Source organism: Lacticaseibacillus salsurae (assembly GCF_045862175.1).
GTDB lineage: Bacteria > Bacillota > Bacilli > Lactobacillales > Lactobacillaceae > Lacticaseibacillus > Lacticaseibacillus salsurae.
Genome location: NZ_BAAFZI010000009.1, coordinates 1 through 56,705 on the forward strand (window position 1 = coordinate 1; position 56,705 = coordinate 56,705).

58 protein-coding genes, 2 tRNA genes and 1 other RNA gene are annotated in these 56,705 nt (G+C 47.8%); 36 read left to right on the forward strand and 25 right to left on the reverse strand.

Going from position 1 to position 56,705, the window contains the following annotated elements; all coding sequences use genetic code 11:
- Positions 1-269: 269 nt before the first annotated feature.
- The 3 genes from ACKTSG_RS04650 to ACKTSG_RS04660 are packed head-to-tail and all read left to right on the forward strand — an operon-like array spanning position 270 to position 1,846.
- On the forward strand, positions 270-746 hold the full coding sequence (locus ACKTSG_RS04650) for a DUF2975 domain-containing protein (RefSeq protein ID WP_407892427.1): 477 nt from the start codon (positions 270-272) through the stop codon (positions 744-746).
- Between the two features lie 9 nt (positions 747-755).
- Positions 756-959, forward strand: a complete 204-nt coding sequence (locus tag ACKTSG_RS04655) for a helix-turn-helix domain-containing protein (protein WP_407892429.1) — start codon at positions 756-758, stop codon at positions 957-959.
- Between the two features lie 53 nt (positions 960-1,012).
- Positions 1,013-1,846 (forward strand): YitT family protein, encoded by an 834-nt coding sequence (locus tag ACKTSG_RS04660; RefSeq protein ID WP_407892431.1) that lies wholly within the window; start codon positions 1,013-1,015, stop codon positions 1,844-1,846.
- Between the two features lie 674 nt (positions 1,847-2,520).
- Here ACKTSG_RS04660 and ACKTSG_RS04665 read toward each other — a convergent pair.
- Positions 2,521-3,543 carry a branched-chain amino acid aminotransferase gene (locus ACKTSG_RS04665; RefSeq protein WP_407892433.1) on the reverse strand — a complete coding sequence of 341 codons (1,023 nt, stop codon included), beginning with the start codon at positions 3,541-3,543 and terminating at the stop codon, positions 2,521-2,523.
- A gap of 275 nt (positions 3,544-3,818) precedes the next feature.
- Here ACKTSG_RS04665 and ACKTSG_RS04670 point away from each other — a divergent pair, with 275 nt between their 5' ends.
- Complete coding sequence (locus ACKTSG_RS04670) at positions 3,819-4,163, forward strand: ArsR/SmtB family transcription factor (RefSeq protein WP_407892435.1); 345 nt, start codon at positions 3,819-3,821, stop codon at positions 4,161-4,163.
- 95 nt (positions 4,164-4,258) lie between these two features.
- Here ACKTSG_RS04670 and ACKTSG_RS04675 read toward each other — a convergent pair whose 3' ends face one another.
- Complete coding sequence (locus ACKTSG_RS04675) at positions 4,259-4,954, reverse strand: VIT1/CCC1 transporter family protein (protein ID WP_407892437.1); 696 nt, start codon at positions 4,952-4,954, stop codon at positions 4,259-4,261.
- Between the two features lie 9 nt (positions 4,955-4,963).
- Positions 4,964-5,632, reverse strand: coding sequence for a VIT1/CCC1 transporter family protein (locus ACKTSG_RS04680; protein ID WP_407892438.1), 669 nt, complete (start codon positions 5,630-5,632; stop codon positions 4,964-4,966).
- A gap of 522 nt (positions 5,633-6,154) precedes the next feature.
- Here ACKTSG_RS04680 and tyrS point away from each other — a divergent pair.
- The 12 genes from tyrS to ACKTSG_RS04740 all read left to right on the forward strand — a co-directional run bounded on the left by tyrS (position 6,155) and on the right by ACKTSG_RS04740 (position 16,015).
- Positions 6,155-7,414 (forward strand): tyrosine--tRNA ligase, encoded by a 1,260-nt coding sequence (gene tyrS, locus ACKTSG_RS04685; protein WP_407892440.1) that lies wholly within the window; start codon positions 6,155-6,157, stop codon positions 7,412-7,414.
- A 161-nt stretch (positions 7,415-7,575) separates the two neighbouring features.
- The gene (locus ACKTSG_RS04690; RefSeq protein WP_407892442.1) at positions 7,576-8,781 is read left to right on the forward strand and encodes a coiled-coil domain-containing protein; all 1,206 of its coding nucleotides are present in this window, start codon (positions 7,576-7,578) and stop codon (positions 8,779-8,781) included.
- A gap of 165 nt (positions 8,782-8,946) precedes the next feature.
- Positions 8,947-10,077 (forward strand): C40 family peptidase, encoded by a 1,131-nt coding sequence (locus tag ACKTSG_RS04695; RefSeq protein ID WP_407892444.1) that lies wholly within the window; start codon positions 8,947-8,949, stop codon positions 10,075-10,077.
- Positions 10,078-10,165: 88 nt separating this feature from the next.
- On the forward strand, positions 10,166-10,522 hold the full coding sequence (locus ACKTSG_RS04700; protein WP_407892446.1) for a hypothetical protein: 357 nt from the start codon (positions 10,166-10,168) through the stop codon (positions 10,520-10,522).
- Complete coding sequence (locus ACKTSG_RS04705) at positions 10,512-11,084, forward strand: guanylate kinase (protein WP_407892448.1); 573 nt, start codon at positions 10,512-10,514, stop codon at positions 11,082-11,084. The genes ACKTSG_RS04700 and ACKTSG_RS04705 overlap by 11 nt, the downstream gene beginning before the upstream one ends.
- 58 nt (positions 11,085-11,142) lie before the next feature.
- Positions 11,143-11,577, forward strand: a complete 435-nt coding sequence (locus ACKTSG_RS04710) for a Fur family transcriptional regulator (protein WP_407892450.1) — start codon at positions 11,143-11,145, stop codon at positions 11,575-11,577.
- 114 nt (positions 11,578-11,691) lie between these two features.
- Positions 11,692-12,180 (forward strand): hypothetical protein, encoded by a 489-nt coding sequence (locus tag ACKTSG_RS04715; protein WP_407892452.1) that lies wholly within the window; start codon positions 11,692-11,694, stop codon positions 12,178-12,180.
- A 9-nt stretch (positions 12,181-12,189) separates the two neighbouring features.
- Complete coding sequence (locus ACKTSG_RS04720) at positions 12,190-13,014, forward strand: DUF6681 family protein (RefSeq protein ID WP_407892453.1); 825 nt, start codon at positions 12,190-12,192, stop codon at positions 13,012-13,014.
- Between the two features lie 108 nt (positions 13,015-13,122).
- Positions 13,123-13,860, forward strand: a complete 738-nt coding sequence (locus tag ACKTSG_RS04725; RefSeq protein ID WP_407892455.1) for an amino acid ABC transporter ATP-binding protein — start codon at positions 13,123-13,125, stop codon at positions 13,858-13,860.
- An 11-nt stretch (positions 13,861-13,871) separates the two neighbouring features.
- Entirely contained in the window at positions 13,872-14,690 is an 819-nt protein-coding gene (locus ACKTSG_RS04730) for a glutamate ABC transporter substrate-binding protein (RefSeq protein WP_407892457.1), read from the forward strand.
- Positions 14,690-15,334 carry an amino acid ABC transporter permease gene (locus ACKTSG_RS04735; protein ID WP_407892459.1) on the forward strand — a complete coding sequence of 215 codons (645 nt, stop codon included), beginning with the start codon at positions 14,690-14,692 and terminating at the stop codon, positions 15,332-15,334. The genes ACKTSG_RS04730 and ACKTSG_RS04735 overlap by 1 nt, the downstream gene beginning before the upstream one ends.
- Before the next feature lie 15 nt (positions 15,335-15,349).
- Positions 15,350-16,015, forward strand: coding sequence for an amino acid ABC transporter permease (locus ACKTSG_RS04740; protein ID WP_407892461.1), 666 nt, complete (start codon positions 15,350-15,352; stop codon positions 16,013-16,015).
- Positions 16,016-16,089: 74 nt separating this feature from the next.
- Here the strand turns inward: ACKTSG_RS04740 and yaaA are convergent, their stop codons facing one another.
- The 4 genes from yaaA to ACKTSG_RS04760 form a co-directional block, all read right to left on the reverse strand.
- A complete protein-coding gene (gene yaaA / locus ACKTSG_RS04745; protein ID WP_407892462.1) occupies positions 16,090-16,836 on the reverse strand; it encodes a peroxide stress protein YaaA in 747 nt (248 codons plus the stop codon).
- 45 nt (positions 16,837-16,881) lie between these two features.
- Entirely contained in the window at positions 16,882-18,345 is a 1,464-nt protein-coding gene (locus ACKTSG_RS04750; protein ID WP_407892463.1) for a sensor histidine kinase, read from the reverse strand.
- Positions 18,342-19,070 carry a response regulator transcription factor gene (locus ACKTSG_RS04755; protein ID WP_407892465.1) on the reverse strand — a complete coding sequence of 243 codons (729 nt, stop codon included), beginning with the start codon at positions 19,068-19,070 and terminating at the stop codon, positions 18,342-18,344. The genes ACKTSG_RS04750 and ACKTSG_RS04755 overlap by 4 nt, the downstream gene beginning before the upstream one ends.
- Before the next feature lie 253 nt (positions 19,071-19,323).
- The gene (locus ACKTSG_RS04760) at positions 19,324-19,758 is read right to left on the reverse strand and encodes an ACT domain-containing protein (RefSeq protein WP_407892467.1); all 435 of its coding nucleotides are present in this window, start codon (positions 19,756-19,758) and stop codon (positions 19,324-19,326) included.
- A 186-nt stretch (positions 19,759-19,944) separates the two neighbouring features.
- Between ACKTSG_RS04760 and ssrA the strand changes: the two genes are divergently transcribed.
- Positions 19,945-20,309, forward strand: a transfer-messenger RNA (tmRNA) gene (ssrA, locus tag ACKTSG_RS04765).
- 105 nt (positions 20,310-20,414) lie between these two features.
- Here ssrA and ACKTSG_RS04770 read toward each other — a convergent pair.
- Both ACKTSG_RS04770 and ACKTSG_RS04775 read right to left on the reverse strand, forming a co-directional pair.
- Positions 20,415-21,725: an aspartate kinase gene (locus ACKTSG_RS04770; RefSeq protein ID WP_407892469.1), complete on the reverse strand. Its 1,311-nt coding sequence runs from the start codon at positions 21,723-21,725 to the stop codon at positions 20,415-20,417.
- Positions 21,709-22,833, reverse strand: a complete 1,125-nt coding sequence (locus tag ACKTSG_RS04775; protein WP_407892470.1) for a homoserine dehydrogenase — start codon at positions 22,831-22,833, stop codon at positions 21,709-21,711. The genes ACKTSG_RS04770 and ACKTSG_RS04775 overlap by 17 nt, the downstream gene beginning before the upstream one ends.
- 139 nt (positions 22,834-22,972) lie before the next feature.
- Here ACKTSG_RS04775 and thrC point away from each other — a divergent pair, with 139 nt between their 5' ends.
- Positions 22,973-24,421, forward strand: a complete 1,449-nt coding sequence (thrC, locus tag ACKTSG_RS04780) for a threonine synthase (RefSeq protein WP_407892472.1) — start codon at positions 22,973-22,975, stop codon at positions 24,419-24,421.
- A 4-nt stretch (positions 24,422-24,425) separates the two neighbouring features.
- Complete coding sequence (thrB, locus tag ACKTSG_RS04785; RefSeq protein ID WP_407892474.1) at positions 24,426-25,322, forward strand: homoserine kinase; 897 nt, start codon at positions 24,426-24,428, stop codon at positions 25,320-25,322.
- A 42-nt stretch (positions 25,323-25,364) separates the two neighbouring features.
- On the opposite strand, the gene ACKTSG_RS04790 is transcribed toward thrB, so the two are convergent.
- A complete protein-coding gene (locus tag ACKTSG_RS04790) occupies positions 25,365-25,934 on the reverse strand; it encodes a hypothetical protein (RefSeq protein WP_407892476.1) in 570 nt (189 codons plus the stop codon).
- Between the two features lie 15 nt (positions 25,935-25,949).
- The gene (locus tag ACKTSG_RS04795) at positions 25,950-26,705 is read right to left on the reverse strand and encodes an FtsX-like permease family protein (protein WP_407892478.1); all 756 of its coding nucleotides are present in this window, start codon (positions 26,703-26,705) and stop codon (positions 25,950-25,952) included.
- A 207-nt stretch (positions 26,706-26,912) separates the two neighbouring features.
- Here ACKTSG_RS04795 and ACKTSG_RS04800 point away from each other — a divergent pair, with 207 nt between their 5' ends.
- Entirely contained in the window at positions 26,913-27,713 is an 801-nt protein-coding gene (locus tag ACKTSG_RS04800; protein ID WP_407892480.1) for a Cof-type HAD-IIB family hydrolase, read from the forward strand.
- The gene (locus tag ACKTSG_RS04805; protein ID WP_407892482.1) at positions 27,706-28,638 is read left to right on the forward strand and encodes a LacI family DNA-binding transcriptional regulator; all 933 of its coding nucleotides are present in this window, start codon (positions 27,706-27,708) and stop codon (positions 28,636-28,638) included. The genes ACKTSG_RS04800 and ACKTSG_RS04805 overlap by 8 nt, the downstream gene beginning before the upstream one ends.
- Before the next feature lie 100 nt (positions 28,639-28,738).
- On the opposite strand, the gene ACKTSG_RS04810 is transcribed toward ACKTSG_RS04805, so the two are convergent.
- Positions 28,739-30,955 (reverse strand): LTA synthase family protein, encoded by a 2,217-nt coding sequence (locus ACKTSG_RS04810; RefSeq protein ID WP_407892484.1) that lies wholly within the window; start codon positions 30,953-30,955, stop codon positions 28,739-28,741.
- 154 nt (positions 30,956-31,109) lie between these two features.
- Here ACKTSG_RS04810 and ACKTSG_RS04815 point away from each other — a divergent pair, with 154 nt between their 5' ends.
- From ACKTSG_RS04815 to ACKTSG_RS04825, 3 genes are all read left to right on the forward strand, one after another.
- Positions 31,110-31,712: a VanZ family protein gene (locus tag ACKTSG_RS04815; protein ID WP_407892486.1), complete on the forward strand. Its 603-nt coding sequence runs from the start codon at positions 31,110-31,112 to the stop codon at positions 31,710-31,712.
- 520 nt (positions 31,713-32,232) lie between these two features.
- Positions 32,233-33,084 carry a GRP family sugar transporter gene (locus ACKTSG_RS04820; protein WP_407892488.1) on the forward strand — a complete coding sequence of 284 codons (852 nt, stop codon included), beginning with the start codon at positions 32,233-32,235 and terminating at the stop codon, positions 33,082-33,084.
- A 124-nt stretch (positions 33,085-33,208) separates the two neighbouring features.
- Positions 33,209-34,549 (forward strand): glucose-6-phosphate isomerase, encoded by a 1,341-nt coding sequence (locus tag ACKTSG_RS04825; RefSeq protein WP_407892490.1) that lies wholly within the window; start codon positions 33,209-33,211, stop codon positions 34,547-34,549.
- Between the two features lie 62 nt (positions 34,550-34,611).
- Here ACKTSG_RS04825 and ACKTSG_RS04830 read toward each other — a convergent pair whose 3' ends face one another.
- A complete protein-coding gene (locus ACKTSG_RS04830) occupies positions 34,612-35,892 on the reverse strand; it encodes a tyrosine-type recombinase/integrase (protein ID WP_407892492.1) in 1,281 nt (426 codons plus the stop codon).
- 141 nt (positions 35,893-36,033) lie between these two features.
- On the opposite strand from ACKTSG_RS04830, the gene ACKTSG_RS04835 reads away from it, so the two are divergent.
- From ACKTSG_RS04835 to ACKTSG_RS04845, 3 genes are all read left to right on the forward strand, one after another.
- Complete coding sequence (locus tag ACKTSG_RS04835) at positions 36,034-36,222, forward strand: hypothetical protein (protein ID WP_407892494.1); 189 nt, start codon at positions 36,034-36,036, stop codon at positions 36,220-36,222.
- A gap of 106 nt (positions 36,223-36,328) precedes the next feature.
- The gene (locus ACKTSG_RS04840) at positions 36,329-36,856 is read left to right on the forward strand and encodes a hypothetical protein (protein WP_407892496.1); all 528 of its coding nucleotides are present in this window, start codon (positions 36,329-36,331) and stop codon (positions 36,854-36,856) included.
- Positions 36,857-36,871: 15 nt separating this feature from the next.
- Entirely contained in the window at positions 36,872-37,057 is a 186-nt protein-coding gene (locus ACKTSG_RS04845) for a hypothetical protein (protein ID WP_407892498.1), read from the forward strand.
- 101 nt (positions 37,058-37,158) lie between these two features.
- Here ACKTSG_RS04845 and ACKTSG_RS04850 read toward each other — a convergent pair whose 3' ends face one another.
- Complete coding sequence (locus ACKTSG_RS04850; RefSeq protein ID WP_407892500.1) at positions 37,159-37,443, reverse strand: type II toxin-antitoxin system RelE/ParE family toxin; 285 nt, start codon at positions 37,441-37,443, stop codon at positions 37,159-37,161.
- Positions 37,430-37,702, reverse strand: coding sequence for a type II toxin-antitoxin system RelB/DinJ family antitoxin (locus tag ACKTSG_RS04855; RefSeq protein WP_407892502.1), 273 nt, complete (start codon positions 37,700-37,702; stop codon positions 37,430-37,432). Before ACKTSG_RS04855 ends, ACKTSG_RS04850 begins: the two co-directional genes overlap by 14 nt.
- Positions 37,703-38,152: 450 nt before the next feature.
- Between ACKTSG_RS04855 and ACKTSG_RS04860 the strand changes: the two genes are divergently transcribed.
- Complete coding sequence (locus ACKTSG_RS04860; RefSeq protein ID WP_407892504.1) at positions 38,153-39,067, forward strand: Gfo/Idh/MocA family protein; 915 nt, start codon at positions 38,153-38,155, stop codon at positions 39,065-39,067.
- A gap of 32 nt (positions 39,068-39,099) precedes the next feature.
- Here ACKTSG_RS04860 and ACKTSG_RS04865 read toward each other — a convergent pair whose 3' ends face one another.
- The 7 genes from ACKTSG_RS04865 to ACKTSG_RS04895 form a co-directional block, all read right to left on the reverse strand.
- Positions 39,100-39,222, reverse strand: coding sequence for a hypothetical protein (locus tag ACKTSG_RS04865; protein ID WP_407892506.1), 123 nt, complete (start codon positions 39,220-39,222; stop codon positions 39,100-39,102).
- 33 nt (positions 39,223-39,255) lie between these two features.
- The gene (locus tag ACKTSG_RS04870) at positions 39,256-39,507 is read right to left on the reverse strand and encodes a hypothetical protein (protein ID WP_407892508.1); all 252 of its coding nucleotides are present in this window, start codon (positions 39,505-39,507) and stop codon (positions 39,256-39,258) included.
- A gap of 16 nt (positions 39,508-39,523) precedes the next feature.
- A complete protein-coding gene (locus tag ACKTSG_RS04875) occupies positions 39,524-40,729 on the reverse strand; it encodes a metal-dependent hydrolase family protein (protein ID WP_407892510.1) in 1,206 nt (401 codons plus the stop codon).
- A gap of 120 nt (positions 40,730-40,849) precedes the next feature.
- Positions 40,850-40,920 (reverse strand) — tRNA-Gln (locus ACKTSG_RS04880).
- A gap of 297 nt (positions 40,921-41,217) precedes the next feature.
- A complete protein-coding gene (locus tag ACKTSG_RS04885) occupies positions 41,218-42,528 on the reverse strand; it encodes a tyrosine-type recombinase/integrase (RefSeq protein ID WP_407892512.1) in 1,311 nt (436 codons plus the stop codon).
- A 647-nt stretch (positions 42,529-43,175) separates the two neighbouring features.
- Positions 43,176-44,222: a hypothetical protein gene (locus tag ACKTSG_RS04890; RefSeq protein WP_407892514.1), complete on the reverse strand. Its 1,047-nt coding sequence runs from the start codon at positions 44,220-44,222 to the stop codon at positions 43,176-43,178.
- A gap of 10 nt (positions 44,223-44,232) precedes the next feature.
- A complete protein-coding gene (locus ACKTSG_RS04895; RefSeq protein ID WP_407892516.1) occupies positions 44,233-44,778 on the reverse strand; it encodes a hypothetical protein in 546 nt (181 codons plus the stop codon).
- A gap of 217 nt (positions 44,779-44,995) precedes the next feature.
- Here ACKTSG_RS04895 and ACKTSG_RS04900 point away from each other — a divergent pair, with 217 nt between their 5' ends.
- Complete coding sequence (locus ACKTSG_RS04900; RefSeq protein ID WP_407892518.1) at positions 44,996-45,304, forward strand: helix-turn-helix domain-containing protein; 309 nt, start codon at positions 44,996-44,998, stop codon at positions 45,302-45,304.
- Positions 45,305-45,935: 631 nt separating this feature from the next.
- On the opposite strand, the gene ACKTSG_RS04905 is transcribed toward ACKTSG_RS04900, so the two are convergent.
- Positions 45,936-48,416, reverse strand: a complete 2,481-nt coding sequence (locus ACKTSG_RS04905) for a phage/plasmid primase, P4 family (protein ID WP_407892520.1) — start codon at positions 48,414-48,416, stop codon at positions 45,936-45,938.
- Positions 48,417-48,427: 11 nt separating this feature from the next.
- Positions 48,428-48,727, reverse strand: a complete 300-nt coding sequence (locus tag ACKTSG_RS04910; RefSeq protein WP_407892522.1) for a helix-turn-helix transcriptional regulator — start codon at positions 48,725-48,727, stop codon at positions 48,428-48,430.
- Between the two features lie 653 nt (positions 48,728-49,380).
- Here ACKTSG_RS04910 and ACKTSG_RS04915 point away from each other — a divergent pair.
- Together ACKTSG_RS04915 and ACKTSG_RS04920 are read left to right on the forward strand one after the other, a co-directional pair.
- Positions 49,381-50,805, forward strand: coding sequence for a C69 family dipeptidase (locus ACKTSG_RS04915; RefSeq protein ID WP_407892524.1), 1,425 nt, complete (start codon positions 49,381-49,383; stop codon positions 50,803-50,805).
- Positions 50,806-50,919: 114 nt separating this feature from the next.
- Positions 50,920-50,991 (forward strand) — tRNA-Glu (locus ACKTSG_RS04920).
- Between the two features lie 102 nt (positions 50,992-51,093).
- On the opposite strand, the gene ACKTSG_RS04925 is transcribed toward ACKTSG_RS04920, so the two are convergent.
- Positions 51,094-51,735 carry a TMEM175 family protein gene (locus ACKTSG_RS04925; protein WP_407892526.1) on the reverse strand — a complete coding sequence of 214 codons (642 nt, stop codon included), beginning with the start codon at positions 51,733-51,735 and terminating at the stop codon, positions 51,094-51,096.
- A 550-nt stretch (positions 51,736-52,285) separates the two neighbouring features.
- Here ACKTSG_RS04925 and ACKTSG_RS04930 point away from each other — a divergent pair.
- From ACKTSG_RS04930 to ACKTSG_RS04950, 5 genes are read left to right on the forward strand one after another with little or no spacing between them, the layout of a single operon-like run.
- Complete coding sequence (locus ACKTSG_RS04930; protein ID WP_407892528.1) at positions 52,286-52,825, forward strand: helix-turn-helix domain-containing protein; 540 nt, start codon at positions 52,286-52,288, stop codon at positions 52,823-52,825.
- A gap of 15 nt (positions 52,826-52,840) precedes the next feature.
- Positions 52,841-53,929 (forward strand): ABC transporter ATP-binding protein, encoded by a 1,089-nt coding sequence (locus tag ACKTSG_RS04935; RefSeq protein WP_407892530.1) that lies wholly within the window; start codon positions 52,841-52,843, stop codon positions 53,927-53,929.
- A gap of 4 nt (positions 53,930-53,933) precedes the next feature.
- Positions 53,934-54,752, forward strand: a complete 819-nt coding sequence (locus ACKTSG_RS04940; RefSeq protein WP_407892532.1) for an ABC transporter permease — start codon at positions 53,934-53,936, stop codon at positions 54,750-54,752.
- On the forward strand, positions 54,749-55,573 hold the full coding sequence (locus ACKTSG_RS04945) for an ABC transporter permease (protein ID WP_407892534.1): 825 nt from the start codon (positions 54,749-54,751) through the stop codon (positions 55,571-55,573). The genes ACKTSG_RS04940 and ACKTSG_RS04945 overlap by 4 nt, the downstream gene beginning before the upstream one ends.
- Positions 55,557-56,630, forward strand: coding sequence for an ABC transporter substrate-binding protein (locus ACKTSG_RS04950; RefSeq protein ID WP_407892536.1), 1,074 nt, complete (start codon positions 55,557-55,559; stop codon positions 56,628-56,630). Before ACKTSG_RS04945 ends, ACKTSG_RS04950 begins: the two co-directional genes overlap by 17 nt.
- Positions 56,631-56,705: the final 75 nt, after the last annotated feature.

A 56,705-nucleotide genomic window follows, 5' to 3' on the forward strand; every position in this document is an offset into this window, starting at 1 on the left:
GCCAACAGACTACGAACAGATTATGTGATGGTGCAGTGAAGTTGCCATTTTTGTTTGCGACGTCTAGCGCCAAAAAAACCTACGACAGGTCAACTTCACTACCACTTTACGCCTAAACGAAAAGTGGTGAAGAAAGATTCCGTCGAATCAATCTTCACCACTAAGGTTAGTCTGTTTTGTTGCCGTCAGACGTAAATGTTATTGATAATCGGTAAAAGCTTATTGATTATCGATAAAATCTTGGCTATAATCAAGTTTGAGGTGAGCTGATGAAAGCAAAAACATTGAGTTTAAAAGTGATGTTAGTGGCGGCTGGTTTGGTGGTGGGGATGTTTGCCACCATGTTATTTTGGCGCCTGCCGAACAATCTGATCCGGATCTATCATCAACCTGTCACTGCTTGGGTGATGACGACGGGCATTTATGTGGCAGTGGCATGCTTTTTTGTCGCGATCGTTTGTGCTTGGCGGCTACTGCGGCGCATTGAAACAAACACCGCGTTTTCTTGGCTGGCAGTGACGAATCTGCGCCAGTTAAAATATGCCGTTGGCGGCATTACCGTCGGCTTGGCGGCGATCATGCCTCAAGTATATGTCGCGGCCCAATTTGAAGATTCACCAGGGCTGTGTTTAGTCGGTGCTGGGATCGTGGCGTTGCCTTTGATGGTGACGATTTTCTTGGCAGTTTTACAACAATTGTGGGCCACTGCGTTGAATTATAAAGTCGAAAACGACTTGACGATATAGGAGGCCGCCATGATCACGATCAATTTAGATCAGTTATTGTTGGATCGGCAAATGAGCTTGACGCAGTTAGCCGAAAGAGTGGACATGACGTTGGCGAACTTATCCATTTTAAAAACTGGCAAAGCCAAAGCCATCCGTTTTACCACGTTGATCAAGCTGTGTGAGGCCTTGGATTGTCAACCTGGCGACTTGTTGGCGTATCAGCCAAGTTGACGGTGCTTGTCACCTTTTGTTATGCTTAATATAAAGAAAATATGAGGTGACCTATGCAGAAATTGACCCAACAGCCAGTGATCCGCGGCGTCATCATGTTGATGGCACTGGCTTTGATCGCCGTGAGCATCAACTTTTTTTATGCCCCGCATGGTGTCGCTGCTGGCGGCGCCACAGGGATCGCGATTTTGACGCAAGAAGCGTTTGGCGTGCCATTGGGTTTGACCACTTTGTTGGTCAATGTCGTGATGTTAGGCTTGGCGTGGTTTTTTTTAGACCGCGCCACGACTAAGCGAATCTTGATCGGTAGTTTATTGTTGCCAGTGATGCTGGCAGTGATGCCACAAGTCAAGATCGTGGAAGACCGCTTGTTGGCAGTGATCGTGGGGAGTGTGATCTTCGCCATTGGGGTGGCGTTGAACTATCGCATTGATGCTTCTAGCGGAGGAACCACGGTCCCGCCGATGTTGATGCAAAAATATTTCCATATCAAACCGGCAATCGGGTTGTTTGTGGTCGATTTGGTGGTATGTTTTTTCAACATTTTTGTTTCTGGCATCGAAGCGTTCGTGTTGGCGATTTTTGCCATCGCCTTGACTAGCTTGGTCATGAATTATGTCGAAACCGGCTTAGACCGAAAAAAAGCCGTTTACATCATGTCAACCAAACTCGACGCCATGAAAACCATGCTGGATGCCACGCCAGATCACGGGTTGACCGTCCAGCCAGTGGTTGGCGGCCACTCTGGTGAAACTGGCGAAATGTTAATGGTGGTGGTCGATCAACCAAATTTTCACGCGATGATCGAGCGCGTCCACGCCATTGACTCGAAAGCCTTCATCCTGGCAGTAGAAGCCACTGAAGTGCACGGCGGGTGGCTAGGTTAAGGCAATAAAATAGGCACTGATTCAACGTTTGGTTGAAAAAGTGCCTACTGCGCCAATTTAGGTGCCTTAGTTTACGTCTGTGAAGTGTGACCCCAATGTGCAGTCACACGTTGTCATGCCCGTGGGCACTCCTTCGGCCACAGTCTAAAACGCGTGTGGGTAAAACATGGTGCAGGTGGATCCCGGGTTTTGCACAATCCGACGCATCGTGGGGATCGGTCTTGGGCCAAGTTGGGGAAGTCATTGGACGAAACTGCGCGACAGTAGTCTCAATGCTCAACTTCTATTGGTCGATCGATACAGGCGATGGGTCGCTTCTGTGACTCACTTTTTGCCGGAGTTACATCTGACTATTTTCTTCGGTACGCCAGCGCTCTTAAGGCCCACGGAAGTCATATCACCACGCTACGGCCCCATGGTGACTTTGCTGCCACAAAGCTTGTGCGATGTACCTAACCGCCTTGCTTTGCTTACTGCTTTTTCTCAACAAAAGGTACCTGCTCTAAACGTTTGCTTTTGTTGAGACATGTAGTGTAGCACCTTAGATTTAAAAATGCAAGCGCTTTTTTAAAATAGTCAAGAAACCGCCGATGACCGAGATCTCTTGATCATTAGTTGCCGTAACACGTAAAAACCCCGATCGCCAAATCGTCGATCGGGGTTTTTACGTGACTTTAGTCGACTGGGTAGATCCAGCCTTCTGGGGCTTTGACATCGCCAAATTGGATGCCAGTCAGTTCGTTGTAGATCTTTTCAGTCAATTCACCAGTTTTACCGTCGCCGAAGACATGCACGTCGTCGCCGTAAGTAATGCTGGAAATTGGGGTGATCACAGCGGCAGTCCCGCAGGCGCCAGCTTCTGAGAATTGGTCCAGATCATGAATGGAGATCTTCGTTTCTTCTGTTTCCAAACCGAAGCGTTCCTTGGCGATTTGTAAAATGGAATACTTGGTGATGGAAGGCAAAATGGAAGGAGACTTTGGTGTCAGCAGGCGCTTTTTGTCTTGGGTGATCCCAAAGAAGTTGGCAGAACCGACTTCTTCAATGGTTTCATGATGGATCGGATCCAAGTAGATGGCATCGCCGTAGCCATGTTCATGAGCGTACTTGCCGGCTTGTAAGGATGCCGCGTAGTTACCACCCACTTTGGAGCCACCAGTACCATAATGAGCCGCGCGGTCAAAGGAATCGGCCACGATGAACTTGGTTGGGACCATGCCGCCTTTGAAGTAAGGGCCAACTGGTTGGGCAAAGATCAAGAACAGATATTCTTTAGCTGGGGAAACGCCGATGTTTTCGCCGATCCCGATCAAAATCGGACGCAGATACAACGTGGCGCCAGTGCCATAAGGTGGCACATAGTCTTCATTGGCTTTAACCACTTGCTTGGCCGCGTCGATGAACTTTTCAGTTGGCACTTGTGGCATCAACAGCTTGTCTGCAGAGTTTTGCAAACGCGCGGCGTTGCGGTCTGGGCGGAACAATTGGACTTTGCCTGACTTGGTGCGATAAGCTTTCAAACCTTCGAAAGCCCCTTGACCATAATGCAAAATTGGTGAGCCTTCGTTAATGGTGATGTTGGCATCTTCTGACAACTTGCCGTCATCCCATTGGCCGTCTTTCCAATATGAAACATAGCGGTAAGGCAGTTTCATGTAGTCGAATCCGAGATTATCCCAATCAATATTTACTGTCATGTCGAAGTCCTCTTTCCTGTATGTCACATTAACATTAGACAAATATTAAAATATAGTGAGGAAAAAAGCAAGCCTATTTCTGAAATTCATCCGTGAAAGTTTCATCAATCGTCATTTGAAACCTGCTCGAAATTTGCTCAAGCAAGGGTTATCCGCTACAATTGAGCGGTAACGTCATATAAAAATATGAATATTTTCTGGGCAAAAATGCCCATTTTGGTTAAAAATCGGGTACACTAGCATTAAGCAACTATCTCAACAAGTGGAGGAAGGAAATGGCAGAGCATTATTCCGCAGCGCAACAAGAAGCGCTTGAAGAGTTTCAATCAGATATTGGGCATCTTAACGCGCTTTCCAATGAAAATCGCCAACGGTTGTTGATGATCTTAGGTGCAGCCAAGGATTCTCAAGGCCTCAAGGTCAATGATCTGGCTGAAGAAATCGGCTTATCCCAACCGGCGACCTCACATCATCTCAAAGCTTTGAAAGATATCGGCATGGTCGCTTCTCATCAAGAAGGCAATATCGTGTATTATTACCTCACGCTTGATGACACCATCGCCCGCCTGGAACGGTTGACGGCGGCTTTAAAGCGCCGCAACTCAACAACAGGGAAGTAATCTTTTAAAAAGCGCCGCCAGTTTGATCAGCGGCTGTTGTAAACCAAAAAGCGTGCCGAGTCATTTCGGCGCGCTTTTTTGGATCCAAAATTTTTTTACATCACTTGGCCGATGCCGTAATGGATCGCCATGGTGATGATGCCGATGATCACATTGCGGATCACGGCAGTTTTGACTAAGCCATCGCCGAATTTTGCCGACAAGTAGCCGGTCAAACAACTGGTCGCCACCACTGCGGCGATCGTTCCAGGCCAAGCCCAAACCCCTGGCAAAAAAGTCATCGCCATCAATGGAAAGATCCCACCACTGGCTGCGGCGACCAAACTGGAAAAAGCCGCGTCCCAAGGATTCATATAATGGCCTTGCTTGAGTTGGTATTTCACATCGATGACGGTGCCTAGGGCATCTTTGGCCATCAATTCACCCGCGATTTTTTCTGCAGTGAGCGTCGACACCCCGCGGTCCACGTAATGTTGCACCACGGCTTTTAATTCGCCGGCATAATCGGTTTTCAATAATTGTGCTTCAGTGGCCACCACAGCAGCTTCGGTATCTTTTTGCGAAGATACACTGGAGTATTCACCAGTCGCCATTGAGAACGCACAAGCCAATAAGTCCGCCAAACCGGCGATGAAGATCGTGAAGTGGTTGCTAGTGGCTGCAGCGACGGAAAATAATACCCCGACTACCGTTAAGATCCCATCATTGGCGCCTAATACGCCAGCGCGCAAGGTATTGGCGCGTTCCGCCATGGTTTGCGTGTGGCGTTTTTTGATCATCAGAGTTTTCATTTAGGCCTCCTAATGGGCAAACAAGGTGCCAGTCAAATACGTGACTGCCATCGTCAAGATCCCAGACACCACGTTGCGCAACATGGCGCGACCTCGATTGGCATTGCCTAATGCCGCAGCGGTGTAGCCAGTGATCGCCAAAGCAAAGATCACTGCCAACACCGTGGCCCAAATGCGGATCGCGGTAGGCAAGAAGGTGATCGCCACTAACGGTAAGATCGACCCTAAAGGAAACGAGATCATTGACGCCAGCGCTGCGGAGAGCGCGCTGGTTTTGACATGAGGGTCAAAACCATAACGTTCGCGCACGGCGACGTTGACTGGATCTTTGGTCATCATTTCTTTGGTGGCTTGGGCCGCTAATGCCGCCGAGATCCCAGTTTGTTGATACTTGTGTTGGATAAACGCGACTTCACCTTGATAATCATCATCTAATGCCCGCGATTCTTTAATCACGGCATTTTTTTCAGAGTCCCGTTGGGTATTGACTGACACATATTCGCCCATTGCCATGGACACAGTGCCGGCTAACATCCCAGATAACCCTGACAGTAAAATAGCATAACTATTGCTGGTCGCACCTGCGACCCCAATGACGATCCCTGCAACACTGAGGATCCCGTCATTTGCCCCCATAACGCTGGCCCGCATCACATTGATCTTTTCTGCTAAGCTCATGTGTGGCCTCCAAACAAATTGTAATCATTCTAAACAACGTGAACATTATAAAACAGCGTTGTTTAAAAGTAAAGTCAGGTCGACACAATTTTTGGCCGGCCTTAACGATGTCGACTTTAATCCATTTAAACGGCGATAACAAGGCACACACAAGCTAAATGAACGCAATAGATCAACTTGAGCACTTGTTCAAAGCTATCTTAATAACTGTTCTAATGTAAACTCGCAACTGCGGCCAGCTTGGGTCGCGATCATGGCGACGATTGACAAACCGCTTGCGTATGCTAGACTGAACTTAACTTTGGACTGTGCAAGCAAACCGATTTAAGTGAGGACACAGAGAGTTGACGAATTGCTGGAAGTCAACAAGCTTAAGTCAGGGACTTACCTTGTGATCATCAGTCACGGGCGATGCCGTTAAACATCTATGAGTGATAAATCAGGGTGGTACCGCGGAGACTTCGCCCCTGGACAAGTTTTTTTGTTCAGGGCTATTTTTTTGCACAAAATCAGGAGGCTATCATGGCAAATAATATTTTAGATGAACTGGCTTGGCGCGGCGCGTTGAACCAATTGACAGACGAAGAAGGGCTGCGCAAGCTCACCGAAGAAAAACACGTCGGCATTTATGTCGGCACGGATCCTACTGGCGATTCCTTGCATGTGGGGCATTTGATCCCATTTATGATGCTCAAGCGCTTCCAGTTGATGGGCCATAAACCAGTGATCTTGATTGGTGGCGGTACTGGGTCTATTGGCGATCCTTCTGGGCGCAACTCTGAACGGGTGTTGCAAACCATGGACACCATCGCCCAAAACAAAGCCAAGCTCACCAAGCAAATGGAAAAGCTCTTTGGTCGCGATAACTTCCGCATCGTGGATAACTATACCTGGTTATCCAAGTTGTCGATGCTGGATTTCTTGCGCGATTTTGGGAAATTGTTCCCAGTCAACCAAATGTTGGCCAAAGAAGTCGTGGCATCGCGTTTGGAAAAAGGGATCTCATACACTGAGTTCACTTACCAAATTTTGCAATCGATCGACTTTTTACATCTATATAAACATGAAGATGTCCAAGTTCAACTCGGTGGCGCAGATCAATGGGGAAATATCACTGCTGGGATCGATTTGATCCATAAAACCCAAGGCGCTGATGCCAAAGTCTATGGGTTGACTAACCCCTTGATGCTCAAAGCTGACGGCACCAAGTTTGGTAAGTCGGCTGGCGGGGCGGTTTACTTGGATCCAGAAAAAACCAGCCCTTACGAGTTCTATCAATTCTGGTTCAACCAAGATGATCATGACGTTGAGAAGTTCTTGAAGTTCTTTACTTTCTTATCTCAAGATGAAATCGCCGACTTGGTGGCCCAGTCTGCTGCAGCGCCTGAAAAGCGCATCGGTCAACGGCGCTTAGCCCAAGAAGTGACCAAGTTCGTCCATGGCCAACAAGCCGTTGACGAAGCCGAAGCAATTTCGGCCGCACTGTTTTCTGGTAACGTGCAAGATCTGTCTGCCAGCGAGATCGAACAAGGCTTCAAGCAATTTCCAACTGCAGATGCGCCAAGTACGCCAGAAAATATCGTCACTTGGTTAGTGGATACCACCAAGATCGAAGCTTCTCGGCGCCAAGCACGTGAAGATATTACCAACGGCGCCATTGCCATTAACGGCGAAAAACAACGTGAGCTGGATTTTGAGATCGATCCAAGCAGTCATTTTGACGGGCGTTTTGTTATTGTAAAACGCGGCAAAAAGAAATACTTCTTGGTCCGGATTCATTAAAACCTTGATAAATAGGCCTTTTGCGAGGCCTATTTTTGTTGCTTACATTACGACGCGACTTGGAAATGTACGTCGATAGTAATTTCACTGTAATCATCGTGTAACGTTGAAACGGTAACCTTAGTACCAGTGATTAACGAAAAAAGGGTGGCAATTACATAATGAAGTTACAAACAATCTTAACAACTATGGTAACCGCAGTAACCTTGACGGTATTTGCCGCAACCACAATGCCTGTATCCGCGGCTAGCAACACCCAAACTCAAATTTCTTCCAACCAAAGTGCAACCGACAAGCTGGTTTCTGAATTAGCTGCGGCCAACACAGAAGTGATCAACTTACAAAACAAGATCAACGATAAAAACACGGCGATCTCTGACGCCCAAGCCAAGATCACCACAACTGAAGCGAAGATCACGCAATTAGCTGGTGAAGTGACCAAGACTGAAGCGGAATTATCTGCGCGTAAAGACGTTTTAAAGAAGCAACTGATCTCACTGCAAAAACAAACTGGTGATTCTGTCACGGGTAACGTTTATGTCGACTTCGCGTTGAACTCCAAAGACCTGTCTGACTTGATCTCCCGTGCTTCTACGGTGAACAAGTTGAACCAAGCCAACAAAGACGCCTTAGCAGCAGTTAACGATGCGAAAACCAAGCTGACTGACTTGCAAAACGAACAAGTGGCCAAAAAGCAAGACTTGGTCGACACCAAAGCTTCCTTAGAAGCTGATAAAGCTTCCTTGGTCAACTTGAAGTCTTCAGCTGATGCCAAAAGCGATGCGTTAAACAAAAAGATCGCTGATAACAAAGATGTCTTAGTTGCTTTACAAAGCCAAGCCGCTAAAGAAGATGCCGCAGCCAAAGCTAGCTTAGCTAAACTCAGCGCCGCTGCTTCTACCACTAAGACGACGACGCCTAAGGCCGCGACTAACAACACGCCAGCAGCCTCCACTGGTAACAGCTCAAATGGTGGTTCAACCATCAACACTAATGGCAGCACGCATAACTCTTCTGATTCTGCAGGCAATGCCTACGCTTATGGCCAATGCACTTGGTACGTGAAGTCAGTCGCACCATGGGCTGGTAACCACTGGGGCAATGGTGGTCAATGGGGCGCTTCAGCTGCTGCTGAAGGGTTTACAGTTAACAACACCCCTGCTGTTGGTTCGATCGTCGTTGTGGCTGGCGGCCAAAACTTTGGCGGCTGGAATGCTGCGGCTGGTTACGGTCACGTGGCCTATGTTGTTGGCGTTTCTGGCAACAGCATCACGGTTCAACAAGGCGGGATGGACTTTGACAACCCAGGTGGTCCAAACACCCAAACCGTTTCTGGCGCCTCAAGCTTCACATACATCCATCGTTAATCAAATGGCGATCGAGAAGAAATTCTCGATCGCTTTTTTGATCTTTTGACACATGCGTTGCATTTTGTAGCGATACCGCATTCATCCGTTAACTGTGACGACATGTTTCTGTAACACTAGTTTGTTACACTGTTCACGACAATTGCTTAGAGGAGCGAATAATTTATGACATCGATCAAAACAGTAACGGCTATCGCATTTGCAACGATTTTAGCAACCATTGGGGTCGGCACTCACACAGTTAACGCCGCAGAAAGTACGGCTAGCTTACAAGCACAGCTGCAACAAGCCCAATCGACTTTGGATGACATCAATACCAAAGCTTCGGCTAAGGCCATTGCGATCCAAGCAGCGCAAACGAAGATCAAAGATGCCACGGCGAAGATCAATACATACAATGTGAAGATCACCAAAGCCCAAGCTGAAGTCAACAAGCGCACGGCAAACATGAAAGCCCAATTGCGTTCTTTGCAAAAAGAAGCCGGCGAATCTGTGACTGGTAACGTGTATTTCGACTTTATCTTAAATGCCAAGAGCTTAGATGATGCGGTGTCACGCTCCTTTACTGTTGGCAAGCTTAACCAAGCCAACCAGCAAGCATTACAAGACGTGCAAACGGCAGCCAAAGATCTGGCGGCAGTCAAGCAAGCAGCATTGGACAACAAAGCGACCTTGGTTGCTAGCGAAGCCCAACTTGAAAAAGATCAAGATCAATTAAAATCATTAGCTTCCCAAGCTTCCAGCAAGCAAGCGGCATTACAAGCAAAAATCAATGCTAACCAAGCTGCAGTGAAAGCTTTACAAGGTGACACTGCCAAAGCCAATGCGCAAGCCAAGGCCAAAGCAACTGCCAAACCGGCTGCCAAAACGACAGCCGTGAAAGCAACTGGTGCGATCCAAGCAGCAGCGACGCCAGTAGCGACAGCTTCAAGCAGCAATGCTTCTGGTAGCTTAGCTGGTGCGATCGGCACCGCCTTAGCCCAAATCGGCGTGCCATATGCTTGGGGCGGTTCTACGCCTGCAGGTTTTGACTGCTCCGGCTTAGTGGCGTATGCCGCAGCCAGCGCTGGGGTAAGCTTGCCACGGACGTCTCAACAACAATCCACAGTCGGCCACATGGTTTCCTTATCTGCCTTACAACCTGGGGACTTATTGTTCTGGGGCGGCGTTGGTTCTGCAACTCACGTGGCGCTTTACATCGGTGGCGGCCGTTATGTGCATGCCCCACAACCTGGTCAATCTGTCACGACCCAAAGCATGAGCTACTATCGTCCAAGCTTTGCTCGTCGCCTGTAATCAATTGTCAATTAAACCGCGGGAAACCGCGGTTTTTTTAGTCCCGTAATTTGCTATAATATAAGAAAAGAGAAAAGAGGCGTTCGCGATGCAATATGGGATCATTGGGGCAAGTTATCAACAAGGCACGTTATCGGTGTTTCATGCTGGGATCGATGAAGAACCAATGCCAAGTTTCGTCACCGCGACCCAAAAGGCGTTGCGCCTTTTAGTTTCGGAATTGGCGATCAGCAATTTGGCTGACATTCATCACCTACACGATACGATCGTTGACTTTTTGCAAGACGGCAGTACGGATGTGCAAGCATTAGATGATGCCACTGGCGATACGTTGACGTTTAGCGAATTTGATGATGACCATTTCGTGTTGAATGTCATGGATCAAACCGAAAAGTTTCAACTGCATATTGAGGTGACGCCGATCGGAGGCAGCCATGCAGCATAGGCTGATCGTGATCACCGGCGCGACTGGCACAGGCAAAACCACCGTCAGCCGCTACTTGACGCAAACCTACAATATTCAACGGGTGATGACCCATACCACGCGGCCTAAGCGCTTCAATGAAGTTGAAGGGATCGATTATGCGTTTGAAACGCCAGAAAGCTTTGATCGCAATCACTACATTGAAGATGTGACCTATGCTGGGTATCGTTATGGCAGCTCCTATGAATCGTTGTATGCCGCTTGGGAGCGCCATGCGTTTGCTAGCATCGTCTTAGACACCAAAGGCGCGATCACCTATGCGCAAAAACTGGGTGCTGCAGTCAACACGCTGTTTTTGACGATCGAGGATCCGGCGATTTTAAAATCGCGGCTGTTGGCGCGTGGTGATGACCCGAAAATGGTCTCCGCGCGTTTAGCCAGTCCAGAATATCAACGTGACTTGGTCTTGCCGGCAGAACTTCAAGCCAGTGCCACGGTGATCGCCAATGACGACTGGCCACGGGCGCAACAAGCGATCGATCAATTTATGAAGCAGTTGGCCAAGACAGTTACTGGTTTTTAGTTAGTGGCTATGGTAAGATGAGTTAATCGTCATGATAACGATGTGAAAGGATGGCAACATGTCAAATTCTGCGATCGCGTTAGAGCGAATGAAACAAAGCGGGATGCGCGTCACCAAACAGCGCCGCGATTTGGTGGCCTATTTGGATCGGCATTCAGATAGTTATGTGACTGTCACTAGCATTGACGCTTATATGCGCAGCCAATATCCTGGGCTTTCACATGACACGATCTACCGCAATGTCAAAGCGTTTGAGGAACTGGGGATCTTGGAGCATGAAGTCCAAGATGAACAAGCCATCGTCAAACTGCAATGTGACTATCAGCATCCGCATCATCATCACTTCATTTGTACCAACTGTCATCGCGCACAGGAGTTGCAAATGTGTCCTTTAGGCTTTTTTGAAGCCCAAGTGCCAGGCGCCAAAATTGCCAGCCATAACTTTGAGTTGTATGGTTTATGTGCCGATTGTGCCAAAAAATTAGCCAAGTAAGCTAACGGTCGCGTGGTTGCGCGGCCGTTTTGTGTTTCTTTGCATATCTTTAAACGTGTCAACGCCTTGTTTGCGGTACAATCAAAGCAGTAGTTTTTGAAAGGAGTTTGTCTCATGGCTTACCGGACCCCGCCGCTGCTTTCACCAGCGGCCATTGTTTCTATTATTGTCTTGGTCAGTGGCTTCAACGTGATCAACACCACCGTCAACCCCAACGCCAAGCCCAAATCAGCCGCGTCCCAATCGGTTTTAGTGTCTAAACAAAAAGCGGCCACGCAAAGTTCCAGCAGCGCCAAAAAGCCTGAAAAGCCGTCTGCTTCTACAAGCGCTGACGCCAAACCCAAAGCCAGCAGTGCGTCTGATCAGTCACAAAATCAGCCATCACAACCGGCTGCCGCATCACAATCCAGTGATACCACCACTGGCAATACTAACGGTGATCAAAATAGCGGCAACACGAGCGATGACACCAAAGCCTCGTCGAGCTCGGCATCTAGTGCCAGTTCTGCCAGTGATAAAACCACTACTGGTGATACCACCACTGGCACCAATACTGGCGACGCGACGAATTCTGGTTCTGGTACCACGACCACAACAAATTAGGAGGTTGGCATGTTAACGGCATTAGATATTCTCAACCGCCTGTTAGGCTATTTCAATATTCAAGACAAAGCCAAAGGCAAAGCCTTCACCGTGGTGGCGTTTGTCGCCAATTTTTATTTGCTGTACACCGCGATCCAAGGGTTGCGTTATCCTGGCTATCGTTTGCAAGGCTTAGCGTTTTTGATCGGATTTTTGCTTTTGGAATATTTCATCGTGCTTAACGCGGTTTATTATTACACGGATAAACAGTTGAAATTCGATATTTCGCCAACCATCGAAAAATTGCTTGGCGGCAATCAAGCCCAACTCAAAGCCGCTGAATCCAAGCTGGCCAATAACACCATGTCTGGGCCTGCCAGTGGCTTGTTTAAAGCAGACAACATTTTGCCTACTGCGATCGATATTTCCCCAGCGCAACAGCGCAACTTGGATGCCTTGGTGCAACATTTGCAAGCAAACGGGCATTTAGCCGCAAACTATTCAGGCTTGGATGATCGCGCGATCATGCATGTGGCCGCCAAAAGTCACCAACCAGTTTACGCGATTGGCAATCTCGTTGAGTTGCCATTTTTTAAAGTGGTCGCAGAAACTGGCGGTGTTGTGGTCGTCGGCGGGGTCAATGCGTTGAATGTCCAACCGCTGGCGACGATCGTTTCAGTCGGGTTACTGCCAGTGAAACAAGCGCAAAAGCAGTACAAACTGGCGGCGGCACATGTATATTTAACCGGTGGCCAAAGTAAGTTGATGGGGCGACGCAGCTTGATCACCAAAGAGGAACCGTATAGCCTGACGGTTCAATTGGCCTATACCTTACGTGACAAAACGACAGCGTGAGGATTTTTGTTGGAATCAATGAATGAAATATGATAAAATATTAATAATCACATAAGGACGCCATTGTGCGTCCTTTCTTGTTCTTAATTGAAAAAGGAGGGATCAACCATGTCGATGATCGAATTCCACGATGTCGAGAAGTATTATGGTAAGTTCCATGCGTTAAAAGATATCAATCTCACTGTTGACCGTGGCGAAGTGGTCACTATTATCGGGCCATCTGGTTCTGGTAAAAGCACCTTGTTGCGGACGATCAACGGGCTGGAACGGGTACAATCTGGCCAACTGATCGTGAATGATTATGACTTAGCCGATAAGAAAACAGATATGAATAAGATCCGCAAGAATGTCGGCATGGTTTTCCAGCATTTTAATTTGTATGCCAACAAAACCGTCATGCAAAATATCACCCTTGGCCCGACTTTGGTGTTAAAGCGCAATAAAGATGAAGTCCATGAAGAAGCGTTGGCGTTGTTGGATCAAGTGGGTTTGCGCGACAAAGCAGACGCTTATCCGTCTTCATTATCTGGTGGGCAAAAGCAGCGCATCGCCATTGCGCGGTCATTGGCCATGAAGCCTAAAGCCTTATTATTTGATGAACCAACGTCAGCACTGGATCCAGAAACCATTGGCGATGTCTTGGATGTCATGAAAAACATCGCTGAAGGCGGCATGACCATGGCTGTGGTCACCCATGAAATGGGTTTTGCCCGCCATGTTGGTAATCGGATCGTGTTTATGGCAGATGGCCAGATCCTAGAAGATGCCTCAGATGTCGGCGCCTTTTTCGATCATCCTAAAGAGCCACGGGCCCAGGAGTTCTTGTCAAAGATCATCAACCATTAAGGAGGCGCGGGATGAAAAAACTGCATAATCTGATCGCCTTTATCGGGTTGATGAGTGTGTTGTTGCTGGCAGGATGTGGCAAATCGATCGCGTCACAAGATGTGTTACAACATGCCAAACAAACCAATACCATTGTTTGGGGCGTCAAAGCCGATACCCGTTTATTTGGGTTGATGAATACCAAATCTGGCAAGATCGAAGGCTTTGATATCGACATGGCCAAAGCCATCACCAAACAAATATTAGGCCCTAAAGGCAAAGCCGATTTGGTGCAAGTCACGTCTGATACCCGGGTGCCAATGATCAAAGGCGGCAATATCGATGCCATCATCGCCACCATGACCATCACGCCAGATCGGCAAAAAGTGTTGAACTTCACCCAATCGTATTTCGCGGCTGGCCAATCGCTGTTAGTCAAAAAAGGCTCACGGATCCACTCGGTCAAAGACTTAAAACCAGGCGACAAAGTGATCGGGGTGCAAGGCTCCACTTCCGTTGATAACATCAAAAAAGCCGCCCCACAAGCCAAAGTCTTACAGTTATCTGATTACGCCCAAGCGTTCACAGCTTTAAAGTCTGACCAAGGGGTGGCGGTGACCACGGATAACGGGATCTTGTATGGGATGTCTGAACAAGACCCCAACTATGTCGTCGTCGGCGGTACTTTCACCAAAGAACCTTATGGGATCGCGTTAAATAAAGGGCAAACCAATATGACCAACGCGATGAACAAAGCCATCGACACCTTACGCCAAAATGGAACCTATGAAAAACTGCTCAACAAGTGGTTTGGTAAAGTTCCAGGCTTTGATATCAAGGAGGTGCAATAATGTTCAACATTTTAGTGCACAACTTTCCTGAGTTGATGTCTGGGTTAGGGTATACCTTAGCCAGTTCTGTGATCGCGTTGATCGGCAGTTTGGTGATCGGGACGGCGTTTGCGTTAATGGAGATCTCTTCGCATCGCGTCGTTTCGGCGATCGGCAATGTGTATGTTGAAGTGGTACGCAATATTCCGCTATTGGTCATCACCATGGCGTTTTATGTGATCGTGCCGCAATATGTTGCCCAAATCGACGGGTTCACTGCCGGGACCATTGGTTTGACGATCTATACCAGTGCCTTTATTGCTGAAACGGTGCGGGCCGGGATCCAATCAGTCGCCGTGGGGCAAATGGAAGGCGCGCGGTCAGTGGGGATGACTTATTCGCAAGCGATGATCCATATCATTTTCCCGCAGGCCTTTAAGATCGTCATTCCACCATTAGGCAATCAATTCATCAACTTAGTCAAAAACTCATCGATCCTAGCCTTTGTGGCTGGGTTTGATTTGATGTATCAAGGCAAGATCATCGCCAATGCGACGTTCAACACCTTCGACACGTATTTGGCTGTCGGGTTATTGTATTTGATCTTGACCATGCCGTTGTCGTATTTCATGCGCTACTTAGAGAAAAAATGGGCGATCGCCTAAAAAGGAGGTTCAGTCATGCAAAACTTTATTGATGCTTATTCACAAGTCAATCTGATGTATTTGCTGCAAGGCCTCGGGGTGACGTTGGAAGTCAGTTTGATCTCCATTGCCTTTAGTTTCTTGATCGGGACCTTATTGGGTGTCGCGCGCTATATCAACGTGAAGATCTTTTCAGCAGTGGTCGGGTTTATCATCGACTTGATCCGGAATTTGCCGCTGTTGTTGATTTTGTTCTTTACTTATTTCGCACTGCCTAATATTGGGGTGCGCTTGCCAGTGATCCCAGCCACGATCGTTGCCATGACCGTGTTTGAATCGGCGATGTTAGCTGAGATCGTCCGCAGTGGGATCAACGCGGTAGCGGTTGGGCAAATGGAAGCTGCCCGCTCAAACGGGCTGACTTACACCCAAGCGATGGTGCACATTATTTTGCCGCAAGCGTTTAAAGCGATGATCCCGCCGATCGTGTCGCAGTTCATTTCACTGGTCAAAGATACCAGCTTGGCCACGATCATTTTACTGCCAGAATTGACTTATCACTCGCAGATCATTTACGGGCAAAACAGTAACTACATGATCCCGATGTTCGTGGCTTTGGCCGTGTTATACTTTGTCGTCAATTACGCGTTATCATTGATCTCAAGAATGATCTCGCGGCACTTGTCTTCTGGGGTGCGCTGATCACTTAAAAATGCCGCACCGGACACATTCAGTTGAATGCGACCGGTGCGGCATTTTTGCGTGCAGGCGCTGAGTCAGTCATGGTATTCAAATACCATTTGGGTTGGCGTTGAGCGCGCAGGTGCATAGGCATAATGCGGGTGGTCAAAGGCTTTGAGTTGATCCGGTTGGGTCAAATCGTGCATCGCCGCAAACCGCACCATGGCCCCGCGCGCGATTTTCGCTTGCGTGGCGCGAGTCTTGAAGGTGCCTGCGATGACGCGGCCAAATACCACATCGATCATAGTGTCTGAAGGGCGCAAATACGGCCGGATCGCCTTGGCATATTCAACACTGGCGAGATTGATCAGCGGACCATCTTCAAGGTCCAATTGCTCATATAGCTGTGCGCCCCAATACGCGTAAAGATCTTTGGCTGACTTGACTGACAGTTTGCTGCCAAGCTCCAAGCGATAAGGTACGATCCCATCAAATGGGCGCAAAGTCCCATAAAATCCTGACAAGATCCGCAAATGCGCTTGGATATATTGCAGCGCCGATTCCGTGAATAAGTCTGGTGCCATCGACTGATATTGGATGCCGACAAATGCCAAGATCGCCGGCGTCAAGGGGCCAGTCAAGTTGAGTTGTGCCAGTTGCTGTTCACAAGCTTGAGCCAGTTTGTCGCTGCATTGCCAAAGCTTTTGGCGCTGCGCTGGCGACAAACTGCGCAACGTGGCTAAGATCTCAGTGGTTTGCGGCAAACTTTGCGGCAGCGACGTTGGGGCGAAAGTATCCACGTCGACGCGCATTTTTTTGGCTGGGGCGATGATGAATTGCATAAAGACCTCCGTAAAAAAACCTGCCGTCAACACGACAGGAACAGGTTATTTGGTATGGGTGATCGGTGCTTGTTTCGGGGCGGTGGCTTCATCTGGGAACGTCAGCGCAAAGGTGGTACCTTGGCCTAAAGTGGACGTGACCTTAATGGTGCCACCATGGACGGTGACCAATTGATGCACGATCGCCAAACCTAAGCCAGACTCGCCATATTTGGTGTTTTTGCGGGAAGGGTCGGCTTTGTAGTAGCGTTCCCAAATATTTTTGACTTGATCGTCACTCATGCCAATGCCAGTGTCGCTGACGGAAAGTTCGGTTTGATGATAGCCGGTTTTAGCGCTCAGCGTAATGGTGCCGTTTTGCGTGAACTGAATGGCATTTTGGGTGATGTTGAACAGCACTTGAATGAAGCGATCATGATCGGCGTAAACTTCCACATCGTCGGCGGCATCGATCACCAAGCAATCGCCGGCGGTGTCAGCTTTTTGTTGTAGCTGAGTGACGATATCATGCATGGCCTCAGCGGCGTTAAACGTTTTTTTATGCAATAAGATCTGGTTGGTGCGGATCTTTTCATAATCCAAGTTCTCATTGACCAAGCGGATCAAGCGCTTGGTTTCTTTTTGCATCAGCGCGATCGACTCGCCTTTAGACTCTTCTGGGATCGCGTCATACGCCAAACCTTCTAGCAAGCCGTTGATCGTGGTCAACGGGGTGCGCATTTCATGAGCGGCGTCAGCCATAAATTGGCGGCGGCGTTCTTCTTGACGGTGGATCTCCGCTTGCGAATCGCGCAATGACCCGACCATGTCTTGAAAGTCGTCAGCCAAAGCCGCCACTTCATCATGGCCTTTCTTATCAAAGGTGACATCGACATCATAATCGCCTTCCGCCACTTGATGGGTGGCTTGACGCAAGCGGTTGATGCGATCGACTTGAAAGCGTGCCAAGAAATACGACACGATGATCGCCACCAAAAGCGACAACAAAAAGGCGACCACTAAGTTCTTTTCGGTTTGTTGGATCGACGATTGAATGTTTTCCACTGGGGCAAACGCAGCAATCACAAACAATAACTTTTGGCTTAAAAATACTGGCTTGTAGTAAATGGTCATGCGCTGTTGTTTGCCGTTTTGTGGGTTGGTGGTCAATTCTGGCAACGCCACGGTGTTGCCTTTTTTCAATTGTTGCCAATATTTTGACGCGATCGCTTGCGCGGCGCCGCCTGGTAAATTCGGGTAGCGGGCGGTGTTGGTGGCGTCATAGATCATGAAGTGGACATTTTGCTTGGCGAGGATCTCTTCTGAGTGTTGAATGAATTGGCTGTTGATCAAGTAGGTGTTTTGATCCACTGCGCGATCTTTCAAAACGTCAGTGTATTGTTCCAGCTGGTCGAAACTATTTTGCCAAACCGTATTGGTGGTGCTGCGAATAAACAGCACCGACACGATCGTCAGCGTGACGACGATCAAGCCGAAAAACGCGAGCATTTGTTGATAAAGGAGTTTCATTTGTGATCCAATCCGGTGTCGTCAAATTTATAGCCGACCCCCCAAACGGTTTGAATGATCTGTGGCCCGACTTTTTCGATTTTTTGGCGTAGCTTTTTGATATGGGCGTCAACGGTGCGTTCATCGCCGTAATATTCATAATCCCACACCAGCTGCAACAGTTGTTCGCGGGAAAAGACTTGCTTAGGGTTTTGGGCCAAGGTGTGCAACAAGTCGAATTCCTTGGGGGTGAGGCCTTCAATGGCCACATCGTCTAAGTAGGCTTCACGCGTTTTGGTGGATAACTTGAAGTGGCCGGTGACCACGTCAAAATCGCCATTGGCTTGTGGCGCCTCGTCGCTGGCTTCAGTCGGCGCCGTTTCAGCGCGACGATGTAAGGCTTTGATGCGGGCGACTAACGTGATCGGGGAAAACGGCTTGGTGACATAATCATCGGCGCCAAGCTCCAAGCCTAGCACTTGATCGCTTTCGGTGTCACGCGCCGTTAACATGATCAAAGGCACAGTTTTGGAGATTTTGCGGATCTCTTGGGCCACTTGCATGCCATCCATTTTCGGCAAGTTCAAGTCCAACGTGATGATGTCAAACTCATCAGGGGCTTGCTTGAAGTCCGCTAGTCCAGATTCCCCATCATAGGCGTTCGTGACGTCCCATTGTTCTTTTTTAAAGAACATGTCCATCATTTGTGCAACACTTTCGTTATCTTCGATCATCAGAATTTTCATTTTTATCATCCTCGCATTTTTGGCTAATATAACGAGTGTACGAGCCGTGGCATAAAATCACCTTAAACCCGCGGCCTTTGCATTCAGACTAGCACTCAGCTGGAATTTTGACAATGAACCAAAGTCGTAGGTTTCATGAATTTTTAACGCGTGCAAAAGTGCCTAGCAACCGCCTATGGACACAAACGTCCTGAACTTATGATCGCACATGCAGATCACCGGTCCAGGACGTTTAGGCGCTTGGTTCATGGCATCATTCAACTGAGATCAAATTGACATCCGTGACGCCATGCGATCGTTTCAACGCCGCCACCAACTCATCTAATGAGCCAGTCAAATTGGAGATATCAAACGACACCACCACGCTGGCCCAATTATGGATCGGGATGTTTTGGTTGATGGTGATGATCGAGGCGTTGGCGTCTGACATCGTATTGAGCACTTCTGATAAGATCCCGCGCTTGTCGTTAAGCATCAACGACAACACCGCTTTGCGTTGCGAGATCCCAGAATCTGGCAAAAACACATAATCTTTGTACTTATAATAGGTGCCTCGGCTGATGCCGACTTTTTTGACGGCTTCAGACACTTGGCGGACTTGCCCGTTTTCGATCAACGTCCGGGCTTCGATCACTTTGGCGACAACATCTGGCAAAATGGATCGGTCCACAATGTAATATTTATCCACACAGCAACCCCGCTTTCATATGGCTTATTGTACCATGTTTCGTGAACAAGTGAATGCTAAAAGTAAGCGTTCACGTCACTTCATTGAATCTTCATTTTGATCTGGGGGTGAGGCGAATCAAACGGTCATCACTTTTGACCATTTTTGACAAAGTCTGATGCGACGTGCTAAACTTAAAGGGCATACGGGGGTGTAATGGTCTCGACATTGGTGGCTCGCACATGTGGTGCACGTCGGAGGGTCGGCTCCGTCAAGAACGCATACAGTTTATTAACTGCAAAAAACAACAATTCTTACGCTTTAGCTGCCTAATAACAGCTTAGCGTGATCGCCGTAGCTTCGCTCAAGGGTTACTTAGCGGTCTCAAATTAATTGAGCTACGCAATGCCTTGCCACCTGAGGGGTATTGAAGAGATAGTAGGTTAGCTTAATTGCGTTAGCCTTGATTCACGGCGCGGCAGTTAGGCGAATTTCAAATAGTGGAACTAAGCGTGTAGAATCACATGTAGTGGGGCTGATGGACAGGAGTTCGATTCTCCTCACCTCCATACAAAACCCGTTTGCTAGCCAAGATGCCTCAGTGGCATTGAAGGCTTTTTTTTTTGCCCAAAATCACCTTAAAATCGGCTACTGTAAGGCCAGGCATTTAAGCGTGATCACGCGCCAAAATAAGGTTCTGGCGCATTGCGGGTGTGCAAGAAGTTTTGATAAATGGCATTGAGTGCCCGCGCGTAATCATGAGTGGCCACGCCGATCAATAAGTTTGAATCCCCGGAATTTTGTGAGACCAACCGTACCGGGATATTGTTGTCATCTAAATAAGCCAATAAGCGTCCGGCGATGGCTGGGCGTTTGGCCAAACGCTGCGAGATCGTGGAGATCAAGGCAATATTGGTTTGGATCGCCAGATCATCTGGGGCACAAGCGCTGACTAAGTCTTTGGCAAGCACTTGGCGTTGCGCCATGGCCAAAGTTCCATGGCAGATCAAATTCAAGGTGTCGATCGAAGTTGGCATGTAGACGACTTTTAGCTTGTGGTCTGCCATCACCGCCAACGCTTTTTGGACCACATCTAAATGGGCAGCTAGCTGATAGCGCTTCAAAGTGATCACCGTATAATGCCTGCGCCCAGCGATGCCAGTCAAAGGCCCATCTAAGTTCCCAGCGCGTACCACCAGCGTCCCAGCGTCGTTTGGTTGATTGGTGTTTTTGATGCGAGTGGGGATGCCTTTGGCGCGCACCGGTTGCACTGCGTCGGCTTGAAATACTGCCGCACCCATAAAAGTCAACTCGCGCAATTCGGCGTAAGTCAATTGCGTGATGGCTTTTGGGGCGTGCACGACGCGCGGATCCGCCATTAAAATGCCAGACACATCCGTCCAGTTTTCATAAAGATCGGCGTCTAATAAGTTGGCTAACCATGCCCCGGAAATATCCGAACCGCCACGCGGCATTAAATGCACGCAACCAGATTCATCCCCGCCATAAAATCCTGGTAAGACAAAATGCTTCGGAGCTTTGGCTAAAGCTTGCGCTGAAGCCGCCGCGTCGAATTGATCATGATCAAATAACATCACCTTGGTGGCATCAAGCATTGGCCAACCTAAGTATTCCGCCATGAGACTGGCTGTGAGGAACTCACCGCGACTGACCAAATAATCATGATCGTGATGCGCGTTCCACTGCGTTTGAATCTGGTCGACGGCCTCGGTGAGATCAAAGTTTAACTGCAGTACGGCTTTGATCGGTGCCAGTCTGGCAATGACTTGCGCAAACAAGGCTTGATCATCAGAAGCGGCGATGCGCAACAAAAGATCCGTGAGTTTCACTGGGTGTTGGGCGTCTTTGCCGGCTGCTGACACCACCAAATAACGGCGCTTCTCGTCGCTAGCCAAAATGGCTTTGACTTTGGCAAATTGTTCGGCGTTGGCCATTGAAGACCCGCCAAATTTACAAACTATGGTCATGAAGTTGCACCTCCGAAGCTAAGCGGTAAGCTGCGGCATGGTCATTTCGCGACAAGCGTACGCTGATTTCACCGGCGGTCGTGTCATCGAGTTGTTGCCAGCCATTATCGTCGCGCCAAAGCCAGCTGCCGCGGAGCAATTCAGCATCATTACGCAAATCGCGGTTAAAATGGCGACTTAAATGCGGCACGTGTTGGGCGATATCCAACAAGTCTTGAATGATCGCATGCGCCGTGGGCAGTTGGCCAGCGCCTTGGCCGAAAAATTGTAACTCGCCAATGGTGTTACCTTGCAAGCGGATCAAATTGAAATTATCCGGGCAGTTGGCTTCGAGACTGCACTTTGGCACTAAAGTTGGGGCGATCACCGCAGTGAAGCGGTGGTGATCGCGCTTGGACACGCCGATCAAGCGGATCGCCAACTCATGTTTTGTCGCCCAAGTGATATCTGCGGCAGTGACGCGCCGGATGCCAATAGTGGGTAACGCAAAATCTGGCGTCGCGTTATAAGCGATGGCAGTGGAAATACGCAGTTTGTTGGCGACATCGATCCCATCGATATCGGCAGTTGGATCTTTTTCGGCGTAGCCTAATGCTTGCGCTTGGGTCAACGCTTTTGCAAAATCGACGCCGGTTTTGGCCATGTGATCGAGGATATAGTTGCTGGTGCCGTTGAAAATCCCAGACACGCTAGACACGTCATCCACGCGGGCGGCATTTTCTAAGTTCTTCACCCAAGGGATCCCGCCGCCAGTGGTGGCTTCATAGTAAAAATGCACATGATTCGCGGCTGCGGTTTCATTGAACGCCTGCAAATATCGCGCCACGACGGCTTTGTTGGCGGTGACCACATGCTTGCCGGCGTTTAAGGCTTGCAAAATGTAGGTATGCGCCGGTTCGATGCCGCCCATGGTTTCCACCACCGCGTCAAGTTCTGGGTCCGCCAAGATCGCATTTAAGTCGCTGGTGGCACGCGGATCGAAAGCGACATCTGTTGGCCGCGTGAATAAATAGCGGACCTTGAGTGTCTTGGTTTGGTTGGTTTGGGCGCTGATGATCTTGTCAACGCCGCTACCGATTGTTCCGTACCCTAAAATTGCGATTTGCATGGCGAACCTCGATTTCTGTGTTTTAAATCAATAAACACTTGTATTTGAATACTGAACAGATTATCATAACCAGTATGCCATTGCAAATGAAAACTTGGTAGCGCAAGAAATTTCTTGCTACCGGAAAACGAGGCCTGATATGTATACCAGCACGCGCGACGACCAACTTCAATTAACCAGCAAACAAGCCTTGACGAAAGGCTTTGCGACTGACGGGGGATTGTTTGTGTTACCTACACTGCCAAGCGTTGATCTGACCCAAATGCTGGCTGCAGATTACCAACATCAAGCCCAAATGGTTTTAAGCGCTTTGTTACCAGATTTTGAACCGGCAGTGATCGCTCAAGTGGTCCAAGCCGCTTACGCCGATCAATGGGACGATGCGCGCATCACGCCGCTGAAAAAAGTTGGCGATCATTATATCTTGGAATTGTTTCATGGCCCAACCAGCGCTTTTAAAGATATTGGCTTACAAGTGTTGCCACGTTTGCTCCAATATGCCATCGACGCGCAAACCAAAGTGTTGATCTTAGCGGCCACTAGCGGCGATACTGGCAAAGCCGCCTTAGAAGGGTTTAAAGATGTGCCGCAAACGGCGATCGCCACGTTTTATCCTGAAGGTGGCGTCAGTGCGATCCAAGAAAAGCAAATGCGCACGACTGGCGGCGCCAACACCCATGTGGCGGCGATCAAAGGCAATTTTGATGATGCGCAAACTGCCGTCAAAGCGATGTTGAACAATGCGCAATTAGCCGCGCAACTCGGATCGGTGAAACTGTCTGTCGCCAATTCCATCAACATTGGCCGCTTGGCGCCGCAAGTGGTGTATTACTTCAATGCCTATCAGCAACTAGTCAGATCCGGCGTGATCAAAGTTGGCGAAAAGATCAACTTCACAGTACCTACTGGCAATTTCGGGGATGTGTTAGCAGGCTATTATGCCAAGTTGATGGGCTTGCCTGTCAATAAGTTGATCGTGGCAACGAATGCCAATTCGGAAGTCGCTGATTTTTTGGCCACTGGTATTTATGATCGCAATCGCGAGTTTGTTAAAACCGTTTCGCCTTCAATGGATATTCAAATTTCCAGCAATTTGGAGCGCTTGTTGTTTTATAAAAGCGGCGGTGATAGCGCCTTGGTCGCCAAATTGATGCAAGAGTTGGCCGAAACTGGGCGTTATCAAGTTTGCAATGACTTGCTTGCCGCGATCCAACAAGATTTTGTGGCTGGCGCGGCCAGTGATGCGGAGGTGGTGTCAGCAATTTCGACGGTCGACGCCAACGCCGGTTATGTGATGGATCCGCATACCGCTAATGGCTATGTGGTGCAACAGCGCCTGCAAGTGCCTGGCGTCACGGTATTGTTAAGCACTGCCAGTCCGTTTAAGTTCCCCCAAGTGGTGGCAGGGTCGGTGTTGAATCAACATTTTGATTCCGGCTTTGCGGCAATGGCCGCGTTGCACGAACAGCGGCAGTTGACTATTCCAGCACCACTCGCTGCATTGGCGGATCTGCCAGAACGTTTTGATACGGTGTTGATGCCGCAAGCCATGCCTAAATGGGTCGCCAAAATCGCCAAGGAGATGTGAAACCATGTTTGAAGTCACTGTACCTGCAACGAGTGCCAATCTTGGCGTCGGTTATGACGTCTTAGGGTTAGCCGTGGATCTGTATTTAAAAGTCGAATTTGCCAGTCGTGATCATGGCGTGGCGATCATTGGCGGCGATCCCAAATTTCAAAATGCAGACAATCTGATCTATCAAGCTTTCCAAAAAGGCTGTGCAGCCATTGGCGAACCCACCCCTGGCGTGCAAATGACGATCAGTTGTGACATTCCAGATTCGCGCGGCTTAGGGAGCTCAGCAGCTTGTATCGTCGCTGGTTTGGCCGGCGCTAATTATTGGTTTGATTCCCCATTAAATGACACGGAATTGCTCGCCTTGGCCACGGCCATGGAAGGCCATCCAGATAACGTGGCCCCAGCAATTTTTGGCGAGTTGACGGCAACGATCATGACTGGCAATAAGCCAGTAGTCGCCCATTATCACGTGGCGGACAACTGGCAATTGGCGGTGGTGATCCCAGATGTTGAGTTAAGTACCGCCAAAGCGCGCGCAGTGTTGCCTAAAACCATGACCTACGCCAAAGCCAGCTATCAAATGGGACATTGCACGCTAGCCGCCACGGCACTTGAACGCGGCGATGAGGAATTGTTGCAGGCGGCTTTACAAGATCAAATGCAAGAACCTTTCCGCGCCAGCTTGATCGACGGCTTTCCTGAGATCAAGAATTTAGGCCAACAATTAGGCTTGAACGTGGTGATCTCAGGTGCCGGTTCGACCATGTTGGCAATTGGCCAAAAGCGCTCCCAACTGCAACGCTTTTTACAATTAGCCAAACAAGCGCATCCCACTTGGCGCTGTGAACAAGTGCACATCCAACCTCACGGCGCGCAGATTTCAACGCTTCAAGCGGCTGCAGAAGCCTAACAAAAATGCCTTTCGACCATCGCGTCGAAAGGCATTTTTGAGTTAAGCAGAAGCCGCGTCATCAAGGGATGGGGCTTCTTGCCAGCTGTGTTTGGGATTGGCTTGGATCAAGCCCATGTCAGTGGTCAAAATGATCAAGCTAGCATCTGCTTGGGCGATCGCTTCTTGGGCACAGGTCAAAAATAACCGCGTTTCTTGTGGATCTAAGGCTTCTGGGAAGTCTTGCATCAACAAAAATTGACGCCCTGACATTAAGCCGCGAAACAACTGGACATATAAACTTTGCGCAGGCGTCAGGTGCTTGGCATCGCTGTCTAACAACAAGGTATCTTTGCGCAAAGCTTCCGGGATCAAGGTAAACGGGCGATGTTGTCCATTGATCAAAATATTGCTACGAACCGTTAAATACGGGACGATGCTGGCATCTTGTTGGGAGATCATCGCCATATTTTTGGCGGCGCCATGGCTGACAAAAGTCTGGGCATAAGTTTCAAACCCATGCGTCAACGCAGTAGCGTCGGCAAAGTGGATGTAATACAAGCCAGCTGGGGTAAACAAGTTGGTCAATGTCGTTTCAAAGTGTTTGGCGCGTTGGGAATGAAAAATGGCCATTTAACTACCTCCTGGTCAAGGCAAGCGCAAGCGTCGGCGACTGCGCCAAACGCTGAATGCATAGACGACAGTTTGCGGGATCACTAAGGCACCAAGTCCGCCTAAAAATGTTGTTGAAAAGCCGCAAAGTACGACAGTATCTAATCTGGGACCGCCGCGGTGCGGGATCACCAAGCTGTCTTGAGAAAAATCCGTGATCCGATGCGCAAAAAGTTGTTTGGTCAACTTGGTGAAATCACTAGCTGAAACTTGACCGTTGAGTTGTTGTTCAAGCAACGTCGCATTCAGTTTGATCAAGTGTTGATCCAATACTTGGGTGAAGCATACCAAAACCAACCAAGCCAACCCGAAGCCGACGACAAATACGACCAGATTTTCCAAAAGGTATTGGCTGATGATATCACCAGCATTTTTGCCGATCAGCAAGTAGGCGTTGGTTTCTTGTTGGCGCTTTTTGGCCAAATAAATGGCAAAGCCAAAAGTGACCAACGCCAACATGGCAATGCTGACCCACCACCAATTGAGGTATTGGGCGGTAACGTTGGTGTAGGCGGTTTGCACTGAGGTGATCAATTTGGTGGCAGACTTCACGGCAGTGGTGTCGAACTGTTGCAAGCGCATTTTGAAGCCAGTTTGGGTAACTTGATTAAGTCTAGTCGCGGTCAACAACACCATACTGATGATGGTAAACAACGCGCTGACCAGCACCCCGGCAAGATACGGCCGGCGATGGTAGCCGAGTGCTTTGATCGCTCTTTCTAAAAACCGCATGTCGTCACCTCACTGAATAATTCAAGTATAGCCGCCAGTTTTGAACAAAATATGAACTTCCGGCGAATTCGGCATGGTTTCGCAAAAATTTCTCGCCAGCCCCTTGACCGGAAACAGGTTCCACAAATTATGCTGAAGCTGTTGCAGCAAGACGTCACATGAAAGTGTGCAGTCACAAAAATCAGCGAATGTGGTAGGCGAAAGAAATTGATCAAATATTATTTTTCAGACATTGATGGCACCTTGATCCATTCTGATGGCACGATCGGCAAGCGGACGCAACAAGCGATTCAAGCGTGTGGCGTGCCGTTTTCGTTGGTGTCAGCCCGGGCGCCATTTGAAATGGCAGCATTGATCGACACGTTGCAATTAAGTGGTTTGCAGATCGCTTATAATGGGGCGATGATTTTTCAAGGCAGTCAGCCGATCATCGCCTATCCGCTGGCAGCGCCGACATTATCGGCTATACTAAAGGCATACCAAAAGCATTTTCAACGCGATCAAGTGTATTGCGCTTTATATGGGGCACACACTTGGTATGCAGCGGCGCCAGACCCTAGCACCCGCGAACAAGTGGCGATGACTGGGATTGCCCCGCACTACCGACCGCTGACTCAAATCACTGAGCCAATTTTCAAAGTGATGTTTTATTGCGCAGATCATGCCACGCTGCAGCAATTGACGGCGTATTATCAAGTGGCAAAGATCCCTGGCTACCAAGCGGCGCGCTCAGGGGATTATTGGCTGGAGTTGACCTCAAACCAAGCCAACAAAGCCAGTGCGATCGCCACAGTGTTGGCAACTAGTCAGCTGTCGGCTGATGAGGTGGCGGCTTTTGGTGATAGTGAAAACGATTTACCCATGTTTCAAATGGTCGGCCAAGCGATCGCCATGGGCAACGCGCCGGCTTTGATCCAACAACACAGTGATGTGGTCACCAGCACCAATGATGAAGATGGCATCGCTGATTTCTTAGCATCATGCCCACAGGAGGAATTCAATGGCTAATATTCGCGACATTGCCAAGCGCTCGCATTACGCAATTTCCACAGTATCACGAGCGATCAATCATTCCGGTTACGTGTCCAAAACTGCCCAAGCCAAAATCGACGCGGTGATCAAAGAGTTGGACTATGTGCCCAATGCCATGGGGCAAAAGCTGAGTTATGGCAAAAGCCAGATCATTGGCGTGGTCATGCCGCAAAACGATACGCGCTACTTTACGCGGATCTTAAGCAGTATCGTCGATGCCGCGGCGCAACAAGACACGCATATTTTGTTGTTGACCAGTGGCTACCAAACGCAACGCGAACGCGATTTTTTGGAAATGTTGCGGCGCCATGCCGTCGATGCGTTGATCTTTTTATCTCACGAGTTGCTGATCACTGCCATCAGCCAATATCAAAAATATGGCCCGATCGTCCTTGGGGAAGCGACGGATCAAAGCGGTCTTTCTGCCGCCTATAGCCAGCGCCAAGCCAGCGAGATCCAAGCGCTTAAATGGATCATGGCAACGTATCAGCCTCGCAGTATCGGCTTTTTATTTCGGCGGCCAGTGGCCAAAAGTGGCACTAGCCGTTCTTGGCTTAGCGCCTATGCCAAAGTGTGTGCCCAATTGCCTGAACCGCAAATCGTGACGGCAGTTGACGCTTATGAGAATGCCTACCAAGCCATGGCGAAGTTCAGCGCCATGCCTGATTATTTGATCGCCAACAGTGATGAAACTGCCGCAGGCGCCTTGCAGTACTGCCAGATGCATCACCTGCATTTGCTTGGCGTGTTAGGCCAAGAACGTGAGCCGATCGGGGAGGTGTTGGGGTTGCCTACCATCGATCATCATTTTGACGCGCTTGGGCGCAAGTTGTTTGCTTTAGCGACGTCACCTGCGATCCAACACATTGCCATACCAGCTACTTTTATTGCCAAGCGCTAAGTCATCAAGGTGCCACCAGTTGTTGTTGGTGGCGCCTTGATGACTTTTTATTTCCCGGGAAATAAAAAACGAGCCAGCTGCTTAAGCTGACTCGATGCGGTTATTGTTGAAGCCCTTTGAGGCTTGAACTTGAAGAAGAACTGGCACTGTTGTTTTTCAGCACACTTTTTGGAAACTTCGTCAAAATGCTAGGATCGCTTTGGACTTCCGGAGCATCGGTGTGAAAATCGCCCACCGTGGTGCGATCACCATTTTGGCTATACAGTGAGGTAGATTTATCACCTAGCGCTTTTTGCGTTTGTAAGACGTTGGTCAAGCTGTTGGCAAAATTCGTGTCTTGCGGATCCACTGGCGCGAAGCCTTTTGGCACGTAAAAGCGTAACAAGTTCTTTGACGCGACGGTGTCAGACAAACTCAAAGCATTATTGACTTGGGCTTGCTTGGCGGCCAGTTCTTGTTTCAAGCTGGCGTTGGGGTGGATCGCTTTGCCAGTGCGATTGAGGTAAACCGTACTGCCGATCACCGTGTAGCGTGGAGTGACAAAGTTGTGATTGCGAAAGGCGACAGTTTGATCATGTTGCGCGGAAAGTAAGTCGGTACCAAATTGCACGTAATCTTGCGTGTTGACGCCTAACAAATGCAGCAAGGTCGGCAACACGTCGATTTCACCGCCGTAAGTATGCTTGATGCCACCTTTAAGCCCTGGCATGCTGAAGATCAGCGGCACGCGCTGCATTGCGGCATCGTCATAGCTGTTCCAGTCTTTGGCGGATTTGCCTAACAATGGTGCCAAGGTGGTGTTGCGATCATTGGAGATACCATAATGGTCCCCATACATCATCACCAAAGAGTTTTTGTACAAGCCGCTGGATTTCAAGTAAGCGAAGAATTCCTTCAACGCCCCATCTAAGTAATGCGCCGTGCGAAAATACCCGTTGATCGTCGCATCATCTGTGCCAGCATCAGGAAAGTCACTGTCTTGATCTGACACATAGAAAGGATAGTGATTGGTGGTAGTGATCACTTTACTGTAGAAAGGTTGTTGCAGGCGTTCCATATACTTAATGGTTTCGCCAAACATCAACTTGTCTTTGATCCCATATTCAGTCGTTTGATCGGTGTCTTGAGCGTAGAAGTTGCCATCAAAAAACGATTGATACCCTAAAGATTTGTACACATTATCGCGATTCCAGAAACTGCCAGAACCGCCGTGAAATACCGCAGTGGAATAGCCTTTGGTTTGATTTAAAATCGCCGGGGCGGCTTCAAACGTGTTGTCCGTGCCTAAACTGGTGAACAAGCTGCCAGATTCCAGCCCAAACATGCCAGTTTCTAACATGTTTTCAGCGTCTGAAGTTTTCCCACCACCGACTTGATTGAAGAAATTATCAAAGCTCAACGTGTTTTTGTCCTTGACTAGCGAGTTTAAAAACGGCGTCACTTCTTGCCCGTCGATTTTCATGCCTAATAGGAATTGTTGGAAAGATTCCAAGTGAATGATGATCACATTCTTACCTTTGGCGACGCCTGCATATTGCACATTCGGCGCGGCGTAATGAGTCTTGGTGTAATCAAGCACTTTATCCATATCTGACGCATCGGCGCTGGCGCGGACTTGGGAGTTCTGGGCGGTTTTGACCCCATCATATAAGGTGAAAGGCGCCAATCCTAAGTATTTCACGATGTAATTATGATCAAATGTACGCGTCAACAAGTTCGGCCGGTTCAACTCGGCGATCGCCATGTTCACGGCAAATATCGCCACTGCCACCACAGAAACGGCTTGCGGTAGGTGATATTTCGGCGGGCGTTGATCCAAGTGCAAACCAAAATGCGGCCAGCGCAAAGGTTGATTTTGCAAGTAGCGCAAAATGTTCCACAGCGCATAACCGATCAAGATCAACACCACGATGATGATGTCGATCCAATAGACCAGATCCCGCGGCGTCATCATGCTCATGGAGCTGGCGCCCAGGCCTTGGGCCACTTTAGAGACCCCAAGCATGGTGGTAATGGTCAAAAAGTCACTGAATTCGCGGTAATACAACACATTGGCAAATAATAATAAGTTTAAGGCCAAATAAACCACGATCCCAGCGGCATAAGCGCGCCGCGGGTGTTTGGGGTACATGGCCAAAGATAATAGTAAAGCGCTGGTGCCGATCGGGTTGAGCAATAGCAAAGCTTGTTGAATGAAGCCGCTCGCCCCTAAGCTGAAATCGACATGATACGCAAAAATGGTTTTCAGCCAGATCAAGCCCAGTAAGAGCGCTAAAAAGCCCAGTCGGGTGGTGCGCAAGCGATGGAAATTTTTCAAAAGGAGCCTCCTTCAGCACTTGTCTAACATATTGTACCTGTGCGCAAGTCCTTGGGCAAATCTCCTTGGGAGTTTAATAGAAGTCTTAAGTTCATGCCAGGTGTATCGCAGGGTGAGGTGGCTTTGGTACAATGTGATCAACGGAGGAGTGCGGATGCTGTTTTTAGGACCCATTTATCGCGCGGTCGCTGACAGTCGCTTAGGTGACGTCAATCACTGGCCGTTATTGCGCTTAGTCTTTTATTCATTAGACAAAACCTTGCTTTACTTGATCATCGCGTTAGCTGTGCGATATTTGTGGCACTTTTGGCACCATCGGCCGGTGAGATTCGGCCATGAAGTCAAAGTCGCGCTGTTTATTGCCTACATTATTTTGCTGTTGGCACTGACGGTATTTCGCGATGTGTATTATCCATGGCAATTGGTGTTTCATTGGCACCGCAGCTTGGCGGTGATCAACACGCAACCGCTAGTGGAAACCATTAAGCTGTGGTATGCCACTAGCCGCTTTGATTTTTGGTATCAGTCGGTGGGGAATGTCTTATGGTTTTTGCCTTTTGGGTGGGGCATGGCCAGCTTGACCAAAAAAATCGGTTTCTTGCGCGTCGGCTTGCGCGGCTTGGCGTTGAGTTTAGCCATCGAGTGCTTGCAGTTTCTATTGATCTCTGGCGTGGCTGACATTGATGATGTGATCTTCAATGTCTTTGGCGCGCTGTGTGGCTACTGGTGCTATCGGTTGGTGCATCCGCGCCGTTAAAACTGGGCTTTGCTTCGGCAAAGCCTTTTTTGATGCCAGCGCCGCAAGTAAAAAATTCCCGCCAAAATCACAGTCAAATTAGGCAAAGGTCAAATGAGCTGTTATGCTGAAACTGTCATAAGCTGATGGCAGAACTTTCATCGCGTTTAATAACAAATTTGCTGATACTTTAGTTTTTAAGTTTTCTGAAACTCGAAAGTTTTCAAGACGGCTTGTGAAAATATTCAGTGACACCCGTCACCAAACCGCTAAAAAAGTAAGTTGTTTACACTTTTTTTCGCGTCTTTACTGCCACTTGAAAACACTGACAAAAGGTGGCGAGTTTTGGGCGTTTGTGACGGTTCATGAGTGATGCACGCCACCTATGATAACGGTTTCGGTATCCGTTTGCATAACCGAAACGGCGCGATTTCAAGGTTGAAATGAAAACGAAATCAAGATAAAATAACTACTTGTGGTTTTTAAATGTAAATCTTGAAATCCGGACTTTATAAATTTTCTAATGGAAAGAGGAGAGGTAATGGCAATCATTATTGCGCTGATCCCAGCGATCGCATGGGGGTCTATTGGCTTAGTTAGTGGCAAACTCGGCGGCAACGCTTATCAACAAACCTTAGGGATGACTGTCGGGGCCTTGTTCTTCGGGATCGGCACTTGGTTAGTTGCTCATCCGGTAATGGATACGAAAGTTTGGCTGTTAGGCATTTTGTCTGGGCTGTTTTGGGCCTTGGGGCAAAGCCAACAGTTCCAAGCCATGAAATATGTCGGCGTCTCCATGACCGTGCCAATGTCCACTGGGATGCAACTGGTTGCTTCCACTTTAGCTGGGGCGTTATTGTTTGGCGAATGGAAAACCGGCAAAATGGTCGCTTTAGGTTTGTTGGCCTTGGTTTTATTGGTAGTTGGGGCAACGTTGTCTTCTCGCCAAGAAAAAACTGGTACCACCAAAGCTTCTGGCAACTATGTCAAAGGGATCCGCACCCTGTTGATCTCCACTGCCGGTTACGCCGGTTACACCATCGTGGTCAATGCCGGCCACCTTGGCGCAACTGCTGTGGTGATGCCACAAGCGGTAGGGATGTTAGTCGGGGCGTTGCTATTTTCTATCGGGCATGACGCTTTTGCCAAAGCGACCGCCAAAAACATTGTCACTGGGTTGTTTTGGGGCACAGGGAATGTGTTCATGTTGATGGCGATGAGCTCTGTGGGCTTGGCGATCGCTTATTCCATGTCGCAAATGGGGATCGTGATCTCCACTTTTGGTTCGATCTTCTTGTTAGGCGAACGCAAGACGCACAAGGAAATGACTTGGGTCACTTGGGGTGCGATTTTGATCATTGCCGGTGGCGTGGTCCTCGGGATGATGAAGTAGTACTTATATAAGTAGCCGTCGATGTGAACATTTACAATTTATCGCATCGGCGGCTTGCTTTTTGAAAGTCTAGTGTTTAAAGTTTACAATGTAAATGATTGAAAAATTAGGAGGAACGCTGAAAATGGCTACTATTTCATTTGACGCATCAAAGCTGACCCCGTTCGTACACGACAACGAACTCGGCCAAATGCAGGCACTGGTTACTGCCGCAGACAAAGAATTGCGTGAAGGTACTGGCGCTGGCGCCGATTTCCGTGGCTTTTTAGATTTGCCAGTCAACTATGATAAGGACGAATTCGCCCGGATCAAAGCGGCTGCTAAGAAGATCCAATCTGATTCAGAAGTGTTCGTTGCGATCGGTATCGGCGGCTCCTACTTAGGTGCTCGCATGGCGTTTGACTTCTTGTCACACACTTTCCGCAACTACGAACCAGGCCGCAAGCTGCCAGAAGTTTATTTCGCTGGTAACTCCATTTCCGGTACCTACTTAGCTGATTTGATCGAACAAATCGGCGATCGCGACTTCTCATTGAACGTGATCTCCAAGTCTGGTACCACCACTGAACCTTCTATCGCTTTCCGCGTGTTGAAGGCGAAGTTGATCGAAAAGTATGGCAAAGAAGCTGCTAAAGGCCGCATCTATGCTACCACTGATCGCGCTAAAGGCGCTTTGAAGTCTGAAGCCGACGCTGAAGGCTACGAAGAATTTGTTGTGCCTGATGACTTAGGCGGTCGTTACTCTGTGCTTTCTGCAGTTGGTTTGCTGCCGATCGCCGTTGCTGGTGGTGACATCGACAAACTCATGGAAGGCGCTGCTGCCGGCCGTGACGAATACAAGTCAGACGATTTGACGAAGAACCAAGCCTACCAGTATGCGGCCTACCGCAACATTTTGTACCGCAAGGGCTACACCACTGAATTGCTTGAAAACTACGAACCAACCTTGCAATACCTTGGCGAATGGTGGAAGCAATTAATGGGCGAATCCGAAGGTAAAGACCAAAAGGGTATCTACCCATCAAGTGCTAACTTCACCACTGATCTGCACTCATTAGGCCAATACATCCAAGAAGGTTTGCGTAACTTGATGGAAACTGTGGTTTGGGTCGAAAACCCAACCAAGGATGTGACCATCCCAGTTGAAAAAGGCTCTCTTGATGGCCTTGAATTCCTTGAAGGTAAGAAGATGTCTTACGTTAACCGCAAGGCCTACGAAGGTGTTGTCTTAGCCCACACTGATGGTGGCGTGCCTGTTATGACGGTTTCCATCGACAAGCAAGACGAATTCACTTTAGGCTACTTGATCTCCTTCTTCGAATACGCTGTGGCAGTATCTGGCTACTTGAACGGCATCAACCCATTCAACCAACCAGGTGTTGAAGAATACAAACGCAACATGTTTGGTTTGCTCGGCAAGCCTGGCTACGAAGATTTGACTAAAGAACTTAACGCACGCCTGTAATACCAACGGCTTGAGCGTTATTGAGAAAATGCGTTCAGTCCAAAATAAACAGCGTTTCTCTCTCAACTGTTAAGAAAACTGTTAAGATGAGTGACTCGGCGCCCCTTTTTAGGGGCGTTTTTTTGTTGCGTTTCGAGGTATTCGTTGAGTTTATGGGTAGCAGATTTTTTGACCTTCGGAGTGATTTCAGCGTAGATCTGGGTAGTTGAAATGTCTTTGTGACCGAGAATGTCCTTGATGTCTTCCAATGGGACACCAGACTCGCGGAGGGTCACGCCGAGTGTGTGCCGGAGATCATGAACAGTGATCTTCGGCAGCGGGGGATTGATCTGGTCGGTTGCGCGCTTCATTGCGCCATAGACGCCACTTTCTCCGACAACTTGGCCAAAGTATCGCCGAGTTCCCATATGCTTCCAGACAAACTCCCCAGGGGCGATTGTGGGCGCGCCATCGCCAATATCGACCACATCGCCATTGGGATACCACAAAGCACGATATTCGAGCAGTGCGGCGCGTAAGCGATTAGTCATATACAGCGTGCGAAATGATGCCGGATACTTTGGATCATCGAGAATGATCTCACCAGCGTGATCACCTACTTCAGCGCGGTACAGCCGAGTCTTATTGATATCCACAGTGTTGTCCGTAAAATTGATATCGTCCCAGGTAAGCGCTAGATCTTCACCTTTGCGAAGACCGAGATTCAGAACTGTTAAGAAAAAATAATACCAGACTTTGTTTCGATCCTTTTTGACAGCCTCAAGAAAGGCATCGCCTTGTGGGACAGTCCAATAATGCAGCCGTTTGATTTGACGTGCGGATCTTGGGTACTCGACGTTGATGGTTGGATTTTCGACGATGTATCTAAGCTTCACAGCTTTTGCCAAGGCGTTGCCGATCGTAGCGTTGATGATCGATACGGTATTTCGTTGGAGGGGGGCACCGTTCTTACCACCATGGTCGAGCATGTCGAGGATGAACTGCTGATGAACTGTGGGCGTGTACTCGCGTAGCATATAATTGCCGATGTTAGGAATGAGGTAGTGATCGATGTTATAGCGATAGATGATCATGCTGCCTTCTTTGACGTTGACTTTGTACTTCTCGACCCATTCAGTCAGCCAGTCCTTTATCATCATCTTGTCACGCCGGCGTCCAGTCCGTTTTAGTTTGGCAAGGTCTGCCGTTTTTTCTTTGGCCCAGTCATTCGCTTCCTCCCAACTGTCGAAACCGGCCTTGTGGACATTGGCTTGCTTGCCGGTACCTTTATTCCAGTGATCGTAGATTTGAACATCGTACCTGACTTTTCCAGATTTTAGTGTATAAGGTTTGATTGTTGCCATGAAATTGCCTCCGATTTGAATACTACGTACCAGTTTTACAAACTGACGTTCGGTGACCAGGTTAAATAAAAACCCCAAAATGGGGTTATAGATTTTACCTATATAAACATATATAATATAGGCTGAAAGTAGGTGCGGATTATGAAAAGATTTGCAAGTGACGAAATCATCATGGAATTACAAATGATTCATAAAGAGTTACATGAGCTAAATCAACGACTAGACACTGGTCGTTTGCTTAAAAATCATGAAGGTGACGATCCGGGAATTCCAGGGATCAGTGCAGATTTTGTTGATGATCTCAAGAAAATATCTCCAAAATCTTGCTAACACTTAGAGTGGAAGTACTTGGTGTTTTTACTCTTAAACTGAGTAAAAAATCAATGAGCATTTGATTTACCGGAATCAGGCCGACCACTGGAAGGATATCCCAAAAATGTTGACCTTCTATTGTTGCTACCGGAAGCATTTTAAGCGCAATAAAGCGATTCAGCTCACGCTTTATATTGTTATTAAGGAGTTCCTTGCTCAGCAACGAGTTGCGATCCTGAATATCAGCCAGTCACCGCTTTTCTACTGGTTCTTTCTTCAAATTCATCTGAATCCATCTATGTATAAAGATGACAAAACGCTGACCAAATATGTTTCAGATTCTTCATTTGTTCCAGTTCCAGAATCCCGTAAGAAACAATATCCGGTCGTTCATGAACTTGCCCATGTATTCCATAATGAAATGTGGAATGAGTCGCTTGCACAGCCTGAAAGAGTCTTACGCGTGATGAATTTGTTGCTGGCCAGCTCCGGCAGATCTATAATATTTATAGAAAGCAGAACAAGAATGTCGCGACTAACTTGGTATCTAAATACGCAAGCGACAGTCCGCGTGAAGAATTCGCAGAATTATTCGTGGCAGCTCGCATTGGCTACAACAGTAAATGGGCTGAGGCAATGCGCACGTATCTGAAAGGGGTGAAATAGCATGGAACGATTAAGCCTTAAATTTCTAGATCATCCAGAGTGGCAAAAACGCGAATCCGACGGGTGGCCATGGAATAGTGATGGCGAACTCATGCTAATTGACAACCCCACGAAGGAAGCTTCAGAGGCGTATCAAGAGTATCTCACCCATGTTCGACAACAGCGCCAATTATCTGGAGACTACTAGCATCCAATTATGGGTGCTTTTTTAATGCCATGGTCCTGAGCATGACCAATCAAAAACTGTTTTATACGACGGAAAAAAATAGCCCGCAACGCGGACTATGCTTACTTGTATAGCTCATCATGTGAGCCTGTGGCGATTAATATGAGTATCAAGACGTCATCGTCAATTGTGTACTCTAGTAGCCACTTGCCGGCTTTATCGATGTGCAATTCACGATAGCCTTGCTTGTCGCCAACCAAGGCGTGGTCTTTTAGACGTTTGAGGGTTTCAGCATCTTGTGAAGCTAATGCACGGATAGCCACGTTATAGTCAGCTAGACGGTAGTGCTTTTTTAGCATTCGTTTGAGCTGACGATCGTAGCCTTTGACCCGCTCAATCTTCAGCATATTTTGATACTTCCTTCAAGTAGTCTTCGACCTCCGTTGGCGCTGTGACGTGGCCAGCTTCAAGCTCTGCAATGGCACGGTCTAATGCGGTTGGGTTGGCGTTTGGGGTAAATGGTAGCGTGTGTGTGCGCTTGACGGCTTTTAACGTCATGACGATAAGGGTACTCATATCTAGACCCATCGCATCTAGATCTTGTTGAACGCTGTCTTTAAGCTTGCGGTCCACACGAACCGTGATTGTGCTGTCTTTTGTCGTCATATGATCATCTCCTACAAGTATTGTACTACGCTGTTCATACAATGTAAAACATTTAGCAATCAATGAGCTATTAAGTGTTCCTGCATTGCTAGGCTACGAATAAGCATGCAAATCGCTCAAGAACGCAAATAGAAGGGGATGTCGAATGTGAAAAAAAGCTCAAAAGTGCACCTGATTTACGGCGTCAGATAGTTAGCCGGCTAACTATCTCGATGGCTGTGATCTGTGCGAATCATGAGGTCGTAATTAAGATTACTCGGGGTTTACTTGCGATCACGATTGTATCGACTTTTTAAACGTCACGTTGATTTATTGAACTTGATCATGGGCTGTCCCGGCATCAATTTGAAGACCATGCAGCCATCTTTTTCGTTAGGAAACTCGCTTGTGACTTGTGCCGGCTTGCCGCTTGTGCTAGCGTGAAAGTAACAAATTAGAATGGGTGGTCGTATGTTAAATATTGGTGTCGTGGGCCTGGGCAATATTGCGCAAAAAGCATATTTGCCAGTTTATGCTGAATTACAAGATCAAGCACAGTTTTATTTGATCAGCCGTGACCTGGAAAAGGTGACACGCATTGCCAACAAGTATCACATGGTCGCAGCCGGAACGGACTTGGACGCGTTGGACAACTTGCAACTGGATGCGGTGATGATCCATGCGGCCACAAGTGTTCATTATGAAATGGTGAAGCATTTTTTGGCGCGAAATGTGAATGTCTTCGTGGATAAGCCGTTGGCCACCAATATGGATCAAGTCACTGAGCTGTATCTGCTGGCGGCGCAACATCAAAAACTGTTGACAGTGGGCTTTAACCGCCGCTTTGCGCCAGCGGTGAAGACCTTGATCGACATGCCAGAGAAAAATGTGATCAATGTGACCAAAAATCGCATTGCTAGTCCGCAACCACCTAAAGAAGCCATTTTTGACTTATTGATCCATCCGCTGGACACCGCGCTGGCATTGGCAGGCTTTCCAGCTGAACCAACGGCGCGCTACACCATGCACGCAGATAAAGATGGGGCGCTGGAACAAGCGTCAGTGACCTTTATGGGTAGCGGCATTCGTGGTGAAGCGGCGATCAATATGGTGGCTGGCACCAACTTGGAAGAAGCCACAGTTGGCACGCCTAATGGGTTATTTCGCGTTGAGGACTTGGCGACTAGCCACACTTACCATGGCACCAGCCATACGGTGATCGCCAGTCCTGATTGGCAACCGATGCTGGAAACGCGCGGTTTTGCGCCGTTGGTTCGCGCCTTTTTTGACGCGGTGGCCAATTCTGGCGAAAATCCGATCGCGCCGGCTTCCAGTCGCTTGACCCATCAGTTGTTATGCGACATGGTCAATCAATTGCAAGCTTAAGCATTAAAAAAACCGACGTGATGTCGGTTTTTTTAATACTTTTTACTATTGAGGATCACTAAGATGCCACTGGCCATGGCGATGGCACTGGCGGCTATCGATACTGCGCTAGCCGCGGTGGCGATGATCCCCCAAGGTTTGGTGTTGTGTTTCATGATCGACCTCCAAGCGTTTTCTTTATTGTAAAGTTAATCATGATAAGGCGCAAGGATGCGCTGCCAAGTCTGGGCATCTTCATCGGGACAAGCGTCGGTCAAGGCGTCTTCTAGCGACACACTGCCATCAGGTGCTACGGCATAAGTAATCAAAACGGCGGGGATGGTGGGATCGTCTAGGCTTTGGATCTGGCCGACGTGACCGGGCTTTAAGTGACTTTGAAAATGGGCCACCGCTTGGCTCAACGATACGGGTTCGACGACATCAGAACATTGATATCTCATGCTAAACACCTCTTAGTTAGTGTACGCGAGTCCCATTTTGGAAAACTTGTTTGTCAGGTTGCATCAAAGCGTGAATATCTTTCAGTGGATCTTTGGCCAATACCAAAAAGTCCGCCGCTAAACCTGGTTGCAACGTCCCGCGTTGTTGATCGACTTTCAACAACTGTGCGGCTTTGATGGTGGCGCCTTGCATGGCTTGTAAGGTGGTGGCGCCGCATTTGTCGACCCACAAGGCCAACTCTTCTTGCGTCCCGCGATCGAAGCGATTGAACGGGGTACCAGCGTCAGTGCCGCACACGACATTGAGATCAGTTTGAAAAACCATTTTCAAGTGTGCAAAAAAGTCGTCGCGCACCGCGTCGTTTTTGCGGGTCATGTAAGCGGGCAGGGAGTCGCGGCCATAGCGGCTGATGGCAACAGGCGCATTTAGTGTTGGCACCAGATATTGATGATGGGCGATCATGGCTTGTACTTGCTTTTCGTCGATGTAAATACCGTGTTCAATGGAATCAACGCCAGCGTCTAAGGCATTTTGAATGCCAGCATGGCCTTGGGCGTGGGCAGCGACAGTGCGGTGCTTGTTATGGGCTTCTTCAACGGCAACGGCCATTTCTGGCACCGTCAGCGCGGTATCGTCGATCGCATCGTTAGGCGACATCACCCCGCCAGTGGCCATCACTTTGATATTGTCGGCACCAAGTTTGATCGCTGTGCGGACGGCTTTGCGCATTTCGTCAGGGGAGTCGACTAAATACGACATGTTGGTTTCACCATTCAAGCCTTCGACAAAATCCCCATGGCCGCCTGTCATCGACATCGGCCGGCCGCTAGGGACGATGGTTGGGATCGGCTCGCCAACTTTTGGACCTAAGTGTTTGAGGTTGATATCGACATTAAAAGCACACCCGCAGTCGCGTACGGTGGTCACACCAGCGGCCAACAGCTGACGGGCGGCTTTAATGGCATTAACAGTCACTTCGGTTTCACTGCGATGATCCAAATTGTTGGCCATGGGGTCCATCGACAAGTGCACATGGGCGTTGATCAAACCTGGGGTGACATATTGGCCATTCAGATCCACTAAGTCGTCATCTGCTTGCAGTGGCGCCTCGCCGCTACCAGTTGCTGTGATCTTGCCAGCAGCCACGCCAAACCACGCATTAGCGGTAGGTTGAGTGGTGGTGCCAGTCCATAAGTTGCAATGTTCATAATAAGTGGTCATTTGATCGCCTCCACCGCCAACTTACGCCAAGCAAGAAGCAGTGTCAATGCCTTAATGGCGGTGAATTTGGGCACAAAAATACCGCGAAACATCAAAACATTTCGCGGCTTTTTCATTAAGTTGGGTAGATAGGGATCGAACCTATGATTATGGATTCAGAGTCCACTGCGTTACCACTTCGCTACTACCCAATAAGTTTTTCAACAAGAAATAGTTTACAAAAAATCCACTGAACTGTCAATGTAAACTTACTTTTGCCGCGCCCTTGCCACTTTTTTTAGACCTGAGCCAGCCATGTAGCGAGGCGAGTGTGAGACTAGCTGAGATAGTGCACTGGCTGGAGTTTTAACGGCTTAGATGCAACATTTCGCAACACTGAGAATGGCTGGAGTGCTACTCTCACAAGAAGTTGAGCTACTGCGTAGGTTGCTTTTTGCAAGGCTGATATGCAACATTTCGCAGTTTTTTGAGAGTCGTGCTTTTGGGGCTCAACTTTCAAACGCCTTGTTCATTGCCACCAACGCGTTATTTATATCGCCGCTATCTGCATCCCCATACACGTCTAGAGTCATCTGTGCTGACCTGTGACCGGCTAACTTGGCTACAATAACGGGTGAGAACCGCTGTTTGTTGAGCATGTAGGAGATAAAGCCAGCTCGTAAGTCATGAAACCGGCTCTTTTTGGTTAGGATGCCACGCTTCATCAAGTCTGGCCGCATTTGTATCCACTTGTGAGTGAAAATGTTCAACTCGTACAGCTCTTTAGAGTTTGGCTTCATCCACAACATGGGATAGCGAGCATCTGTGACGCGATCGCGCCACAATGCTAGCCGCTTTGGTAGTGTGGCTCTGTAGTCGAGTAGAGCTTCCTTAACCTTGTCTGGTAAACCTACCACACGCTGACCGCCGTTTTTCGTTCCCTCTTTTATAGTGCGAACTAGCTTGCCATCTTCGCCCGTGTACTGAATGAGTGTGTGTCTCACGTTCAACATAGAGTGTTTGAAGTCTATGTCTGTCCACATAAGCCCGAGAATCTCTTCACGGCGTAACCCACACATTAGAGAAATGAGCATCCCCGCACGATACATGGGACTGAGGTTGTCTAAAACCTCTACAACACCATCATATTGACTGGCAGTGATGACTGTTTTCTCGCGATACTCTCGCTGTCGGCCTGAGACTGAGTGACACGGGTTGAACCGCTTAGGAACAAGCTTAGCCTCTTGAGCCAGCCTGAACACTTTGGATATATCGTGCAAGTAATGATTCAATGTGTTGTTAGACACATTGCGCTTTAACTTTATATTATCTAGCAAGTTTTCTACGTCATCTGGCGTTATTGTGTCCAATGGTTTTAGACTGAAAGCGGGGTAATCTCTATCTATTATCTTGAGATTTGGTCGTCTACCTAATTGGACGCCCTGTAGAGAGCCCACATGCTTCTGAGAAACGGCTGAGCCACTGAGTAGGGCCTCCTGTTTGAGCTGAGTAAAGAACTGGCCGTCATGAGCGGGAATGTCACCTTGAGCTGTGTAGTCCCTGAAAGTTGGGGATGCACTCACTTTGTTCAACGCTTTGGCTTCTACCACAGGTTCGTGAACAGCCTTGTAAGCTTGTTCCTGAGCTTCTAGCCACTGAACATACAACTGGCGGGCTTCCTTGTCCGTCTTGCCTTTTACTGTCTTTTGCTTGCGCCATGGAGCTGTTATGGGTGAACCTAAACAGCATCGAAATACATATCCCCCTTTTCGTGTTTTCTGGATACCGGTTGAGACTGGCTTGTTATGAATCTTTTCCATGATGTGACCTCCTAAAGGCCAACACCTACAGGCACATTGTAGAGAACGCACTGGACTAAATCAAGCTGAAACGGGCTCAATGGGTATACACAAAGGACGTATTCTTTTAGCTTTTAACTGGTAGTTAGAACCTCGACACGATGGGATTATCGTGAATCGCGATAATTCGACACCGTATTTTCACTTGCTATTAGGATAGGACACAATAGGTTGGAAGAGTGTCAAAAAGTTGCATAGTTGTGACCTGAAACCTGAGCCAGCCAATGGAGAGGTGTTTTCTACCGTCCCTTTGAGCAAGGGTGTCCAGTGTGTGGACTGCTTTTCAATAGCCGTGAAATGGGGCAATAGCATCACACAGGCTGTTCTCACTGAGCTTTCCCTGAATCTGGGAACGGGCCTCTATTGATTTTCAAGACGGTCTGTTATTGGGTGCTTACGATGAATTTCTCTCTAATTCCCTTTAAAAAGTGGATAAAGCCCGCTATATAGGCATTATCTATAGGTGGTAGGTCTATATATAAAAAGTTTTCATTTCTGCAAATTACTACTGTCAAGATAATATTGGTATGCGCGGTTACTGTCTTCAATGACGGGGCGGGGATGAAAAAGACACACCCATGATTATGGATGTGCCATTATTTGAATGTTCAGTTGCCTGCTCTTTCGTCAGCTTCATTCAAAGATAACCCAAACCAGCCATCCCAATGCCACCAAATGTTGTCAGGTGAACCATACGCAATGGCGAGTGAATGAGCATCTCCACGGTTGTATTTACCATACTCAGGAAAGACGTTATCAAACGTGAATTGGCCAATTGAGGCGTTCGGCGAGTGCGTGACTACCGTACCCATTTTTGAGACTGATTGAGGTGTAGGAACCTGTGTACCATCAACTAGAAAAATTAGTTTAGAAAAATCCAGCGATTGGTTATCTGGAGCGTTTGTCCATGCGGCAATTGCAAAGTGCGTAAACCTTGCAAGCGTTGTTATCTGAAATCCTGCTTTTTCGGCATTGCTATCATCGCCGGGCGGCGTACCTTTCTTAGGCAGATTCGGAATTTCCTGTGATGAATCGTTAGTTGCATCGTCACTGTCGGTAGTGGTATTGTCCGCATCTGCATGTTGTTGCTGTGCATCCTTGTTAATTTTTATCGCTTCCGCTGATTTCAAGTTTGAGGAGGAGACGCCACTATCGCGGATTGCTAGATAAGTATAGGCCAGTGGATAGTCAGCACTTAGGTACTCAAATAATCCATCTGCAACGTACAATTGATTAGAAGTGTTAGCAAAGATTTCAGCTACTTTTGATGAACTATTTGGCTTGACCGTGATTGTGCCAGTCAAATGAGAGTTTGTGAGGTCGCCTAACTCGTTAATTAAAAACTTGCTTTGGTCAAACTCCACCCGTTTGTTTGTTTTGTTGGTGATAGTCATATCTACGTTACAAGGCGCGGGCGCATAGGTTGTTTGCTTAGCGCTTGCTTTGGTTGCATCTTGGTATGCCTTGAAACTAAAACTGATTTTCTCCCGTTCTGCTTTTGATAGAAGCTGATATGATTCTGTGGTAACTTTGTGCACCGCCGGTGATCCGGCGTGCACTCCTTTAGCGGTACTTTTTTGAGTGGTGTTAGAATTTGCACCACACCCAACCAATGCAACGGAAAGTAAGCAAACAATAGCAATTTTTTTGAACATGACAGTCCTCCTACTCTTTTACTTTACCAACTTCAATCAAACGAACTTCATTAGTACCTGAGGCATCTAAAAAACTTGTAAATGCGCTTTTACCTATAATGGTTTTTCTGAATATTCCTGAAACCTTGGTCACTGACACTGAAAGCTGTGGGTAGAATGGGTCGTCAAGTGCAGTATGTAGCGCTAATCCACGCGGCCATTGGAGAACAGATTCCTCAGGGTTTGTAGTCCAGTACAAAGTATAATTTTCGGAGGCGTTGTATATTTGATTTGCAAGGTCGCCACTCTTGTTGGCTTCCTCAACCGCGGTTTTTTTCTCGTACAGAAGTGAGCCATCGTTCTCTTTGTCAGTGCCAAATGCAATGTAACCTATTGTCCGATACTTATCGGAAACTTTGACCTGATATTCAAAAATTTTTCCTTCTACCACTTTTCTAACTTGAACACCACTGTGTGTATAGTGATAGCCAACCAATAACGTAATCACGACTATTAGACATTGTATGATGAAAACTATTTTTTTTGCACGTACGGTACTTGATGCCTTATTATCCAAAATGATTCCCCCTCGTATCTCGACTGATACACGTAAAATGAAAAGTCTCAGTTGTTAGACAAAACTTTTAAGCCCAAATTGACGCGTTTTTGTATTTCAAAGCTAATAATACCACGTTACAAGTCCATATAGTCCTATATAGTTATAGCGCGTCAGTATAGTCATTCAAATGTCATCAGATAACCGTCAAGCTTGATGTAAAAAGGCGGTGTTGTTGATGTTACCTCGGAACATTGGCATCCAAATTAGGCAAAAACGGATTGAACAGAAAATGACTTTGGACGAGTTGGCTGAGGCAAGTGATTGTTCTGTAGCTTTTATATCTAGGATTGAAAGACAGGCAACGGATTCAATCAGCCTCGCCAAGCTATTAGATGTGCTTCAAGCTCTCAATATGCACCCGTCTGATATATTTGGTATGTCCTCAATCGGGGATGATGAGACAACTTTGTGGGGTGTACTGCGGGCTTTGCCAGAAGAAGAACGCCATCAAAAGATTGTCGCCATCCTCGAACTATTAAAGTGAGTGATGCTTGTCGCTGATCGCGACAAGCTAACGCAACACCGTTTCATAAGTCAATATTTCATGAAACAAAATTCTCTGAGTGTCTCGTAGAACAGCGGCACAAACACTGGAGGTTGAATCTTGGCTGTAGCTCTGTTGAAGTATGCGGCTTATGACAAATAACAACGGGGTGAGGTAGTCCTAAGGGTGGGTTGTTTGTACCGCCCCTTGCAACCCTCTGCAACCTGCTTGCATACTCTTTGCATACCATTCAATCCCTTGGCGCTGTAGGAGAGTAGGCTAAAAGGTTGCAAAACACGCATTTTTTTCGAGTTCGGCACATATATGCCAGCTAGGAGCAAGGCTCATCTATACACACTCTCTATACCTTTATTTTTTCTGAGTTAGTAAAAAGAGGCTATTTTGCATACTGAAACGCTCCATCCCTTGTGGCTGTAGGGATTAGTTGGTATGCAAAGAGTATGCAAGGAGTTTGCAAGATTTCAAGAATGCTGTTACACCGGCGTTTGTCGAGTATGCAAAGAGTATGCAAGGAGTTTGCACATTCAGAAGAGTATACAAATGTGTCTGTACAGGGTATGGGTAAGAGCAACAAAAAAGGACACCCAACTGCGAGTATCCTCTTTTCTTTCTAGCTGACTTGTGCTGGCTCTGGTGAGTCTGGGAACTCCAGTGTGTAAATCCCTTTAGTTGCCTTGGTAGCTCCAATCGGTCCAAATGTAGTCGGACTTACTGACCCACGCTTGTGCGGTTTGAATCCAAAGTCACTGACCAGACTGCTCTCAAAAGCTGGCAAGGCTTTGGGTTGCTTGTATCCGAATGACTTACAAAAGTCTATGTACTTTTGATAAGCCCACCCACGAGGTACAACCGTGCTATTCCATGTCGAGACTTCCTCTTCTACAAACAAGTTTACACTGTCATTACCTTTAGCGAACCGTTCGGTTGCGTCTCTACTCTCTATTGTCTCAGTGAAACGTGATTTGCCTTTGATGACAGCAACGGCCAATGCAAACATAAACTCTCTAAACTCTTGCGACTTGATGAACTCACTACGAATTCGTCCGTCCGCCTTGTCTTTGTCGATGTGAGCATCAAACACGATAATGTGCATCCGTCTATTCGTGCCGCCCGTTTGGTTAGCAATCTTGGGTAGTTGGTTAGTCGCTTGAATCACACCCGCACAGGAGCGGTAGGAGTATGCGTCTTTGCCTTTGCCCTCAACCTTGATAACCCCACCAGTGGTCAATGAGTTGTAGTTGGCCGTGTCTTTCACATATACGCCAGCTTGTACATCATCCCCGATAATAACCGACTTGCCCACCACTTGTTCCATGGCGAACTGTCCGGCCATCTGGTCGATTGTGAGGGTGGCAACATTGGCTTGGCCTACAACGGCTTGGACAATGTCTAAAAATGTGGACTTCCCGTTACTGCCGTTCTCGCGTGTATTGCTCTGTTTGCCAAGTAGCCAAGTAGCTTGATTACGTGTTTTCATTGGTTGACAAGCATCTCCCAACACCTCCAACAATTGTCTTACTTTGCTAGGCTCGCCACTGCAAATTTTCTGTAGCAATGATACTGGCGTAATTGTTTCACCAGTAATTGTCTTAAAATTGAGATACCTATTGATACCGTCCACAGGATATGCCGTTGCAATCTTGCTTGTGAAGTGATAACGCGGGCTAAACGTGTGTAGCACAGTCTCTCCATGAGATATGTCAACAATCAGATTAGATGCGGCGATCATGTCGCCGCATTCTAGTCCTTGCGTGTCTCTCACACGACCTTGCTCTAACAGCTTTGCGTATACCTCTTTATAACGGGTTGAGTTGCTCTCTCTGTCCACTAATCCAACTAGGGTATTAAAGTAGTCTTGTGAGGCCGTATAGATACCTGTAGCGGGGTTATAAATTTGAATCAGTGGTAACGACTTGGCCGGTGTATCATGCCGGTTAGCCCACATGGGGATGCACTCAATGAGAATATCTGCAATGTCGGCGTTGCTAAGACTGGCTTTGTTTGTCTTTTCCTTGTTGGCCTTGCGTCGTGCTTTCCCAGCTCTGACTAATGCCAGCTTGACAGAACGCTGTGTGTATTCGGCGTCTTCTGATGCACGTAGATAAACCGGCGCGTCCGTCTGGTACAAGGTTCGGAAAGGTAGCTTATTCGGCGTGTAGGCGCTATGTAGATGTTCTGTAAGCTTGTTTTCATTGCCAGCGGCCAACTCTGCATCCCCACGGGCAAATACCGTCATAGCGTCGTGTAGGGCTTCTACACTAATTTCACCGGCTCTATATGAGTTGAGTACCAGCATGAGCTGAGTTGCAAAGCCTTGCTCTGTTTCTATCTTGTCGAGATGCTCAGATTTCAATTGCTCATAAGTCCATTCTGCCAGCAAATCGTGTACATAATCGTCTGGTAGTGTATTAGTGGCTTTATGTGCTGTAGGTAGCTGATTATCTACTGTTTTCACTACCTGAGAACCACTGCCCTGAATCGGGGTAGCGGTAGGATGATAATTCGCTACAATGCTGTCGACGTCCAACGGCTTTCCATCTGTATGTACTATCTCATGACCGGTATTCGTGGTCGTCAAGGTAGGAGCACCGAATAACTGCGACCATGTGTTCATAGCTGAGTCGGATTTCATCCCCAACAGCCCACACACGTATGCTGTGAGTGGCTCTTTAGTGAGCTTTCTGTCATGTTCCTGTTGTTGTAGGGGATGAGATAGGTTGAGAACAAGATGATACCGCGCACCCTTGTCAGCTTGTCCATATGAGATGCTAGGATACAACAGATACTGCAAGGCGCTGAGCTTGTCCTTTACAACCTGCAAGAACTTGGCCTCATCCCCGATGTGGTCAAAGTCAACGAACAACAGACTGGCCGCCTTGAAGTTTGCATCGTTCCGGATAGCTGGCTCTAGTGTTCCCGCCATCAGATAAGTAGCCGTGTTGGCCTTGTATTGTTCTAAGTCAGTGGTGTTCACATTATCCGGATGTAATACATAATCCAACACCGCTTCAAAGTCAGACTCTTGTGCGCGATCGCGCACAACAGGAGTCATGTTTCTAGTTGTGTAGCCTTTGGAAAAATACACAGTCATGTGTCTACCTCCTAGGCTTCTACTGAGCTTGCCAAAAAGAACAAGTCACTGATTTTCATGTCCATTGTGTCGGCGATACGCTTAGCTGTCTTGAGGCTGACTGGCTGAGTTTCAAGATGTGAGATAGTAGATAGGCTCACGCCGCTGGCTTCTGCCACTTGACTGTTCTTGATGAACTTGGGGCTGTGCATCAACCCAAAGAACCACGCTGTTCCATCGACGCGAACCATGATTTGCCCATTGTCGCCTGTGTGTTGTGAGAGTAGCTCCAACAACTCTGCTTGTTCCAACTGTGTTTCTGTTTTGCTCATATATGTATGCCTCCATACGTGCGTAAGTAACGGTCAACTAGGCAAAGAGATTGCCTTTTCACTGCCAGAAAATAGGGAGACGCCTCCCCATAATCCGGACTGTGTATTTTTTCGTCAAATATTCTTGCGCACGTGGCATATATCTGGTACAATGGCATTGTCGAATGATATTGTACGCTGTGATATGATGGTTTTTGTTTTGCAAGAAAACTTGACTTAAGTCTATTATACCACATTTCTATTTAGTTTACACAGTTTTTGTGTGAGCTTTTTTTGTGCCCAGCGCCAGCAAAATGAAGAACAAAAATAGCCCCGTTTTCACAGGGCTTGTGTAGGTGTTGACTGTTATTTTTAAGTTTAATATTTGAGCTTAAATGCTTTGTTTATGGGCTTTTGGTAGCTACGATTCAGAGTCCACTGCGTTACCACTTCGCTACTACCCAATAAGTTTTTCAACAAGAAATAGTTTACAAAAGATCCGCTTAACTGTCAATGTAAATTTACGCGAGTTAGCGCGTTTATGCGCGCTTCACGCGAACCGGCTCGCCTTGTTGGCAATCGGTTTACGTGGAGATTACGGTTGTGTAACGCAGGTGCTAAAACCCCAGTCTGGGGGTACACTTATAGGAGACTTTGGAAAAGAGGGGCACTATATGAAAATTGAATCAGCCTGCACGTCGATTTTGGTCGGGAAAAACGCCAGCATCGATGGCACCACCATGATCGCACGTAATGACGACACTTTCCACGTTTTATCCCCACATCGTTTTTACATGCATCCCGCGTGGAAAGGGGAAAAAGGCTTAACGGTCAAATCCCCGCTCAACAAGTTTGAAGCGACCTTGCCAGAAAACGGCTATCGCTACAACGCTGTGCCGAATGTGGATACCGAACACGAAGGCGACTATGAAGAAAGTGGCATCAACGAAAAGAATGTTGCCATGTCCGCGACCGAATCCACTTATGGCAACGAACGCGCCTTGGCCTACGATCCGTTAGTGGTCGATGGGTTGGATGAAGACTTGATGGTCAACATGGTGTTGCCATTTATCGAATCTGCGCGCCATGGGGTCGAATACTTAGGCCAATTGATCAAACAATATGGCTCCCCTGCTGGCAACTCGGTGTTGTTTTCTGATAAAGACAACGTTTGGTATATGGAAATCGTCACCGGCCATCACTGGGTCGCCCAACGCATTCCGGATGACGCTTATGCTGTGGCGGCCAACCAAGTCGCGATCCAACAAGTTGACTTCGATGACCCAGACAACTTTATTTGGAGTGAAGGCATTCAAGAGTTCGTTGAAGCCCATCATTTGAACACTGACCAAGAAGGCTTCAACTTCCGCCACATTTTTGGCACGATGAATGAAAAAGACCGCCATTACAACACGCCGCGTGTTTGGTATGCGCATACGATCTTAAGCCCAGACTTAGACGACGCGCAAAACCCTGAATCGGCAGACTTGCCATTTATCATGCACACGGCGCACAAGATCACCCGCGAAGACATTGCCCAAGTGTTAGGTTCTCACTACAACGAGACCCAATATGATCCATTAGGGCATGGCGCTGACGCTGACAAGTATCGCTATCGTCCGATCGGCTTAAACCGCACGCAAAACTCGCATATTTTGCAAGTTCGCGACGGGGCAGAAAGCATTATGTGGTTGAACATCGGCGTGCCGACTTATAGTCCTTACGTGCCGTTTTACACCAATGCCAATGATACGGATCCTTCCTACAGCCAAACCCCAATGGCCTTTGACGTGGACAAAGACTCTGCATATTGGCTACATCGTGAGTTAGGCATGTTAGTGGAAAGTCACTACAACCACTTCATCCAGCAAAACCGCGATTATTTGACTGAACTCAACCGCCGCTTCCGCGTGCACGTCGCCGAAACTGACGCTGCCACCGCAGAATTATCTGGGGATGAGTTGACCGAAGCCTTGACTGCAGCCAACTACAAGTTAGTGGCAATGGTCAAAGCTGAAACCAAAAAGCAGATCGCTAGCTTCGTGATGCAAGGCTTGGAATTAAGCAAGTTGACCTTCAACATGGACAAGAATCTGTAATACTAGTAAAGTCAAAGCCACGTGCTTTGGCTTTTTTTATTTGGCGTCTGCTAAGCAGTGCTTGACAATTAGTGAGAATCCTGTAAACTATTTAGTGTTCTTGATCGCGCTTATTGCCCGTTGGTCAAGTGGTTAAGACGCTTGGTTCTCAGCCAAGAATCACGGGTTCGACTCCCGTACGGGTGATCTCGCACCAACTAAAAGCTCTGAAATGCCTAGAAATAGGCATTTCAGAGCTTTTTTGTTGCAGTCAAAAAGCGATGCCGCCCAAACGCCATCGCTTTTTGATCAGTGCTTATTGGCAGCTTGTTTTTTCACGCCGATATGGATCACCTTAGAAAAACGCAAGTAGGCGACAAAATGAAAGACGACTCCAGCGATCAATAACCCACCTGCTAACGCATTGGAAAAGAAGCTTGAAGCGATCGATAACAGATAAATGCATACTGAGCGCGCCGGGTCCATGCGAATGCGGTTGTAATGTTGCTCAATGCCATTCAAGTTGCGCAATTCCGGATTATTTTCCAAGTAGCGATACACCACTAAGAAACTGCCAGAAATCAAGATCGCCACCACATCATACACGATAAAAGCGATTTGAATATCGGCTTGATTGCCATTGGTCAGCGCTTCGATCAATAACACCATCGCATAGTTGACCAAGGTGACCGTAAACAGCAACCCTAAATTCAAAATGTTGAGCGTCCGGTTGGTGCGCTTGACGGATAAGAAATAATCATGATGGAATAACCAACTGGTACCAACGTAAAAATACGACATCGCATACATCAAAAATAATGGCACTTGTTGCACCAACACGTTGGCAAGGCTACCAGCATGAATGGTTTCGGGTTTAAATTCTAAAATTAAGATCGTCAGCAAAATGGCAAACACGCCATCGCTTAACGCGTTGATCCGCTCTTTGGTCATTGACTTACCTCCGTGTGCCTATTTTACATTGAAATAGTAAGTAATGCAAAGCATTTACGTCTGAGATGTTATGGCGAGCGGCCTGAAACGCTGGAGGGTACAGGGAACAGGCATCAATGTGGAAAATTGGCCACATTACCTGAATCATCAGGTTGCCGCTATTAGGTATTACATACTAGTGCCAACTCCATATGAAACTATTGTCAGTTATCTGTTGCAGAGATAGCGGAGTCCCGAATCCAAACGCCCGGCCGGTCCGAACCGCATTTCGTTAATGATAAATCGGCTAAATCGTGGACCCGCTACCATTGATCGCCAATTCAAGGCGTCAAGAAGCTGGGCAGAAGCGCCGTCATGACGGCGGTGTTAAGGCTGTTACGTGTTTGTCATCACAATGCCACAAGTTTTTTAGCGATAAGTGCTTGTAAATGTGATCATCGCCGGTATAATTAGGCGTTGGTATTAAACAAATAGTTTAGTTTAAGCAAACTCGGTGCGTGACCATACCGCACCATGACGGGATTGCGCCGGAATCAAATGGGGGTGTGCCATGGACATAGGCCAGAAAATTCGCGATTTACGGATCCAAAAAAATTTGACTCAAGAAGAGCTTGGCGAGCGCACGGACTTGACCAAAGGTTACATTTCCCAATTGGAGCATGATCAATCGTCACCTTCGATGGAAACGTTCTTTGATCTGTTGAACGTCTTAGGGCAAACGCCGGCGCAGTTTTTCACTGAAACGCCTAATCAGCAGTTGGTTTACACCAAAGCCGATCAAGTGGTGTATGAAGACAGCGAGCGCGGGTATCACTTGCGTTGGCTGGTACCAGAATCCAATGAAAACGAAATGGAGCCGGTGATGATCCAATTTGAACATGCCGGCGAGTTTAAAACCTTTGAGCCTAGTCCTGCCGAAACGTTTGTTTATGTGGTGTCTGGGCGCGTGCAATTGGCGTTAGGCGATCAAGCTTACGTCGCCAAAAAAGGGGAAACGATCTATTTTCACGCGACACAACAACATAAAATCATCAACGTCGCCAAAACCACGTCGGAGATCCTCCTAGTGGCGACGGCATCTTATTTGTAATTTGGAGGGGACATTTTGAGCAAAACCATCATTGAACTGAAGCATGTATCCAAAGTTTACGGCGATACTGTGGTGTTAAAAGACATCAATATCGAAATTGAAGAAGGCAAATTCTACACCTTGTTAGGACCATCAGGATCTGGGAAAACCACGATCTTGCGGGCGATCGCTGGGTTTTTGGATCCTAGTCAAGGCGACGTGTTGTTCAACGGCAAGCGGATCAATGAAATGCCTGCCAACGAGCGGCCGGTGAACACTGTTTTTCAAGATTATGCCTTGTTTCCGCATATGAACGTCTTTGAGAATGTCGCCTATGGTTTGCGCATTCGTAAAACCAGTAAGCAAGACATCCAAGAACGCGTCACCAAGGCCTTGAAAATGGTGCGCTTAGACGGGTTTGCTGACCGCGAGATCTCAGAGATCTCTGGTGGTCAACAACAGCGTGTTGCCATTGCCCGCGCCATCGTGTTGGAACCAGCGGTGTTATTGCTGGATGAGCCGCTGTCGGCTTTGGATGCGAAGTTGCGCAAAGACATGCAATATGAACTGCGCGAATTGCAACAGCGCTTAGGCATCACCTTTTTGTTTGTGACCCATGATCAAGAAGAAGCCTTGGCGTTGTCTGATGAAATTTTTGTCATGAATGATGGCGAAGTGCAACAATCAGGGACACCGGTAGATATTTATGATGAACCGATCAACCATTTCGTGGCGGATTTCATCGGCGAATCCAACATTGTTGCCGGACACATGATCCAAGACTATTTGGTCGAATTCAACGGCAAAAGTTTTGAATGTGCCGATGCCGGTATGCGCCCTCACGAACCAGTTGAAGTGGTGTTGCGCCCAGAAGACTTAGATCTCGTCGCCCCTGATGCAGGGAAGGTCCAAGTGAAAGTCGATACGCAATTATTCCGCGGCGATTATTATGAAATCGTGGCCTATGATCAGCTCAACAACGAATGGCTGATCCATTCCACCAACCCAGCCAAAGACGGTGAAACCGTTGGGGTGACTTTTGACGCTGAAGATATTCACGTCATGCGCTTGAATGAATCTGAAGAAGATTTCGATGCCCGTTTGGAAAGTTACGAAGGGGAATAGGCGCATGAAAAAATCAACGACCAGTGTGGCGTTTTATGTCCCGTATGTGTTGTGGCTGGCGTTATTTGTGATCGCCCCGTTATTATTGGTGATCTATCAAAGTTTTTTTGATATCAATGGCCACTTCACCTTAGGCAACTATGCCACATATTTTTCCAGCGGCACTTATATTTTAATGACGTTCAACTCGGTATTTTATGCGTTTGTGATCACCTTGGTGACGCTGTTGATCTCTTATCCCACGGCATATTTGCTGCATTACACCAAACACAAGCAGCTGTGGATCTTGTTGATCATTTTACCGACTTGGATCAACTTGTTACTGAAAGCCTATGCCTTTATTGGCATCTTTTCGCAAAATGGTGGCATCAACACCTTCTTAAGCATGGTGGGCATTGGCCCCAAGCAATTCTTGTTCACGGATGCCGCGTTTATTTTCGTTGCCAGCTACATTGAAATTCCGTTTATGATCTTGCCGATTTTTAACGGGATCGAAGAACTGGACGAATCATTGGTCAACGCGTCGCGCGATCTTGGCGCCAAGCAGTGGCAGACTTTCACCAAAGTCATTTGGCCGCTGACGATCTCTGGGGTCAAAGCTGGGGTGCAAGCCGTGTTTATCCCAAGTTTAAGCTTATTCATGTTGACGCGTTTGATCGGCGGCAACCGAGTGATCACCTTAGGGACGGCCATCGAAGAGCATTTCTTGGTCACGATGAACTGGGGGATGGGCTCGACCATCGGCGTCGTGTTGATCGTGGCGATGTTTGTCATCATGTTCTTAACTGGTGAACGTAAAAAGAAACGGGGGCGTCGCGCATGAAAAAATTTAAACTCTCAAACGTGTATTTGTGGGCAGTTTTTGTGTTGCTGTATGTCCCGATCATTTACTTGGTGATGTATTCCTTTTCTAAAGGCGATACCATGACCAACTTCCAAGGCTTCACCATGGCGCATTACCAAGAACTGTTTGCCGACACCCGCATGATCCAAATCGTCATCGACACGTTATTGTTGGCGTTGTTGTCTAGCTTGATCGCCACGGCTGTCGGAACGCTTGGGGCATTGGCAATCAACCGTACCAGCAAGCCGGTGATGAAAAACACGATTTTGTCGTTGAACAATATTTTAATGGTGTCGCCTGATGTCATTATCGGGGCCAGCTTTTTGATCTTCTTCACCGCCTTGAAGATCCCGCTAGGTTTTGGGTCGGTATTGTTGGCGCATATCGCCTTTTCCATTCCGATCGTGGTGTTGATGGTATTGCCGAAGCTTCAAGAAATGCATCAATCGATGTTAGACGCCGCGCGAGATCTGGGGTCAAGCAATGCCCAGATCTTGTCGCGAGTGATCTTGCCATTCATCACGCCAGGCATTTTCTCCGGGTTTTTCATGGCCTTCACTTATTCACTGGACGATTTTGCGGTGACGTTTTTTGTCACTGGCAACGGCTTTTCCACGTTGGCAGTGGAAGTCTACGCCCGCGCGCGGCAAGGGATCTCCCTTGAGATCAACGCGTTATCTGGGGTGATGTTCATTTTCGCTTTGTTCTTGGTGGTGGGGTATTACTTCATTCAAACCAGCCAAGCCAAGCGCAAAGCCCATGTTAAAAAAGGAGGTCACGCGCTTGAAAAAACTCGTTAGCTTGACTGCCGTCGTGTTACTGGTGGTGTTAGGTTTGGCGGTGTGGTCTAGCCAACTGCAAAAGTCGCAAGGCGCCACTGGCGACAACACGTTGAACTTGTATAACTGGGGCGATTATATCGACCCGGCGCTGATCACCAAATTTGAAAAGCAAACCGGCTATCACGTCAATTACGAAACCTTTGATTCTAATGAAGCCATGTTCACCAAGATCCAACAAGGCGGCACGTCATATGATCTGGCGGCGCCTTCAGAATACATGGTTGAAAAAATGAATAAAGCCCACATGTTGTTGCCACTTGATCACAGCAAGTTGAAGTATTTGAACACCTTCAACCCAGATGTGATGAACCGCAGTTTTGACCCTGGCAACAAATACTCCTTGCCGTATTTCTGGGGAACGTTAGGAATCATTTATAACGACAAGTTTGTCAAACCCGGCGATATTCAGCATTGGAACGACTTGTGGAAGCCGCAGTTCAAAGACAACATCATGTTAGTCGATTCTGCCCGCGACATCATGGGCTTTTCGCTGGTATCGTTAGGCAAGTCGATGAATACCACCGACGCGCCAACGTTGCAAGCAGCCAAAGCCAAGCTTGATTCACTGGCGCCGAATGTCAAAGCCATTGTCGCCGATGAGATCAAAATGTACATGGCCGACAACGAAGCGGCTGTGGCGGTAGATTGGTCTGGTGAAGCGGCGGATATGATGGCTCAAAATTTCCATTTGCATTACGTGGTGCCTTCAGAAGGATCCAACTTATGGTTTGATAACTTAGTGATCCCAAAGACTGCCAAGCATTTCAAAGCCATATACGCCTTCTTGAATTTCATCGATGATCCTAAAAACGCGGCGCAAAATGCCAAATACGTGGGCTACACCACGCCAAACGAAAAGGCGCAAGCCCTGTTGCCAAAGTCGGTGCGTGAAGACAAGCAGTTTTACCCGAATGAAGCCATCATCAAGCGCTCTGAAGTCTACAAAGACCTTGATCCGTCAGTGGTAGGCTTATACAACGATCTTTTTCTCGAATTTAAGATGCATCGCAACTGATCTGTGCTCGGCATGTTTAACGACATGCCGAGTTTTTTTGCGCTTGACGCCGAAAATCTGGGGGCTACGGCATAA

Bases quoted from the DNA above. Each gene is read 5' to 3' on its own strand.
- ACKTSG_RS04650 (WP_407892427.1), top strand. From the start codon at position 270: ATGAAAGCAAAAACATTGAGTTTAAAAGTGATGTTAGTGGCGGCTGGT.
- ACKTSG_RS04655 (WP_407892429.1), top strand. From the start codon at position 756: ATGATCACGATCAATTTAGATCAGTTATTGTTGGATCGGCAAATGAGC.
- ACKTSG_RS04660 (WP_407892431.1), top strand. From the start codon at position 1,013: ATGCAGAAATTGACCCAACAGCCAGTGATCCGCGGCGTCATCATGTTG.
- ACKTSG_RS04665 (WP_407892433.1), bottom strand. From the start codon at position 3,543: ATGACAGTAAATATTGATTGGGATAATCTCGGATTCGACTACATGAAA.
- ACKTSG_RS04670 (WP_407892435.1), top strand. From the start codon at position 3,819: ATGGCAGAGCATTATTCCGCAGCGCAACAAGAAGCGCTTGAAGAGTTT.
- ACKTSG_RS04675 (WP_407892437.1), bottom strand. From the start codon at position 4,954: ATGAAAACTCTGATGATCAAAAAACGCCACACGCAAACCATGGCGGAA.
- ACKTSG_RS04680 (WP_407892438.1), bottom strand. From the start codon at position 5,632: ATGAGCTTAGCAGAAAAGATCAATGTGATGCGGGCCAGCGTTATGGGG.
- tyrS (WP_407892440.1), top strand. From the start codon at position 6,155: ATGGCAAATAATATTTTAGATGAACTGGCTTGGCGCGGCGCGTTGAAC.
- ACKTSG_RS04690 (WP_407892442.1), top strand. From the start codon at position 7,576: ATGAAGTTACAAACAATCTTAACAACTATGGTAACCGCAGTAACCTTG.
- ACKTSG_RS04695 (WP_407892444.1), top strand. From the start codon at position 8,947: ATGACATCGATCAAAACAGTAACGGCTATCGCATTTGCAACGATTTTA.
- ACKTSG_RS04700 (WP_407892446.1), top strand. From the start codon at position 10,166: ATGCAATATGGGATCATTGGGGCAAGTTATCAACAAGGCACGTTATCG.
- ACKTSG_RS04705 (WP_407892448.1), top strand. From the start codon at position 10,512: ATGCAGCATAGGCTGATCGTGATCACCGGCGCGACTGGCACAGGCAAA.
- ACKTSG_RS04710 (WP_407892450.1), top strand. From the start codon at position 11,143: ATGTCAAATTCTGCGATCGCGTTAGAGCGAATGAAACAAAGCGGGATG.
- ACKTSG_RS04715 (WP_407892452.1), top strand. From the start codon at position 11,692: ATGGCTTACCGGACCCCGCCGCTGCTTTCACCAGCGGCCATTGTTTCT.
- ACKTSG_RS04720 (WP_407892453.1), top strand. From the start codon at position 12,190: ATGTTAACGGCATTAGATATTCTCAACCGCCTGTTAGGCTATTTCAAT.
- ACKTSG_RS04725 (WP_407892455.1), top strand. From the start codon at position 13,123: ATGTCGATGATCGAATTCCACGATGTCGAGAAGTATTATGGTAAGTTC.
- ACKTSG_RS04730 (WP_407892457.1), top strand. From the start codon at position 13,872: ATGAAAAAACTGCATAATCTGATCGCCTTTATCGGGTTGATGAGTGTG.
- ACKTSG_RS04735 (WP_407892459.1), top strand. From the start codon at position 14,690: ATGTTCAACATTTTAGTGCACAACTTTCCTGAGTTGATGTCTGGGTTA.
- ACKTSG_RS04740 (WP_407892461.1), top strand. From the start codon at position 15,350: ATGCAAAACTTTATTGATGCTTATTCACAAGTCAATCTGATGTATTTG.
- yaaA (WP_407892462.1), bottom strand. From the start codon at position 16,836: ATGCAATTCATCATCGCCCCAGCCAAAAAAATGCGCGTCGACGTGGAT.
- ACKTSG_RS04750 (WP_407892463.1), bottom strand. From the start codon at position 18,345: ATGAAACTCCTTTATCAACAAATGCTCGCGTTTTTCGGCTTGATCGTC.
- ACKTSG_RS04755 (WP_407892465.1), bottom strand. From the start codon at position 19,070: ATGAAAATTCTGATGATCGAAGATAACGAAAGTGTTGCACAAATGATG.
- ACKTSG_RS04770 (WP_407892469.1), bottom strand. From the start codon at position 21,725: ATGACCATAGTTTGTAAATTTGGCGGGTCTTCAATGGCCAACGCCGAA.
- ACKTSG_RS04775 (WP_407892470.1), bottom strand. From the start codon at position 22,833: ATGCAAATCGCAATTTTAGGGTACGGAACAATCGGTAGCGGCGTTGAC.
- thrC (WP_407892472.1), top strand. From the start codon at position 22,973: ATGTATACCAGCACGCGCGACGACCAACTTCAATTAACCAGCAAACAA.
- thrB (WP_407892474.1), top strand. From the start codon at position 24,426: ATGTTTGAAGTCACTGTACCTGCAACGAGTGCCAATCTTGGCGTCGGT.
- ACKTSG_RS04790 (WP_407892476.1), bottom strand. From the start codon at position 25,934: ATGGCCATTTTTCATTCCCAACGCGCCAAACACTTTGAAACGACATTG.
- ACKTSG_RS04795 (WP_407892478.1), bottom strand. From the start codon at position 26,705: ATGCGGTTTTTAGAAAGAGCGATCAAAGCACTCGGCTACCATCGCCGG.
- ACKTSG_RS04805 (WP_407892482.1), top strand. From the start codon at position 27,706: ATGGCTAATATTCGCGACATTGCCAAGCGCTCGCATTACGCAATTTCC.
- ACKTSG_RS04815 (WP_407892486.1), top strand. From the start codon at position 31,110: ATGCTGTTTTTAGGACCCATTTATCGCGCGGTCGCTGACAGTCGCTTA.
- ACKTSG_RS04820 (WP_407892488.1), top strand. From the start codon at position 32,233: ATGGCAATCATTATTGCGCTGATCCCAGCGATCGCATGGGGGTCTATT.
- ACKTSG_RS04825 (WP_407892490.1), top strand. From the start codon at position 33,209: ATGGCTACTATTTCATTTGACGCATCAAAGCTGACCCCGTTCGTACAC.
- ACKTSG_RS04830 (WP_407892492.1), bottom strand. From the start codon at position 35,892: ATGGCAACAATCAAACCTTATACACTAAAATCTGGAAAAGTCAGGTAC.
- ACKTSG_RS04835 (WP_407892494.1), top strand. From the start codon at position 36,034: ATGAAAAGATTTGCAAGTGACGAAATCATCATGGAATTACAAATGATT.
- ACKTSG_RS04840 (WP_407892496.1), top strand. From the start codon at position 36,329: ATGTTGACCTTCTATTGTTGCTACCGGAAGCATTTTAAGCGCAATAAA.
- ACKTSG_RS04845 (WP_407892498.1), top strand. From the start codon at position 36,872: ATGGAACGATTAAGCCTTAAATTTCTAGATCATCCAGAGTGGCAAAAA.
- ACKTSG_RS04850 (WP_407892500.1), bottom strand. From the start codon at position 37,443: ATGCTGAAGATTGAGCGGGTCAAAGGCTACGATCGTCAGCTCAAACGA.
- ACKTSG_RS04855 (WP_407892502.1), bottom strand. From the start codon at position 37,702: ATGACGACAAAAGACAGCACAATCACGGTTCGTGTGGACCGCAAGCTT.
- ACKTSG_RS04860 (WP_407892504.1), top strand. From the start codon at position 38,153: ATGTTAAATATTGGTGTCGTGGGCCTGGGCAATATTGCGCAAAAAGCA.
- ACKTSG_RS04865 (WP_407892506.1), bottom strand. From the start codon at position 39,222: ATGAAACACAACACCAAACCTTGGGGGATCATCGCCACCGCGGCTAGC.
- ACKTSG_RS04870 (WP_407892508.1), bottom strand. From the start codon at position 39,507: ATGAGATATCAATGTTCTGATGTCGTCGAACCCGTATCGTTGAGCCAA.
- ACKTSG_RS04875 (WP_407892510.1), bottom strand. From the start codon at position 40,729: ATGACCACTTATTATGAACATTGCAACTTATGGACTGGCACCACCACT.
- ACKTSG_RS04885 (WP_407892512.1), bottom strand. From the start codon at position 42,528: ATGGAAAAGATTCATAACAAGCCAGTCTCAACCGGTATCCAGAAAACA.
- ACKTSG_RS04890 (WP_407892514.1), bottom strand. From the start codon at position 44,222: ATGTTCAAAAAAATTGCTATTGTTTGCTTACTTTCCGTTGCATTGGTT.
- ACKTSG_RS04900 (WP_407892518.1), top strand. From the start codon at position 44,996: ATGTTACCTCGGAACATTGGCATCCAAATTAGGCAAAAACGGATTGAA.
- ACKTSG_RS04905 (WP_407892520.1), bottom strand. From the start codon at position 48,416: ATGACTGTGTATTTTTCCAAAGGCTACACAACTAGAAACATGACTCCT.
- ACKTSG_RS04910 (WP_407892522.1), bottom strand. From the start codon at position 48,727: ATGAGCAAAACAGAAACACAGTTGGAACAAGCAGAGTTGTTGGAGCTA.
- ACKTSG_RS04915 (WP_407892524.1), top strand. From the start codon at position 49,381: ATGAAAATTGAATCAGCCTGCACGTCGATTTTGGTCGGGAAAAACGCC.
- ACKTSG_RS04925 (WP_407892526.1), bottom strand. From the start codon at position 51,735: ATGACCAAAGAGCGGATCAACGCGTTAAGCGATGGCGTGTTTGCCATT.
- ACKTSG_RS04930 (WP_407892528.1), top strand. From the start codon at position 52,286: ATGGACATAGGCCAGAAAATTCGCGATTTACGGATCCAAAAAAATTTG.
- ACKTSG_RS04940 (WP_407892532.1), top strand. From the start codon at position 53,934: ATGAAAAAATCAACGACCAGTGTGGCGTTTTATGTCCCGTATGTGTTG.
- ACKTSG_RS04945 (WP_407892534.1), top strand. From the start codon at position 54,749: ATGAAAAAATTTAAACTCTCAAACGTGTATTTGTGGGCAGTTTTTGTG.